This window comes from Desulfatitalea alkaliphila (assembly GCF_022968795.1).
Lineage (GTDB): Bacteria > Desulfobacterota > Desulfobacteria > Desulfobacterales > Desulfosarcinaceae > Desulfatitalea > Desulfatitalea alkaliphila.
Window position 1 is genome coordinate 1 of the sequence record NZ_JALJRB010000023.1, and the last position, 57,491, is coordinate 57,491.

Annotated in this window: 50 protein-coding genes and 1 tRNA gene (1 of these 51 running past the window's edge); 29 read left to right on the plus strand and 22 right to left on the minus strand. The window is 62.5% G+C overall.

The genetic code is table 11. The features are described 5' to 3' along the window. Positions 1-172 precede the first annotated feature (172 nt). Positions 173-883 carry a phospholipase C/P1 nuclease family protein gene (locus MRX98_RS16790; protein WP_246912740.1) on the minus strand — a complete coding sequence of 237 codons (711 nt, stop codon included), beginning with the start codon at positions 881-883 and terminating at the stop codon, positions 173-175. Positions 884-1,403: 520 nt separating this feature from the next. Between MRX98_RS16790 and MRX98_RS16795 the strand changes: the two genes are divergently transcribed. Together MRX98_RS16795 and MRX98_RS16800 are read left to right on the plus strand one after the other, a co-directional pair. Beyond that, positions 1,404-2,711 carry a sulfite exporter TauE/SafE family protein gene (locus tag MRX98_RS16795; RefSeq protein WP_246912744.1) on the plus strand — a complete coding sequence of 436 codons (1,308 nt, stop codon included), beginning with the start codon at positions 1,404-1,406 and terminating at the stop codon, positions 2,709-2,711. Between the two features lie 124 nt (positions 2,712-2,835). Continuing rightward, positions 2,836-3,357, plus strand: a complete 522-nt coding sequence (locus tag MRX98_RS16800) for a hypothetical protein (protein ID WP_246912749.1) — start codon at positions 2,836-2,838, stop codon at positions 3,355-3,357. 560 nt (positions 3,358-3,917) lie between these two features. Here MRX98_RS16800 and MRX98_RS16805 read toward each other — a convergent pair. The 3 genes from MRX98_RS16805 to MRX98_RS16815 form a co-directional block, all read right to left on the minus strand. Further along, a tRNA-Ala gene (locus MRX98_RS16805) sits at positions 3,918-3,993 on the minus strand. A gap of 160 nt (positions 3,994-4,153) precedes the next feature. Next, positions 4,154-6,997, minus strand: coding sequence for an FAD-binding and (Fe-S)-binding domain-containing protein (locus tag MRX98_RS16810; RefSeq protein WP_246912751.1), 2,844 nt, complete (start codon positions 6,995-6,997; stop codon positions 4,154-4,156). After that, positions 6,994-8,247, minus strand: a complete 1,254-nt coding sequence (locus tag MRX98_RS16815) for a lactate racemase domain-containing protein (RefSeq protein ID WP_246912754.1) — start codon at positions 8,245-8,247, stop codon at positions 6,994-6,996. Before MRX98_RS16815 ends, MRX98_RS16810 begins: the two co-directional genes overlap by 4 nt. 234 nt (positions 8,248-8,481) lie before the next feature. Between MRX98_RS16815 and MRX98_RS16820 the strand changes: the two genes are divergently transcribed. Continuing rightward, entirely contained in the window at positions 8,482-8,682 is a 201-nt protein-coding gene (locus MRX98_RS16820; protein ID WP_246912755.1) for a hypothetical protein, read from the plus strand. Here MRX98_RS16820 and lexA read toward each other — a convergent pair. Beyond that, positions 8,679-9,320 carry a transcriptional repressor LexA gene (gene lexA / locus MRX98_RS16825; RefSeq protein ID WP_246912757.1) on the minus strand — a complete coding sequence of 214 codons (642 nt, stop codon included), beginning with the start codon at positions 9,318-9,320 and terminating at the stop codon, positions 8,679-8,681. The two genes, MRX98_RS16820 and lexA, sit on opposite strands and share 4 nt — an antisense overlap. Positions 9,321-9,454: 134 nt before the next feature. On the opposite strand from lexA, the gene MRX98_RS16830 reads away from it, so the two are divergent. Continuing rightward, on the plus strand, positions 9,455-10,468 hold the full coding sequence (locus tag MRX98_RS16830; protein WP_246912759.1) for a transposase: 1,014 nt from the start codon (positions 9,455-9,457) through the stop codon (positions 10,466-10,468). 106 nt (positions 10,469-10,574) lie between these two features. On the opposite strand, the gene MRX98_RS16835 is transcribed toward MRX98_RS16830, so the two are convergent. From MRX98_RS16835 to MRX98_RS16845, 3 genes are read right to left on the minus strand one after another with little or no spacing between them, the layout of a single operon-like run. Further along, positions 10,575-11,966: a sigma-54-dependent transcriptional regulator gene (locus tag MRX98_RS16835; protein ID WP_246912760.1), complete on the minus strand. Its 1,392-nt coding sequence runs from the start codon at positions 11,964-11,966 to the stop codon at positions 10,575-10,577. Next, positions 11,938-13,485, minus strand: a complete 1,548-nt coding sequence (locus MRX98_RS16840) for a two-component system sensor histidine kinase NtrB (RefSeq protein ID WP_246912763.1) — start codon at positions 13,483-13,485, stop codon at positions 11,938-11,940. Before MRX98_RS16840 ends, MRX98_RS16835 begins: the two co-directional genes overlap by 29 nt. Continuing rightward, positions 13,482-14,006: a hypothetical protein gene (locus MRX98_RS16845; protein ID WP_246912764.1), complete on the minus strand. Its 525-nt coding sequence runs from the start codon at positions 14,004-14,006 to the stop codon at positions 13,482-13,484. The genes MRX98_RS16840 and MRX98_RS16845 overlap by 4 nt, the downstream gene beginning before the upstream one ends. 732 nt (positions 14,007-14,738) lie before the next feature. On the opposite strand from MRX98_RS16845, the gene MRX98_RS22205 reads away from it, so the two are divergent. The 11 genes from MRX98_RS22205 (at position 14,739) to MRX98_RS16900 (ending at position 28,079) form a co-directional block, all read left to right on the plus strand. Next, complete coding sequence (locus MRX98_RS22205; protein ID WP_246912766.1) at positions 14,739-16,844, plus strand: molybdopterin-dependent oxidoreductase; 2,106 nt, start codon at positions 14,739-14,741, stop codon at positions 16,842-16,844. Positions 16,845-16,916: 72 nt separating this feature from the next. After that, positions 16,917-17,432, plus strand: coding sequence for a 4Fe-4S dicluster domain-containing protein (locus tag MRX98_RS16855; RefSeq protein WP_246912768.1), 516 nt, complete (start codon positions 16,917-16,919; stop codon positions 17,430-17,432). A 9-nt stretch (positions 17,433-17,441) separates the two neighbouring features. Beyond that, positions 17,442-19,598, plus strand: a complete 2,157-nt coding sequence (locus MRX98_RS16860) for an FAD-dependent oxidoreductase (protein WP_246912771.1) — start codon at positions 17,442-17,444, stop codon at positions 19,596-19,598. 14 nt (positions 19,599-19,612) lie between these two features. Further along, positions 19,613-19,822 (plus strand): hypothetical protein, encoded by a 210-nt coding sequence (locus MRX98_RS16865; RefSeq protein ID WP_246912776.1) that lies wholly within the window; start codon positions 19,613-19,615, stop codon positions 19,820-19,822. 309 nt (positions 19,823-20,131) lie between these two features. Next, complete coding sequence (locus MRX98_RS16870) at positions 20,132-22,084, plus strand: thiamine pyrophosphate-dependent enzyme (RefSeq protein WP_246912778.1); 1,953 nt, start codon at positions 20,132-20,134, stop codon at positions 22,082-22,084. Next, on the plus strand, positions 22,071-22,682 hold the full coding sequence (locus tag MRX98_RS16875) for an indolepyruvate oxidoreductase subunit beta (protein ID WP_246912780.1): 612 nt from the start codon (positions 22,071-22,073) through the stop codon (positions 22,680-22,682). Before MRX98_RS16870 ends, MRX98_RS16875 begins: the two co-directional genes overlap by 14 nt. A 63-nt stretch (positions 22,683-22,745) precedes the next feature. Further along, positions 22,746-24,080 (plus strand): MFS transporter, encoded by a 1,335-nt coding sequence (locus MRX98_RS16880; RefSeq protein WP_246912781.1) that lies wholly within the window; start codon positions 22,746-22,748, stop codon positions 24,078-24,080. Then, positions 24,077-24,787 (plus strand): DUF1847 domain-containing protein, encoded by a 711-nt coding sequence (locus MRX98_RS16885; RefSeq protein WP_246912782.1) that lies wholly within the window; start codon positions 24,077-24,079, stop codon positions 24,785-24,787. Before MRX98_RS16880 ends, MRX98_RS16885 begins: the two co-directional genes overlap by 4 nt. 127 nt (positions 24,788-24,914) lie before the next feature. Further along, entirely contained in the window at positions 24,915-26,636 is a 1,722-nt protein-coding gene (locus MRX98_RS16890; RefSeq protein WP_246912784.1) for an aldehyde ferredoxin oxidoreductase family protein, read from the plus strand. After that, on the plus strand, positions 26,633-26,875 hold the full coding sequence (locus MRX98_RS16895) for a MoaD/ThiS family protein (RefSeq protein ID WP_246912785.1): 243 nt from the start codon (positions 26,633-26,635) through the stop codon (positions 26,873-26,875). The genes MRX98_RS16890 and MRX98_RS16895 overlap by 4 nt, the downstream gene beginning before the upstream one ends. 46 nt (positions 26,876-26,921) lie before the next feature. Continuing rightward, positions 26,922-28,079: an acyl-CoA dehydrogenase family protein gene (locus MRX98_RS16900; protein WP_246912786.1), complete on the plus strand. Its 1,158-nt coding sequence runs from the start codon at positions 26,922-26,924 to the stop codon at positions 28,077-28,079. Positions 28,080-28,085: 6 nt separating this feature from the next. Here the strand turns inward: MRX98_RS16900 and MRX98_RS16905 are convergent, their stop codons facing one another. The 3 genes from MRX98_RS16905 to MRX98_RS16915 all read right to left on the minus strand — a co-directional run bounded on the left by MRX98_RS16905 (position 28,086) and on the right by MRX98_RS16915 (position 31,407). Further along, entirely contained in the window at positions 28,086-29,273 is a 1,188-nt protein-coding gene (locus MRX98_RS16905; protein WP_246912787.1) for a vWA domain-containing protein, read from the minus strand. Positions 29,274-29,416: 143 nt separating this feature from the next. Next, positions 29,417-30,259 (minus strand): AAA family ATPase, encoded by an 843-nt coding sequence (locus tag MRX98_RS16910; RefSeq protein ID WP_246912788.1) that lies wholly within the window; start codon positions 30,257-30,259, stop codon positions 29,417-29,419. Positions 30,260-30,336: 77 nt separating this feature from the next. Beyond that, positions 30,337-31,407 (minus strand): uroporphyrinogen decarboxylase/cobalamine-independent methonine synthase family protein, encoded by a 1,071-nt coding sequence (locus tag MRX98_RS16915; RefSeq protein WP_246912789.1) that lies wholly within the window; start codon positions 31,405-31,407, stop codon positions 30,337-30,339. Between the two features lie 233 nt (positions 31,408-31,640). On the opposite strand from MRX98_RS16915, the gene MRX98_RS16920 reads away from it, so the two are divergent. From MRX98_RS16920 to yedF, 4 genes are all read left to right on the plus strand, one after another. Beyond that, positions 31,641-32,051, plus strand: a complete 411-nt coding sequence (locus MRX98_RS16920) for a hypothetical protein (RefSeq protein WP_246912790.1) — start codon at positions 31,641-31,643, stop codon at positions 32,049-32,051. Positions 32,052-32,119: 68 nt separating this feature from the next. Continuing rightward, positions 32,120-32,296, plus strand: a complete 177-nt coding sequence (gene tatA, locus MRX98_RS16925) for a twin-arginine translocase TatA/TatE family subunit (protein ID WP_246912791.1) — start codon at positions 32,120-32,122, stop codon at positions 32,294-32,296. Between the two features lie 258 nt (positions 32,297-32,554). Beyond that, positions 32,555-33,604: a selenide, water dikinase SelD gene (gene selD, locus MRX98_RS16930; protein ID WP_246912793.1), complete on the plus strand. Its 1,050-nt coding sequence runs from the start codon at positions 32,555-32,557 to the stop codon at positions 33,602-33,604. Between the two features lie 149 nt (positions 33,605-33,753). Further along, complete coding sequence (yedF, locus tag MRX98_RS16935) at positions 33,754-34,365, plus strand: sulfurtransferase-like selenium metabolism protein YedF (protein WP_246912795.1); 612 nt, start codon at positions 33,754-33,756, stop codon at positions 34,363-34,365. A gap of 64 nt (positions 34,366-34,429) precedes the next feature. Here the strand turns inward: yedF and MRX98_RS16940 are convergent, their stop codons facing one another. The 4 genes from MRX98_RS16940 to MRX98_RS16955 form a co-directional block, all read right to left on the minus strand. Then, positions 34,430-35,422 (minus strand): Gfo/Idh/MocA family oxidoreductase, encoded by a 993-nt coding sequence (locus tag MRX98_RS16940; RefSeq protein WP_246912797.1) that lies wholly within the window; start codon positions 35,420-35,422, stop codon positions 34,430-34,432. Between the two features lie 27 nt (positions 35,423-35,449). Next, a complete protein-coding gene (locus MRX98_RS16945; protein ID WP_246912802.1) occupies positions 35,450-36,583 on the minus strand; it encodes a cysteine desulfurase family protein in 1,134 nt (377 codons plus the stop codon). 107 nt (positions 36,584-36,690) lie between these two features. After that, on the minus strand, positions 36,691-37,653 hold the full coding sequence (locus MRX98_RS16950; protein ID WP_246912804.1) for a sulfite exporter TauE/SafE family protein: 963 nt from the start codon (positions 37,651-37,653) through the stop codon (positions 36,691-36,693). A 760-nt stretch (positions 37,654-38,413) separates the two neighbouring features. Continuing rightward, positions 38,414-39,592 (minus strand): iron-containing alcohol dehydrogenase, encoded by a 1,179-nt coding sequence (locus MRX98_RS16955; protein ID WP_246912805.1) that lies wholly within the window; start codon positions 39,590-39,592, stop codon positions 38,414-38,416. A gap of 143 nt (positions 39,593-39,735) precedes the next feature. Here MRX98_RS16955 and MRX98_RS16960 point away from each other — a divergent pair, with 143 nt between their 5' ends. Further along, positions 39,736-40,005, plus strand: a complete 270-nt coding sequence (locus MRX98_RS16960; RefSeq protein ID WP_246912807.1) for a hypothetical protein — start codon at positions 39,736-39,738, stop codon at positions 40,003-40,005. 9 nt (positions 40,006-40,014) lie between these two features. On the opposite strand, the gene MRX98_RS16965 is transcribed toward MRX98_RS16960, so the two are convergent. After that, positions 40,015-40,251: a hypothetical protein gene (locus MRX98_RS16965; protein WP_246912809.1), complete on the minus strand. Its 237-nt coding sequence runs from the start codon at positions 40,249-40,251 to the stop codon at positions 40,015-40,017. A gap of 482 nt (positions 40,252-40,733) precedes the next feature. Between MRX98_RS16965 and MRX98_RS16970 the strand changes: the two genes are divergently transcribed. Further along, complete coding sequence (locus MRX98_RS16970) at positions 40,734-42,725, plus strand: ATP-binding protein (protein ID WP_246912810.1); 1,992 nt, start codon at positions 40,734-40,736, stop codon at positions 42,723-42,725. Here MRX98_RS16970 and MRX98_RS16975 read toward each other — a convergent pair. Further along, entirely contained in the window at positions 42,688-44,205 is a 1,518-nt protein-coding gene (locus MRX98_RS16975; RefSeq protein WP_246912812.1) for a cyclic nucleotide-binding domain-containing protein, read from the minus strand. The genes MRX98_RS16970 and MRX98_RS16975 overlap by 38 nt on opposite strands. Before the next feature lie 295 nt (positions 44,206-44,500). Between MRX98_RS16975 and MRX98_RS16980 the strand changes: the two genes are divergently transcribed. After that, positions 44,501-44,902: a hypothetical protein gene (locus MRX98_RS16980; RefSeq protein WP_246912814.1), complete on the plus strand. Its 402-nt coding sequence runs from the start codon at positions 44,501-44,503 to the stop codon at positions 44,900-44,902. Positions 44,903-45,292: 390 nt separating this feature from the next. Next, positions 45,293-48,034 carry a pyruvate, phosphate dikinase gene (gene ppdK / locus MRX98_RS16985; protein ID WP_246912815.1) on the plus strand — a complete coding sequence of 914 codons (2,742 nt, stop codon included), beginning with the start codon at positions 45,293-45,295 and terminating at the stop codon, positions 48,032-48,034. A 365-nt stretch (positions 48,035-48,399) separates the two neighbouring features. Here the strand turns inward: ppdK and MRX98_RS16990 are convergent, their stop codons facing one another. Further along, positions 48,400-48,558, minus strand: coding sequence for a hypothetical protein (locus tag MRX98_RS16990; RefSeq protein WP_246912816.1), 159 nt, complete (start codon positions 48,556-48,558; stop codon positions 48,400-48,402). Positions 48,559-48,812: 254 nt separating this feature from the next. Then, on the minus strand, positions 48,813-49,877 hold the full coding sequence (gene pheA, locus MRX98_RS16995; RefSeq protein WP_246912817.1) for a prephenate dehydratase: 1,065 nt from the start codon (positions 49,875-49,877) through the stop codon (positions 48,813-48,815). Between the two features lie 287 nt (positions 49,878-50,164). On the opposite strand from pheA, the gene MRX98_RS17000 reads away from it, so the two are divergent. Genes MRX98_RS17000 through MRX98_RS17015 form a run of 4 tightly spaced genes read left to right on the plus strand, consistent with a single transcriptional unit; the run spans position 50,165 to position 53,795 of the window. Further along, complete coding sequence (locus tag MRX98_RS17000) at positions 50,165-52,918, plus strand: intermembrane phospholipid transport protein YdbH family protein (RefSeq protein WP_246912818.1); 2,754 nt, start codon at positions 50,165-50,167, stop codon at positions 52,916-52,918. A gap of 31 nt (positions 52,919-52,949) precedes the next feature. Next, a complete protein-coding gene (locus MRX98_RS17005; protein ID WP_246912819.1) occupies positions 52,950-53,156 on the plus strand; it encodes a hypothetical protein in 207 nt (68 codons plus the stop codon). Positions 53,157-53,195: 39 nt separating this feature from the next. Then, positions 53,196-53,570 carry a YdbL family probable chaperone protein gene (locus MRX98_RS17010; protein ID WP_246912820.1) on the plus strand — a complete coding sequence of 125 codons (375 nt, stop codon included), beginning with the start codon at positions 53,196-53,198 and terminating at the stop codon, positions 53,568-53,570. Positions 53,571-53,588: 18 nt separating this feature from the next. Further along, on the plus strand, positions 53,589-53,795 hold the full coding sequence (locus tag MRX98_RS17015; protein ID WP_246912821.1) for a tautomerase family protein: 207 nt from the start codon (positions 53,589-53,591) through the stop codon (positions 53,793-53,795). Between the two features lie 192 nt (positions 53,796-53,987). Here MRX98_RS17015 and MRX98_RS17020 read toward each other — a convergent pair whose 3' ends face one another. Further along, the gene (locus MRX98_RS17020) at positions 53,988-54,257 is read right to left on the minus strand and encodes an HU family DNA-binding protein (protein WP_246912822.1); all 270 of its coding nucleotides are present in this window, start codon (positions 54,255-54,257) and stop codon (positions 53,988-53,990) included. Between the two features lie 99 nt (positions 54,258-54,356). After that, on the minus strand, positions 54,357-55,124 hold the full coding sequence (locus tag MRX98_RS17025) for an enoyl-CoA hydratase/isomerase family protein (RefSeq protein WP_246912823.1): 768 nt from the start codon (positions 55,122-55,124) through the stop codon (positions 54,357-54,359). Positions 55,125-55,411: 287 nt separating this feature from the next. Between MRX98_RS17025 and MRX98_RS17030 the strand changes: the two genes are divergently transcribed. Next, a complete protein-coding gene (locus MRX98_RS17030; protein ID WP_246912824.1) occupies positions 55,412-55,612 on the plus strand; it encodes a hypothetical protein in 201 nt (66 codons plus the stop codon). On the opposite strand, the gene MRX98_RS17035 is transcribed toward MRX98_RS17030, so the two are convergent. Beyond that, positions 55,609-55,821, minus strand: coding sequence for a dodecin family protein (locus tag MRX98_RS17035; RefSeq protein ID WP_246912825.1), 213 nt, complete (start codon positions 55,819-55,821; stop codon positions 55,609-55,611). The two genes, MRX98_RS17030 and MRX98_RS17035, sit on opposite strands and share 4 nt — an antisense overlap. Positions 55,822-56,338: 517 nt before the next feature. Between MRX98_RS17035 and murJ the strand changes: the two genes are divergently transcribed. Next, positions 56,339-57,491, plus strand: the 5' portion of a protein-coding gene (murJ, locus tag MRX98_RS17040; RefSeq protein ID WP_246912826.1) for a murein biosynthesis integral membrane protein MurJ. 524 nt of this gene lie beyond the right edge of the window; the window shows 1,153 of its 1,677 coding nt (coding positions 1-1,153); the start codon lies at positions 56,339-56,341; the stop codon falls past the right edge of the window.

The window sequence follows — 57,491 nt, forward strand, 5'->3', positions numbered from 1 at the left end:
ACACACATCTAACCGACAGAATTCATTAACTTAAAACTTAACACTTAAAACTTAAAACTGCCCGTAAGGGCCCCAACTTAAAACTGCCCGAAAGTGCAAAAATAAGATTGCACCCCACATCAGGTAGGTCCATCGGCGGCTTTTCACCGCATGCAACGGCACACCGCCACTGTCACCCGCCGTGGTCGTCCGGGGCGGTCGCGGTCAGAATGTAGCGCCATATCGCTTTGAGCAACGAGGCGCTGTGGCTCAACTGTTGGTAGGTCTCCCGGCGGGTCGGCAACCGCGACTCATCTTCGAGCAGGTACCCCAGGCGCAGCGAAATATTGGCGATGCGGGCCACCTCCCGTGCCAGATCCTGCTCCGAGGCGATGGCGATGGGATGGATCTGGATCGCGTCAACCTGATCTAAAACTTCGTCATTGACGATGCCGTCCATGGCGGCATGGTGTTCTCGGTTGAAGGCATTGTAGACCGTGTTGTGCAGCGGCATGGAGAGATCCCCGACATAATGCATCAGGTAGGCCAGGGGAATGCCGGCATAGCGCCCGGCGGCGCGGGCGGCCTTGACCTGGCGCACCGTAGTGACGATGGCGCCGTACAAATGGCCAGCCGGATGGTAGGTGTCGTAACGCTCGGCCTGGGCCAGTACCATGGCCGGCGTGACCACGGTGCCCCGCGGGTTATTGACGAAATGGTTGTATTTTTCCATGCGCCCGATCTTGCCGCCCGCGATATCGGCGGCGGCAGCGTTGAACCACTTGGGCACGCCGGCCGCCTTGGCAATGGCCACGTGGGTTTCATCGTACCACCCCGGTGCCTGCGGCACAGCCCCCAGCAGGCCCGCAAAAACCAGTGCTATGGCCACCAAACAGCGCCCCATAAATCCTCCCCTTTTTCGTGGAAGCGCCATTATGACAGCGCAACCCAAGTGGGTCAAGGAAAGGGCCATGCGGGAATGGCGACCCATGGGAGATCGACATTTGCAAGGATGTGCAAAGTTTTTGTTGCAACGCATCTTTTTTATTTCGTACGAAAGGCTCCCCTTCATTCCCAATGAATATCACAAATCAAGGCATAGCATATATTATTTCAATTTATTTCAATTTGTTAAACATTGTACTGGTCGACATGCCGAATGGCATCCATTTTGCGTAAGAACAAGCAACCTGCGCGGTCCCGGATCGCTCCGCCTTGTGCCGACCAACACCCCATGGATCATTCCGGACCCGTTTGGTGCACAAGGTAAAGCGCTGCCGCCGGACAACCGGAGCGCAACAAGACGGCACGTTGTGTAGATGCCACCTCAGGACGATGCAATGCGGATGTAGCGACGACGCTGCATCGATTGCATCGCCCGGGGCCCCAATAACAAAATATTTTGGAAAAGGAGGGAAACAATAGTGAACCGAACCAAGATTTACGTTGTAACCGCCCTGCTGCTGCTTTTATCATTTGCGGCGCTGGCAATGGCACAGTCCGAACCGTCTTTGACCACGCCCGGCATGCCGGACAAAATGAAAACGGCCATCCAGGCAAGCCTCGAAAACCCGGAGACGGCCGCCCAAACCCGGGCGGTGATCAAACCCGATGAAGCACCCGGCTTCCTGGGCATCCCCGGCGCCCCGGACCCCAACCTGGTGCTGGGCTTTCTGTGGGCCGTGTGGGTCGGCTGGATCTTTTCCACCGTGGGCGCCTTCGGCGGCATCATGGCCGGCGTGGGCCACATCACCATCTTCGGCCTTGCCGACTATGCCAAAGCCTTCGGCCGCGGCAACCCGGTGAACAATCTGATCACCGACTCCATCCGCGTCTCCAACCAGTGGCTGGTGGGCCTCAGCGGCATGATCTCCTCGTTCAACTATTACCGCATGGGACGCCTGGTGGCCCCCCTGGGCATCTGCCTGGCCATCGGCGGCGTCGGCGGCTCCTGGCTGGTTCCCGAGTTGACCGCCGGCAAGATCTCCTTGCGCGACTACCTGGGATTCTTCGGCCTGATCGTTTTCGTGCTGGGCGGTTTTCTGATTTATGAAATGACCCCCAGGGGCTCGGCCGGCAAAAAAGAAGCCAAGGCGGCCGCCCAGGCCTTCGAAAAAGCGGCTCGTGAAAAGGCAGACACCAAGGACCAGGGCGTGAAAATCATCGAAGGATCCTGGACCTTCATGTGGGTCGCCGTGGCCCTGGTGGTAATATCCGCGCTGTGGATCAACCTTGTCCAAGGTCTGAGGTTCGTTCCCTACATCCTGGTCCTCGTGGGTTGGGCGATGACCTTCATGATCGGCAAAATCCGCTTCACCTTCTACGGCCAGGAGTTCAGCTTCAAAGCCTACGTACCCATGATTGGCGGCATCGTCATCGCGGCCCTGGCCTCTTTCTTGGGCGTGGGGGGCGGTTTTCTCTACGTGCCCTTCCTTACCTCCGTCGCGGGCCTGCCCATGTTCCTGGTGGCCGGCACATCGGCCCTATGTGTGCTGGTGGGCATGATCGTCTCGATTTTCTCCTATATGGTGGGCAAGGGCGTGGTCATTGCTTGGGGATTCATAGGCGTGGAATTGATCGGCATTTTCGTGGGCTCGATGATCGGCCCCCGCACCTCTAAATACATTCCGGAAAAGGTGCTGAAGATCATCTTCATCGTGCTCGCCTTCTACGTCGGCATCCGGTACACCACCAAGGGGTTTCTGGGCTTCAGCATCGTACCCCCGTTCTAGGCTCTCCTTGAGACCCGCCCGTGGGCGTGTTAACGTACAGGGCATCAGCGTCCGAACCGAAAGGTTCGGACGCTGATGCCCATTGTTTCTTTAAGGCACGCCGACGAAAAGGCACGTGGACACCATGCAAACCTTTTTCAACCTCATCGACCCGGTACTGATCCTTCCCTTTCGGCTCTTCGACAATCCCATGACCGGATGGTGGGTGGGCAACTTCTGTCTTGCCTTGTGGTGCATCGTGATCGGCGAACTCACCATGGCCGTGGCCCATCGCGTCAATCGCAAAGCGATCGCCACCAACCTGGAAGAGACCGAGTACTACCATGAACAATCCATGAAGGCCAAAGCGGCCGGTGACGAGCAGGCCTACACCGGAATCAACAAACTGGCCAACCAGGCCTACGGCAAATCCTTCTTCCTGCTCATGGCCATGGGCATGGCCGCCTTGTGGCCGGCCTTCATCGCGGCCGGCTGGCTGGACAAACGATTCGGCAATCTCCAATTCAACCTCCCCGCCTGGGCCGGCGGCTTCGAAATCAGCTTCCTGGCCCCGTTCATCTGCATTTACATCCTCCAACGCATCGCCTGGTCCCGCATCAAAAAAAGGATCATGAACCGCAGGCAACCCCCACTGGCGGACCGTTGAAGAGCCGCTTCCCCGATCCGATCCAGCAGGCACCCGATTGATTATATGTGTCGAGCCTTATTTCGCTACACGGCTGGATACCCTCACCGTAGGGGCACGGCATGCCGTGCCCTCGCGGGCTGATCAGGCTCACCCGGGCACGGAATGCCGTGCCCCTACGGTGGATGCAAGGCGCGATACGTGGAAGGATCTACCGGCTCGACCGCCCCAACTCTCTATAATTGATAGCACTCCTTTTAACGGCCCATTTAACGGCCCATGGGCGAACCACAACGGGAACCATATAACGGCGCCTCCTGGCTGCACGCATGGTGCATATTCACCGAGGAAAGGCGCATGCCTGAATGAGGACGCACCTGGGAGATGTCGGGATATTGGGTAGACGACTAAAGGACTATTGCATTACCGGAAAATGGAAAGGGCTTCCCATTGCTCTGTGTTCGGGGAAGTGTGGCCGGCGTGCCGAGCCGTAGCTTGCCGCCCTTTATATGAGCTTGTCGTGGGAGCCCGACTTCGCCTTACGGCTACGTCGCGGCAGCCTTCGCTTTGCAAGCGAAGGCTGGTGGAGATGAGGGGGATCGAACCCCTGACCTCAGCGTTGCGAACGCTGCGCTCTCCCAACTGAGCTACATCCCCGTTTCGGTTGCCGCAATTCGGCGCTTTACATAGCAAAAGACGGCCGGCGAAACAACACCTATTTCCAACATAGCCGGCGCATCCCGTTTCAGACCGGCCGGAGCTTCATGTTCAGCGTCCCCTTTTCCTCAGCGGCGCTTGTTACCGCAACGCAACTTCATCACGCGACACTGTTCCGAATCGCCTGCCACACCACCTCCACCGGGTGCAGCACGGGCAGGTTGCCCAAGTGTTCCATCTGCATTTGGCAGGTGGGGCAGTCGGTGACGCCCGCGGCGGCGCCGGAGTGGTTCAGGCGCTGGATCATGGGGGCGCCGATGGTGCGGCTGAGGGTATCGTTGGCGGCGAGCATGCCCCAACTGCCGGCGATGCCGCAGCAGTGGCTGCGCAGGTCATCGAAGCGTAGGGCCTCGATGGCCGACAGGAGGCGAATGGTGCTGTCGGCGGCCGGTTGGATGCGCAGGTGGCAGGGGTGGTGGTAGGCCACATGCAGGGGCAGGCGCGCCGGCGGCAGGCGGTCTTGGTGGTTGCGGAGCAGGTGGGTGATGTGGATGGTCTTGGCGCTGATGCCCGCGGCGGCTTCCTCGCCGATCAGGTGGGCCCAGTCGTGCATCAGGGCGTAGCCGCAGGAGGAGCAGGTGACGGCGATGTGATCGGCCCGGGCGGCCAAATCGGCCCAGGCGCGGCGATTGTTCTCGACAGCCCGGCGGGCGGCGCCGGCCAGCCCTTTGGAAATCTGCGGCAGGCCGCAGCAGTATTGGCGCGGCAGATCGACGGCGCACCCCATGGCCTGAAGCACCCGCACGGCGGTTTCGCCCAGTTCGGGCCGGATGTACCCGGCATAGCAGCCGGCATAATAGAGCACCCGCGGCCCGTCGCCCGCCATGCGGCGCGGCAGCCGCTGGTAGAGGGAGCGGCGGTCGAACAGCACGGGGGGGCGTTGGGGTGCCAACCCGGCCAGCCGGGCGGCCCAGCGCGCCACAGCAGGGCGCCGCGCCAGGGGGGCGATCACGGGGGTGAAGCGGTGGGTCAGTTTGGCCGCCAGTTCCACGTGGGCCGTCAGCCGTTGGGGCAACGGCACACCGTAGCGGCGGGCGTACTGGGCCTTGGCTTCCATGGCCATTTTGGGGATGTGGACGTGGGAAGGGCACTCCAGGAAGCAACTGCCGCAATTGACGCACTGGGCCATCACGTGTTGCAACCCTTGCTGAAACAGGGTTTGCTCGGGCACCGCGCCGCTGATCAGGGCCCGCAGCACGTTGGCCTTGGCCTTGGGCGCGGCGGCTTCGTCGCGGGTGAATTTGTAGACCGGGCACATGCGGGTGGCGGTGGTCAGGGTGGTGCACTTGGTGCAGCCGTGGCACTTTTCCACCTCCTCGGCGAACCGGCCGCCCCAGTCCAGCCGCAGCGCGGCCGGCGGACGGGCCTGGTAGGCCGCGCCGTAACGCAGGTGTTTGGTCATCTGGTCGGGATCGTCGTACACCTTGATCTCCGGGTTGAGCATGGCGCCGGGATCGAGCAGTTGCTTGGTTTGCACGAACAGGTCGTAGATGGCGGAATACTTGCGCCGCACGTAGGCGGTGCGCAGCCGGCCGTCGCCGTGCTCGCCCGAGACGGTGCCGCCCAGGACGTCCACCAGGGTGTACACATCATCGGCGATGGGCCGCAGCAGGGCCACGTCGGCCGGGTCCTTCAGATCGAGCAGCGGCCGGGTGTGCATCAGGCCCTTGGCGATGTGGCCGTAAAGCACGAAGGGCACGCGGCGGCGGCGGAAAAGGTCGTAAACCCCTTCAAAATAAGGCACCAGGCGATCCACGGGTACGGCGGCATCCTCCACCAGGGCCAGTACCTTGCGTCGCCCTTTGAGGGTGTAGAGGGTGGGCACGGCCGCCTTGCGCAGGGCCCAGAATTTCTCCTTTTCGGTGGCCGAAACCGCCAGGTGGGCCTTTTGGGTGAGCCCCGCGGCGGCCAGTTGGCGCTGCAACTGCTCGGCCGGGCGGGCGCAGGCTTCGGCCGATGGGCCGTCGAATTCCATCAGCAGTACGTTGTCGATGTCGGCCGGGATCGCCTCTTTTAAGGCGGGATCGCTGTCACGGGCCAGTTGCAGCAGGGACTTGTCCATGATTTCGATGCCCGACGGCCCCAGGGGCATGGCCTGCTGCACGGCCCGGGCCGCGCTGACGATGTCGTCGAAATAAGCCACCAGGAGGGCATCGGCGGCGGGTCGGTCGCGCAGGGCGAAGTGCAGTTCGGTGACGATGCCCAGGGTGCCTTCGGCGCCGCACAACAGCCGGTGCAAAAAGAGCCGGTCGTCTTGCACCAGGCCGCGCAGGTTGTAGCCCGCCACGTTGCAGCGAATGTCGGGGTAGGCGCTTTCGATGGTAGCGGCGTGTTGCTGGTAAAGGCGGGCCAGGCGGGCCATGGCGCCCGGCAGTTGGTCGATGGGGGTCTGCGCCAGGACGGACAACTGCGCGGCAGTGCCGTCGGCGAACACCACCCGGGCATCCAGCAGATAATCGGCCACATTGCCGTATTTCACCGAGTGGGCGCCGCTGGCGTTGGTGGCGCTCATGCCGCCGAAGGTGGCGTATTCGCCGCTGGATGGATCGGGCGGGAAGAAGCGACCGCTGCCTTTGAGGGCCACCTCCAGCTCCCCCAGACGATAGCCCGGTTCGCACACGAAGATCCCTGCTTGCAGGTCCAGGCGACGCAGGCGGTGCATGAACTTGGAAAAGTCCACCACGATGCCGTCGCCCAGGGAGGCGCCGCAAAGCCCGCTACCGGCGCCCCGGGCATGAACGCTGAAGCCCCGGCGCGCGGCAAAGCGCACCACGGCTTGGACATCCGCCTCGCTGAGGGGATAGACCACGGCGGCGGGCATTTTCTGGAAAATGCTGCCGTCGGTGGCCAGCAGGCTGCGCCGCACGGGGTCGGTGTGGACCTCGCCCGCGATGGCGGCGGCCAATTCTCCGAAGGGGGCCTGGAGGGTGCCGCTCGGGCTCATGGGGTACCCCCTTGGGCCCGGATCACCACGCCGGCATTGGGCATGACCGCCATGCTGCCCCGGTGGGCCAGGATTTCGCGGTGGGCCTGCTCCGGGGAGAGCAGGTCGCACTCGATGGCGGCGATCACCCGCGGGTCGAGGTCGGTCACCAGGCCGATGCGAATGCGGGCGGTTTTGGCCATCATGGCCAGGGCCGTGCCGCCGTTGCCCGCATAGTGGGCCGCCAATCGATCGAAGGCCGCATCCCGGCTGCCCAGGTCGAACCAGGGCAAAAAGGTGTCGGAACCGACACCGCCGTCGCAGCGGGCCAGCACGATCAGGCGACCGCCGTCGCGCACGAAGGCGGCGGCGTTGTGAATGGCCTTGTGGCTCTGAATCAGGTTGATGTCCTTGGGAAACCCGCCACAGGCCGCCAGCACCAGGTCGAAGGGGCCGCCCGCGATGGTGCAGCCGTCGGCGTGCCGGCGGCAGGCTTCCTGAAAATGGGCCTCGCCGCTGCCCACCAGCAGGTCGCACACCTGGCCGTGACTGTCCAGGATGCCGTGGACGGCCAGATCGGCGGGGCGAAAGGCTTCGATCTCGGCCAGGTCCTCGGCCAGGGAATTGCCCGCCAAGCGGCCCGCTTGGCATCCGGGGGCCAGCCGGCGGCCCGCGCGGTCCAAAAAGAGGCCGTGGTTGGCGTGAATGGCGGCGCGTTCGCCCAGACCGGGAAAGATCAGCTTGCGTCCTCCGCCGAAGCCGGCGAAATAGTGATGGGCGATGGCGCCGAAGGTGATGACGCAGCTTGCATCGACGATGTCCCGCCGCAGCCGCACCGGTGTGCCCCGCCCGGTGGTGCCCAGGGTCACAAAGGCATCCTGGTCGTTGCTGTCGTGGTGCACCCATGTCGGCGGCCCCGTGTAGGCGGTACCGTAGGCTTGCCGGCAACGCCCCGCGTCCTGGGGGCCGTGGGTACCGTAGGCGATGTGGATGCGCAAGCGGTGCATGTCGGCGCCCGCCGCCGCCAGGGCCTCCAGCAGCACGGGCAAATATTGGGGATAGCCGCAGAGGCGCGTCTGATCGGCCACCACCACGGCCACTCGCGACAGATCCAGGCCGGCGTCCGCCAAATAACGGTCCAAACGCCGGCGAAACCGCGGCGGATCGATGGTCACCGCCGGATCGCGCACCGTGAGCGATTCGGGTCGAAAACCGCAGTGAAATTCCAGGGCGGTTGTCCCGTAAGGCAGTGAGAAGGCGTTGGCGGTCACCGGAGGATCTCCTTTACCGAAAAATGGATGACGTGTCCGCAGTTATTGAAATCGGTTGAACCGACCAGCGGGACCCCATGAAGGCATCCATAATCCCGATCCCCGCAAACATCAAGCCATGGGATCGTTTGCTTGTGGCATAAAGAGGCATTATGATGCGGGCATGGTCGGATGAAAGTGGCGGCCGTACCTCGGCGGCCCAAATTGCAGGCAACCCGGAAAAGGAGCAGACAAATGAGCGAAAAAAGCCATTTCAAGTGCGCCCACTGCGAAGGCAACGCAACAGTGGAAAAAGGCAGCGCGGCCCCCGAATGTTGTGGCGAACCCATGCTCACCGCCGAGCCCTTGGACCAGTGCACCCTTTCCAGCACGGCGGAGCACAGCCGCATGGACGACATCCAGGAGCCTTGTGACGACGGTCGGGCCGGTTCTTAGGGCCCAAACCCTTCCGGGCCGCGGTAAAGGCCGACCACCTTGCCTTGGATCAGCACGTCGCTCAGATCGAACAGCATGGGCGCCATGGCATCGTTGGCCGGTCGCAGCTCGATGCGCTCGCCCTTGAGGAAGAACCGCTTGACCGTGGCCTCTTCGCCCCCGATCAGGGCCACCACGATTTCGCCATTGGTCGCGAACTGCCGCGGTTCGCAAATCACCAGGTCACCGTCGAGAATACCGTCCCGGATCATGGAGTCCCCGCGCACCCGCAGCGCAAACAGGCCGTGCGCGGTGTACCGCTTGCCATCCACCACGATCCGCCCATCCCACTCCTGCTGGGCGTAGAGGGGCAGACCGGCGGCGATCTTGCCCACGACGGGCACCACCCGCGCCCGTTCGGCCGCCCCTTGTCCCGCCGCCAAGGCCTCATCCATGAGATGGAGCGTGCGACCGTAGCGCCGATCCCGCTTGATCACCCCTTTGGCCTCCAACGCCTGCACCTGCTGGGACACCGCCATGTGGCTGACCCCCAAATCCCTGGCCGCCTCCCGCAGGCTCGGCGTACGGCCGTCGCGGGCCATGGCATCGCGCAGATAGGTCAGAAATTCCTGCTGGCGCGCCGTTAAAGCGTTCATCATGGTCCTTTCCCTGCTTGAACACATGCCATAGGACCTGACTGTACATCACCTTTACATTGAACGCAACGGCTACCATCGCAAATGTACCCTCTTTTGTATTGCTTTCCAGACGGTTATGGGCTATCTGCAGGCGCATGCCACGCAAAGCCCGCATCGATGCGCCCGGTGCGTTGCATCATGTCATCGTCCGAGGCCTCAACCGCCAAACCATCTTTGCCGACCCCAGCGACCATCGCTTCTTTCTGGAGCGCTTGGCGCAGTTATTGGATGAATCGGGTACCCGCTGTTTCGCCTGGGCCCTGCTGCCCAACCATTTCCACCTGCTGCTGCAAACCGGCCACCATCCCCTCACCTTCCTCATGCAAAAGCTGTTGACCGCCCATGCCGTGCGCTTCAATCGCCGCCACGAACGGGTGGGGCATCTGTTCCAGAACCGCTACCGCTCCATTCTGTGTCAGGAAGAGCCCTATTTGCTGGAGTTGGTGCGCTACATTCATCTCAATCCCTTGCGGGCCGGCCTGGTGGCGGATTTGCGGGCACTCCGGACCTATGCCTATTGCGGCCACGGTGTGCTCCTGGGCCGCTTGCAACACCCCTGGCAGGATCGCCACACCATCCTGGCCCGTTTCGGCGTCACCGAAAACGCCGCCAGGCGCCGCTACGATCAGTTTGTCGCCAAGGGCGTCGCAATGGGACGGCGCAGCGATCTGGCCGGTGGCGGCCTGCTGCGCAGTCAGGGCGGATGGGCGGCCATCAAGGCCAACCGCCGGGTCGGCGACTATCAAAAAGGGGATGAGCGCATTCTGGGTGACGGCCGGTTTGTCGACCGCGCCCTGGAAAGGGCCGAAGAACGGCTGCAAAACCGCTTTCGCCTGCAGCAAGCGGGCTACGATTTGGACAAGCTCATCGCCATGGTGGCCGACTGCTTGCAAATCACGCCTGCCATGGTGCTGGATCGCCAACGGGACCGGCGCCGCACCACGGCCAGGGACCTGCTCTGCTTCCTGGCGACGGACCGCCTCGGCGTCACCCAGGCGACCTTGGCGCAGCGGCTGCATCGTTCCCAGTCGGCCATCAGCCACGCCGCCGCGCGCGGGCGGGCGCTCATGGCCAGGGACGCCTATCCGGTGCTCAACCGACTGTTTTAAGCTGCTTACAATCTAAATAAAAGCCACTGCTGTTTTGACAGCGAAAACCGCCGCCCCCCGTCAGATGGGTATCCGTACGCTATTTTCATATTTTCATGAACGTCCCTTATATTCGGTATTTGTCGGCGAGGATGCCGTAGCGGCGCATGATTTGTTGCAGGGCCTGGCGTTCGAGGCCGCACATGCGGGCCGCCTGGGAGACGTTGCCTTGGCATTCGGTGAGCAGGTGACCGATGTAGGCGTGGTTGAAGTGGCGCAGGTTGCGCTCCTTGGCGCTTTTGTAGGGCAGGTTCTTCAGGCCGTCGTCCAGGGCGGCGGCCGGGGCTGAATCCTCTTGCAGGTTCACATCGGCGGGGCGGATGACATTGTCGCTGGAAAAGAGAATCCCTTGCAGAATGATGTTCTCCAGTTCCCGGATGTTGCCTTCCCAATAGCGCCTCTGGAAGGCGACCATCAGCTCGGGCGAGATGGATTTGCGCGGTTTGTCCAACTCCCGGCAGTGCTTTTCCAGGAGGTGGTTGGCCAGCAGCGGGATGTCTTCGACCCGCTCGCGCAGCGACGGCAGGTGGATGGGCAGCACGTTGAGGCGATAGAAGAAGTCTTCGCGAAACTCCTGCCGGCGGATCTTGGCCTTCAGGTCCTGGTTGGTGGAGGCCACGATGCGCACGTCCACCTGCACCGAATGGACATCCCCAAGAGGTTTGATCTCTTTTTCCTGAAGTACCCGCAGCAGTTTGGTCTGGATGGCGGGGCTGATGTCGCCGATCTCGTCGAGGAAGATGGTGCCGCCATGGGCCTCCTGGAACAGACCGATGCGGTTCTGGGTGGCGTGGGTGAAGGCCCCTTTTTTGTAGCCGAACAGCTCGCTCTCCAGGATGTTCTCCGGCACGGTGGGGCAGTTGACCGCCACGAAGGGGCCCTTGCGGCGCAAACTCAGGGCATGCACCGCGCGGGCGGTCAGATCCTTGCCCGTGCCCGATTCGCCGGTAATCAAAACGGTCAGGTCGTTCTTGGCCACCATCTGGATGGTCTCGATCACCCGGCGCATGGCCGGACTCTGGCCGACCATGTCTTGAAAACCGCCATCTTCGCGGCAGTGCTGTTGCAGCCGCTGGTTCTCGCGAATCAGGCGGTTGCGCTCCAGGGCCTTCTCCAGGCGCAACACCAGGGTATCGTGCTCGAAGGGCTTGGTGATGAAGTCGTAGGCGCCGGCCCGCAGCGCCGCGACGGCCATATCGATGTGGCCGTAGGCGGTCATCATCACCACCGTCAATCCCGGATGGCGGCTGCGAATCGCCTGCAGCAAGGCCATGCCGTCCATGCCCGGCATTTTGATGTCGGCCAGCACCAGATCGAAGGCCTCCCGGCCCAACAGGTGCAGGGCCGACTCCCCGGTGGCGGCGGTCCAGACCCGGCACTGCAGGTCGGGCTCGAGACTGCGTTTGAGCAGTTGCAACATATCCGGTTCGTCATCGACGATCAGAAGGTTCGCGGTCACGATGTTCCCTTTCATTGAGGCCATTGGCAGCCACCGGCAGGACGATGGTGAAGACGGCCCCCCGGCCGGGGGCACTCTCCACCCGGATATCGCCGCCGTGGTTCTTGATGATGCCGTAGCTGACCGAAAGTCCCAGGCCGGTGCCCTCACCGGTGGGCTTGGTGGTGAAGAAGGGATCGAAGATGCGGTTGAGCAGATCGGCCGCGATGCCCGGCCCGGTGTCCCGGACCCGGATGCACACCTTGCGTCCGCCGTCCGCCTGCTCGGTCTCGATAGTGATCTCCCCTTCCTTGCCCACGGCGTGCCGGGCGTTCATCAGCAAATTGATGAACACCTGCCGGATTTTCTTTTCATCCAGCCGCAGCGGCCCCACCTCGCGCTCATAAACGGTGCGCAAACGGATGCCGTCCATGCGTGCGTGCTGCTGCATGAAGTGTAGCACATCATCGATCAAGTCGTGAATATCGCACAGCTCTCGCTTGGGGGCCGACGTGCGGGCAAAATTGAGCAAGTCTTCCACGATGGATTTGCAGTGGCGCACTTGCTTTTCGATGGTTTTTAAATCGGCGGCGCGATCCGAGTCGCCGGGTTCGTTGCGCAGCATCAATTGCGTGTAACCCAGGATGATGCCCAGGGGGTTGTTGATCTCGTGGGCGATGCCGGAGGACAGTTCGCCGATGGAGGCCAGCTTGTCGGCCTGGGCCATCTGCTCGCGCACCATGTACTGCTGTTCGATGTCCTTGACCAGAAAATGGAGGGTTTCCTCCCCCTCCGCTACTTCCCGGACCGCCCCGCCGCTGAGCAGCGCCCGCCGCACCGGCCCGCCGCCGGCATGCAACCCCACCTCGATGCTGGAGACAAAACCCTTCACATCGATGCTGTCGGCGATTTGCCGCCATTCGGCCGCATCGGCAATATAATCTTGCAGCGAACGACCCTCGATGCCCGTGGCAGACGGTGCCAGGCCGAGCATTTGATAGCCGGCCGGGTTGAGATCCAACAAGCGGCCCTGCCTGTCGGTGACGGCGATCATATCCTTGCTGGCTTCGAAGATGCGTCGATATTTGTGTTCGGACAAGTCCAGGGCCCGCGTTCGCTCCCCTACCCGCCGTTCCAGCTCCTGGTTCAGGCGCAGCATCTCCTGGTGCGCGGTCGCCAGGGCCTGGCGATCCCGGATGATGTCCTGGTAAATGGTCCAGGTCCGTTCGAAAAAGAGGGTGGCCGCACCCACCATCATGAAGGTCAGGGTGTTGATGGCGCCGCTGAAGGGGCGGATGGGCGACCACCATTGCGCATGGCCGCTGATGATGAGCAACTGTTTGACGATGTGCCCCAGGGAGCGGGATACGGCGAACAGGGCCAGGGTGACGCTGACCCACATCATGAAGGCCCAAACAATGTTCTGTGGATCCCGCCGCCGCAACCGAAGGGCGATATGCACGCAGAGAAAGGAGAAGACGATCATCAACAGCGCCCCTCCCACATCCACGATCCAAATGGGCAGAAAGGTGACCGTCATGCCCCCGTCTCCGCTTGCCGCCTCTGATCGGCGTCCCGCAGCAGGCGGCGCAGGCCGAGGTAAAGGCAGACCAGGGCCGGCACGCATAGCAGGTGGTCCAGTTTGACCAGGTAAAAGACCACACCCAGCCAACCGTAGCCCTCGCTGGTGGTGATCCGGATGTGCATGGGGCCGACCCGTTCGGTCACCAGCAGACCCGAGGCCTCTTCCAGCCAGTGGCCGAAGAAGGCATTCAGATTCCAGGCGATGAAAAAGAGCGCGCCGTACTGTATGAAGCGCCAGCCCTGTTCGGTAACCAGTCGCCGCTTGCGCAGCCAGTAGATCAACAGACCCATGGAAAAGCCGAAGAACAGGTGGGCCATCTGGTGGGCATGCAGCCCCTCGGGGCCGCCATGGGATTGAATGGCCCACGCCGGTGCGGGCCAACCCCACAGCAGGCCCCACAGCAGAACCGCTGCCGGGATAGCGAGGTGCCGGCCCACGACGGTGCGCCGTCTCGTTTGAACGGGATCGGCATACATGGCGGTCCTCCTGTGAAATGGAAATCGATAAGGCCGCCGCACCCGGCGCGACCCGAACCCTTTGCCCTGCGTTTTCGTGGCTGTACGCTGCCGGCAGGCAGCTGCTACCGAGCGTAGGAAAAAACCGGAAGTGAAACGCATGCTTCAATAAGCAAGCCATATGCCACCGTGCCGGGCCATCGGGCGGCGATTCCCTTCAAAAACCGCCCCAGCCTGAAATCCATTCGATAACAGAAAGTTAAAAATGTGTCGGGCCATTGCCGGCCGTTAACTCCATACAGCCACAAGCGTCTGCGCGCCAAAAGGTGCATATAAAATTTTGCACCCATTTGCAATATCTGAAATTTTATATTAATAAAGATAGTTATCTGTACAAGCAATAATTTTATGGCACGCACCATAAGTTTGGCATTCCAATACGGTGGCAACGCCTTGGCCTTCTTGTGGCCCTCATCTCCGCAAAAAGATAACATACCGGATATAAGGCGAATCAAACCGATCCACCGGCCTTGCCGAAACCCGGGCGGGGGCCTCTTTCGCCCCCACGACACACTGAAGGGTGGTATGGAAATTGCTAAAATACATCCCCGGCCCGCCGCCCGCCCGGTCCATCCGGGCTTGGCAGGGCGGGCGGATTGCGACAACGATTCGGGAAGCCACGCAACTTCCCCATCCGATAAAACGCACCCTGACAGGAACAACCTTTCAAGGTGACACGCACGGAGGAGGACTGTGAGCCAAACTTACTATTCCTTATGTTTCATGTGTTCCGTACGCTGCCCCATCCAGGTGGAAGTGGCCAATGGCCGCGTGCAGTGGGTCCAGGGCAATCCCCACGTGGCCGGCATCGAAGGCAGCCTCTGCCCCAAGGGCGCGGCGGGCACCGCCTTACTCTATGATCACCAACGACTGCACACCCCCTTGATTCGCGATGGCGAAAGGGGTTCCGGGCAGTGGCGCCAAGCTTCGTGGGAAGAGGCGCTGGACTATGTGGCCGACAAACTCAAGAAGGTGATCGACACCCACGGCGGCCGCAGCGTGGCCCTCATCGAGCGCACGAACCTTTCCACTCATGTGAGCAAGACTTTCCTCAAAGCCATCGGCTCACCCAACCACCACACCCATGACGCGCTGTGCAAAGGATCGGTCAATACCGCCTGCCGCAGCCTCTTCGGCTACACCGACGCTCAGATGGGCATGCAGTACGACAAGGCCAAACACGTCGTGCTCTACGGCCGCAATATGTTCGAGGCGGTGGCGGTCAAGGAGGTCAGAAACTTGATGACCGCCCTGTCCAACGGGGCCCAGTTGACCTACATCGACCCACGGGTCACGATCACCGCCACCAAGGCGACCCGGCACTGGATGATCCGGCCGGGGACCGATCTGGCCCTCAACTACGCCCTGATGCATGTGATCCTCAATGAACGGCTCTACGACGAAGCTTTCGTGGATCGCTGGGTCAGCGGGTTGTCCCATCTCAAGGAGTTCGTCCGGCCCTATACGCCGGAGTGGGCCGAAGGGGAAACCGGCATCGCCGCAGAGCGGATCGTCAAACTGGCGCGGCAAATCAGCCGGGACAAGCCGTCGGTCATATTTCATTTCGGCTACCGCGGCGCCCATCATGCCAATGAAACCTATCTGCGCCGGTCCATTCTGATCCTCAATGTGCTGATGGGAGCGATCGAGGCGCCCGGCGGCCTCTTTTTCAAAAAGGGCCCCGGCGAAACGGGCGGCAAAGCGGCACGCAAGCTGACGGAGCAGGAGCTGCCCAAGGTCGATGCGCCCAGGGCGGACGGCGTGGGCGGCAAGCAACTGCCGCTGCCCGATGCCGCCCACGGTGTTCCCCAGACGTTGATCGACGCCATCCAGACCGGTGAACCCTATCCGATCAAGGCGCTGATCATCAATCGCTTCGACGCGCTCAAATCGATTCCCGACACCAACAAGACCAAAAAGGCCTTCGAGAATTTGGATCTGTTGGTGGCCATCGATGTCAATTTCAGCGACACCGCCTGGTACGCCGACGTGGTGCTGCCGGAGTCCACCTATTTCGAACGCACCGACTGCATCCAGCAGGCCAACGGGCTCAAGCCCCAGATGTTCCTGCGTCGCCAGGTCATCCCGCCCCTGCACGAAACCCGCGAAAGCGCCATGATGCTCAAACAATTGGCCGAGCGCCTGGGGATTGAAAAGTACTTTCCCTACAACACCATGGAGGAGCTGGTGGCCTGGCAACTGGAAGGCACCGGATTCACCATGGCCGACTTCGAGGCCAAGGGGTTCGTGGCCTACGCCAAGGACGCCATCTTCTGGGACCGCAAGGATGGCATCAAGTTCAAGACCCCCTCGGGCAAGATCGAGCTGCGCTCCGCATTGCTGGAGGATGCCGGCTTCCCCTCTTTTCCGCCCTACGTGCCGGTGCCGAAAGCAGAGCAGGATCGCTTCCGACTGGTAGTGGGCCGGGTGGCCTTTCACACCCACATCTCCACCCAGAACAACCCCTACTTGAACGAGCTATACCCCGAAAACAACTTGTGGATCCACTCTTCCCGCGCCAAAGCCCTGGGCATCGCCGACGGTCAGATGGTGGAGGTGACCAGCAGTCGCGGCAGCGGCACGCTCAAGGCCTATGTCAGCGACATGATTCACCCGGAAGCGGTCTTCATGGTGCACGGTTTCGGCCATGAAGCCCGGGAGGCCCAACGCTGTTATGCCAAAGGGGTTTCCGACAGCGTTCTGCAAGAGAGCATCACCGACATGGTGGGCGGCAGCCCTGCACTGCACGACACCTTTGTGACCGTCAAGGCCGCTGAAACGGAACCGGCCGCCGCCTGACCCGATATCACCGGTCGGTGAATCCATTTTCGGCAGACGCGGCTTGCCGCGTGTTATGAGAAGGAGAACCACATGAGTGATTTTTATCTGTTTCAAGATACCCGCAAGTGCATTGGCTGTCATGCCTGCGAAGTCCAGTGCAAAGCCAACAAGGGATTGCCGCCGGGTCCCAAGCCGAGCCAGATCGTGCCCGTGGGGCCCAAAATGGTGGGGGAACACCCTCGGGCCTCTTTCGTGTTCATGCACTGCTTTCACTGTGAAAAACCGTGGTGCGTGGATGCCTGCCCCACCGGCGCCATGCAAAAGCGGGAAAAGGACGGCATCGTATTCGTGGAGGCCGACCTGTGTGTCGGCTGCAAGGCATGCATCTCCGCCTGCCCCTGGGGCGCGCCCCAATGGCATCGCGAATCGCGCAAGGTGGTCAAGTGCGATTTCTGCATGGACCGTGTCGATCAGGGTTTGCAGCCCGCATGTGTCACCGTCTGCATCACCCACTGCCTGAGCTTCGGCGAAAGCAACGCGATGACCCAAGTGCGTCGCCAACGCCATGCCCGGTCGGTGGCCGCCTTGGACGACAATGCCTTTTAGGATCCGAGAATGAAAAAAACGCCCCCTCCCCATTGTCCCGTCGACGATGCCCTCTCGCGGCTGCAATCAGCCGCCGAGGGCAACGCGCTGCAGCATCCCCGCAGCCGACGGCTTGTGGGACAACTGGCGACCCTGGTGCGCGATGTGGCCTGGGGCCGCGCGGAAATGGATCACCTGTCGGCCCTGGACCGTCTGGCCGCGGAACTGGCCGGCTTCAATGCCGACCCTCACGGGGCCGAATTGGGTGCCGCACTGCAGGCAGCCCTGGACCAACACCGGGAAGTTTTCGAAAGTCATGTGCAGACGGAAAACTGCGCCGCCGAAGTGTGCGACCGCCTGGCCCCGGCCCCTTGCCAGATGGCTTGCCCGGCCGGTATCGACGTGCCCACCTATGTGGCGCTGATCGGCGAGGGACGGGACGCCGAGGCCATCGAAGTGATCCGGCGCGACAACCCCTTCCCCTGGGTATGCGGCCTGGTCTGCACCCGGCCTTGTGAATTCATGTGCGTGCGCGGCCGCATCGACACCCCGGTGAGCATCAAGTTTCTCAAGGCCTTCGCCGCGGAGCGCGCCTTGTCCAAGGGGGAGTATGTCAACCCCCCCGCCGCCGCGTCCAAGAACCGCAAGGTGTGCGTGGTGGGCGCCGGGCCGGGCGGCATGACCGCCGCCTACTATCTGGCCCTCAAGGGCTACACGGTGCGGGTCTTGGAAGCTTTGCCCATGGCCGGCGGCATGATGATGGTGGGCATTCCCCGTTACCGCCTGCCGCGGGAGGTGATCGACCGCGAAGTGGCGATGATCGAAGATCTGGGCGTGACCTTTCACTTCAACACCCGCTTCGGCCGGGACGTCACCCTGGCGCAACTCCAGGCCGAGGGCTTCGAAGCCTTTTTCCTGGCCATCGGGGCCCATGACTCCTTCCGCCTGGGCATCGAGGGTGAAGGCGACTACCCCCAGGTGCTGCAATCCATCGAATTTCTCAAGCGGGTGGCCCTGGGCGACCGACATATGCCCGGCAAACGCGTGGTGGTGATCGGCGGCGGCAACGTGGCCATCGATGCCGCCCGCACCTGCCTGCGCCTGGGATGCAGCGACGTCACCCTGGCCTACCGGCGCACCCGGGACGAAATGCCGGCCGATATCGAGGAGATCGAACAGGCGGAAGAAGAGGATGTGCGCTTCAACTTCCTGACCGTGCCGGTGGCCGTCGAAGGCCATGACGGCCGGGTCACCGGTTTGCGCTGTCTGCAGGCCGAACTGGTGTCCAAGCCGGGTTCCGACCGCATGTTCCCGGTACCCATCGACGGCAGTGAATTCGTCATACCGGCCGATGCGATCATCAGTGCCATCGGCCAGCGGGTGGCGCAGGGGAGCCTGACTGAAATCAAGTCCCTGGGATGGACCCGCCGCGACACCATCCATGTGAACACCGCCACCATGGCCACCGACGTGCCCGGCATCTTCGCTGCCGGCGACGCCGTCACCGGACCCGCCACGGTGGTGGAGGCCATCGGCGGCGGCAAACGGGCGGCCCAGGCCATCGATCGCTTTCTCAACGACATCCCCCAACCCAACATGCCGCCGGTGCCCGTGCGACGGCAGCGGGTGGCCTGGACCGAAGTGCCCGCCGCCACCAAGATGGCCCTCAAGCGGCCCCACATGCCGCTGCTCAACATGGACCGGCGCCGCACCACCTTCCAGCAGGTGGAGTTGGGCTACACCGAGAACATGGTGCGCGAGGAGGCCCGCCGCTGCCTGCGCTGCGACATCTGCCGCCGCTGCGGGCGTTGCGTGCAGGTGTGCCGCGACAAGATGGGGGTGGATGCCCTTCAGTTGGGCTACCTGGACTTCGATCACCCCGGCCCCACCGACTTCCGCCTCACCCAGGAGCGTTGCATCGCCTGCGGCGCCTGCGCCGAAAACTGTCCCAACGACGCCATGCTGATCGAAGAGCGCAAGGGCGAACGGGTGCTGCACCTGTGCGGCACCATCCTCAGTCGGCAACCCTTGCTCTTCTGCGACGGTTGCGGCGCCTCCATGGGCACGGCCCGCTATCGCGACTACATCCGCAGCCGCACCAAAGCCGTGGCGCCGACCATCGGCCGGCGCATGCTGTGCGATGCATGCGCCCGCAAACAGTCCTCCATGGACCGTAATATAGAATAAGGGGGAGGGTTCCCATGGTTTTCCGCAGAGGTCAGAAAATCGAAGTGTTCCAGCGCAGCAGCGACGACATGTGGGAAGATTACATGGACCGCTTCATCGGACGGCACGGCATCATCACCGATCCGGACACCTCCATCAACGATCCGGACGCCCTGGTGGAGGTGAGCCTGGAAGGCATGGGCACCCACCGCCTGCCCCAGGATTGCCTGCGCCTGCTCGATTGACGCTGCACGCTCCGGCGCATCGCTGAAACCGCCACATCCTACGCCAACCCACTGCCGGCCCTCGCCGACGGCCGTCCGCCATACGCCGGCGGTCGGTTGACCGCCGGCGCATAGCGGGCGATGCCGCGCCGTCTCCTCTCTTCGTCCCCATCCCGCTTCCGCCGGACCCGTCGCTTACATCCAAAGTGTACCTCGATATCTTTTGAACACCATTCTTTAGTTCGTCTATTCCGAACACTATTTCGTATAATGGAAACTTAAGCCGCTTTTCTGTTGTCAGCGAACGGCCTTCGTGCTAGAAATATGCTTATGACGACAACATCCCAAGCATGGCATCTGGATGCGCCCGGCCGTCGCTGCATGATGTCGGGCAACGAAGCGGCCGCCCGCGGCGCCGTCGAGGCGGGGGTACAGGTGGTGGCCTCCTATCCCGGCTCACCTTCGGTGCAGGTGCTGGAGTGCCTGGCGGCCGTGGCCCGCGAACGGGAGATCTACGCCGAGTGGTCCATCAATGAAAAGGTGGCCCTGGAGGTGGCGGCGGCCGGATCCCTGGCAGGGTTGCGCGCCCTTGCGGTGATGAAGGCCGACGGCCTGAACGTGGCGCTGGACTTTCTCACCACCTTGCCCCTTTCCGGCATCCGCGGCGGACTGGTGTTGATCGTTTCGGACGACCCCGGGGCCCACTCCAGCGTCAAGGAGGAGGACACCCGCTACCTGGCGGTGCCGGCCCACATACCGCTGTTGGAACCGACCACTCCGGCGGATACGCGGGACATGATCGCGTGGGCCTTCGAACTGTCGGAAAAGTGCGCCCTGCCGGTGATGGTGCGGCTGGTGACCCGCATCTGTCACGCCCGCGGCAATGTGACCCTGCAACCGATCCACGCGGGCAGTCAAACGCCCCGCTTCGATCCCGATCCGGGCTACATCACCGCCGCCCGCTTCCACGGCCGGGCCCACGAACGACTTGACAACCTGCTGCCGTTATATGCCGCCGCCCCCTTCAACCCCTACACCGGCCCGGCCGATCCCGAACTGACCATCGTGGCCGGCGGCGTCAGCCACTGTTACGCCTTGGAAGCGGTGGAGCGCCTGGCCGCCGGCGACCGCGTGGGCATCTTGCGGGTGGGCACCCTTTGGCCCTTTCCCGAGGCGCCGGTGCTGGCGGTGTTGCGCCGTTCCCGGCGGGTGCTGTTTCTGGAAGAGATCGAACCGTTCATCGAAGAGCAGACCAAGCTAGTGGCCGCCGAACACGCCGCCGAGCTGGGTCCCCTTGAATTTCTGGGCCGCCGCACCGGCCAGGTGCCTTGGGTGCAGAAGGCCCGGGGCATGGGGGAGATGGATCCCGACATCGCCACCCGGGCGTTGGCCGCGGCCCTGGACATCCCCTTCGAACAAGGGGCCACGCGATCGGCCGAAGCGCAGGCCGCTCTGGACGATCTGCCCATGCCGCTGCGCCAGCCCAGTTTCTGCGCCGGATGTCCCCACCGGGCGGCCTATTGGGCCATCAAGAGCGCCCTGGCCATGGACGGCCGCCAGGGATTCGCCCTGGGCGACATCGGCTGCTACGCTTTGGGCGTGATGCCCACCGGCTACCAGGCCATCCGCACCGTGCACAGCATGGGATCGGGGGTCGGCTTGGCCGCCGGGTTCGGCAAGCTGCGCGCCATGGGCCTCGATCAACCGGTGGTGGCGGTGATCGGCGACTCCACCTTCTATCATAGCGGCATCCCGCCGCTGCTCAACGCCAAAACCACCGGCGCCGACTACCTGTGCATCGTGCTGGACAACGGCACCACGGCCATGACCGGCCATCAGCCCCATCCGGGATGCGGCGTGGATGCCCTGGGCGACCCCACCAGCGCCATGCCCATTGCCGACCTGGTGCGCAAACTGGAGATCCCCCTGACCGTGGGCGATCCCTACGACGTGCACGGCACGGTGGCCGCCATTCTGGAACTGCTGCAACGCGGCGGGCTGCAGGTGCTCCTGCTGCAGCAGCCCTGCGCCTTGCAAGCGCTCAAGGGAGACAAACGCCGAAAGGTGACCGTCGATCCCGAACGCTGCCGGGGCGACGCCTGCGGCTGCGGGCGGTTGTGCAGCCGGGTCTTCGCCTGTCCGGCCAACACCTGGGACTCCGCCGCCGGACGTGCCGTCATCGACGAGGTGGTGTGCGCCGGCTGCGGTGTCTGCGCCGCGCTCTGCCCCGAGGGCGCCATCCTGGTCGAACCCCCGCAAGGAGACGCCCATGCTGCCCCATGATCCCCTCAACATCATCATCTCGGGCGTGGGCGGGCAGGGCAACATCCTGGCCTCGGACCTGCTCTCGCGCACCTTCTGCGAACAGGGATGGCACATCAGCGTGGGCGAGACCTACGGCGCCACCCAGCGGGGCGGATCGGTGGTCAGCCACCTGCGGCTTTCCCGCCGACACGCCTACGGTCCGTTGATTCCTTTGGGCGAAGCCCACATCCTCATCGGCTTCGAACCGCTGGAGGTGTTGCGCATCCTGCGCGAGTACGGCCATGCCGATGTGCGGGTGGTGATGAACGATCGCCCCCTGCCCCCCCTGGAGGCGCTGCAGGGACAAAGCGCCTATCCTTCCCTGGACGCGCTAAAGGCGGCCATCGGCGGTATGAGCCGACAATTGGTGGTGGTGCCCGGCACCCGATTGGCCCAGGAGGCCGGCAATGCCCAGGCCCAAAACGTGGTGATGGTGGGCGCCTTTGCCGGCTTGGGGTGGATTCCGCTGGAAAAAGGCGCCTACCTGCAGCCCATCGAAGGCCTGTTCAGCGGCACCAAGCTGGCCGTCAACCGAAAAGCCTTCGAGCTGGGATATCAAGCCGGTCAGAGGCAATAAAGGCGGCCGCCATGGCGGCGGTCCGTCTCTCTTGAACGGCCGACATCCCTGAGGAGTTGCGGCATGGCCGAAATCACAGCGGCGGCACGCAAGCCGCTTTTCTACTACGGGTGGGTCATCGTGGCCCTGGGATTCGTCACCCTGGGCACCGCTTTCGGGGTGTGGTACTCTTTCTCGGTCTTCATCCTGGCCATCATCAATGAATTCCAGTGGAGCCGGGCGGCCGCATCGAGCATCTTCTCCACCTTCATCTTCGCCCAGGCGCTGATGAATCCCGTCACCGGATACCTGCAAGACCGTTTTGGACCCCGGGTGATCATCCCGGTGGGTACATTGGTGGTGGCCCTGGCCCTGTTCCTGACCAGCCACGCCCAGAGCCTGTGGCATTTCAACCTGGCCTACGGGGTGTTGGCGGGCGCCGGTATCAGCCTGATGGGCTTCGCCTCCCACGCAGCCTTCATCCCCAAGTGGTTCGAACGCAAACGGGGTCTGGCCCTGGGCATCACCATGGCCGGCATCGGTTTCGGTATGCTTTTCCTGATTCCGCTGGTGGAGCGCTGGATCAGCAGCTTCGGCTGGCGCACCACCTACCTCTACCTGGCCCTGATGGTCCTGGTGGCCCTGGGGCCCCTCAACCTGCTGCTCTCCCGCCGCAGCCCCCAGGATCTCAACCTGCTGCCCGACGGCGACAGCGATCCGGACGCCCCGGACAACGGTCGCCCCGCCCCCACCATGCGCCTGACCGTGGTGGACCCCCAATGGGCCGCCCGCTCCTGGACCCTGGGCGCCGCCCTGGGCACCCAGCGCTTCTGGTTGCTGTTCCTGGCCTTCTTCTGCATGGCTTTCTCCTACCAGGGCATCTTGTTGCATGCCGTGTCGGCTATGGTGGACCAAGGGCTGACCCGTGAAACCGCCGCCTACTTCTTCGGCATCCTGGGCATCGCCGGATCGGGCGGCAAGATTCTGTTCGGCTACCTGTCCGACCTGTTCGGCCGGGAACGGACCGTCACCCTGGCCGGCGGCATCGCCTGCATCGGCATCCTCTGTTTGATGTTCGCCGGCAATGCCCCCAGCCTGCTGCCGCTGCTGTTCGCCCTGCTCTTCGGCCTGGGCTATGGCGCCGCCGCCCCCTTGCTGCCGTCCATGTGCGCCGACATTTTCCTGAGCAAAGCTTTCGGCCTGATCTTCGCCACCATCGCCATCGGCGGCGGCATGGGCGGGGCGACGGGCGCCTACATGGCGGGATTGCTGCGCGACGTGAGCAACACCTACACCACCCCCATGGTGGTCTTCATCGCCCTGCTGCTGCTCTCCTGCGTCCTGATCCGGCTGGCGGCGCCCGGCCAGGTGCGGCGCATGGTGCGCCTGAAACCGCAACACGAGAAGGAAGCCCCATGAACGACAACGCCACCAACCCAATTGCTCCCGAAGATGCACTCGCGGCCTGTGCGGCCTGCAAGCTGCCCATCGCCAAACGCATCTGCTTCAACCCGCGGGGCACCGGTCCCAAGGGATGTCCCACCATCAACGCGGCGGCCGTGCTGGCGCAAGCCAATCAACACTACCGCGACCCGGCGGTCGGGGAGTTCGCCCGCCAGGCGTCGCGGCAGGAGGCCGAAGGGTATGCCAACCGCCACGAGCGGCCCTACATCATGCAGCCGGCCAAAACCCGCATCGTCGAGATTTGTGAATTCGCCCGCAAAATGGATTATCAACGCCTGGGTCTGGCTTTCTGTATGGGCCTGATGCGGGAGGCGGCAATGGTGGGCGACATCCTGACGGCCCAGGGCTTTGAAGTGGTTTCGGTGGGTTGCAAGGCCGGCCGCACGCCCAAAGAGACCATCGGTATCACCGACGACGAAAAGGTGTTCCAGGACAAACCCGAAGCCATGTGCAACCCCATTTTCCAGGCCCGCCTGCTCAACGACCAGGCAAGCCACTTCAACATCCTGCTGGGCCTGTGCGTGGGTCACGACGCCCTCTTCTTCCAGTACGCCACCGCCCCCACCACCGTCCTGGCCGTCAAGGACCGGGTCACCGGCCACAATCCGCTGGCGGCGGTCTACTGCTCGAACTCTTATTACCGGCGGCTGAAGCAACCCTGATCAGGAAGCATTGGTTGGAAGCAGGATCTATGTTATGAATTGAATACGGTTTCTGAACCGTCGTACCGGCAATCGCCGAAAAGGTTCGAATCCTTTCCCCAATAAAACCAAACCGCAAGGAGGCCGTATGCAATTGATCCGCGTCAATATGACGGACCAATCCATTCACGTCGAAGATATGCCATCCGCCTACGAAGGCCTGGGCGGCCGGGGACTCACCTCGGTGATGATCGACGCCGAGGTGCCGCCCCGATGCGATCCCCTGGGGCCGGAAAACAAACTGATCCTGGCGCCGGGGCTGCTCAGCGGCACGCCGCTGGTCAACACCGGACGCATCTCCATCGGCGCCAAGAGCCCTTTGACCGGCGGCATCAAGGAGAGCAATTCGGGGGGCAAAATCGCCACCAGCCTGGCCAAACTGGGCATCGCCGCCGTGGTGGTGGAGGGGCAGGCACCGGCCGGCGCCTTGTGGCGGCTGGTGATCGACGACCAGGGCAAAGCCGCCTTGCAGCAAGCGTCGGATGACAAGGGAGCGCGCACCTATGCTTTGTGCGCGAAACTGCTCGAGCAATTCGGCCCCAAATACACCATCGCCTGCATCGGACCGGCGGGCGAGCTGCAATTGGGATCGGCCTCCATCCAAACCACCGATGTGGACGACCGCCCCTGCCGGGCGGCCGCACGGGGCGGCCTGGGGGCCGTGATGGGCGCCAAGGGGCTCAAGGCGGTGGTGGTTGCCACCCAGGGCAAGGCGTCGGACACCATCGCCGACCCGGAGGGCTTCAAGGAGGCGGCCAAGGCCATTGCCCAGGGTTTGCAGAAGAACCCCTTCACCGGGCAGGTGCTGCCCAACCTGGGCACCGCCGGCATCCTGGGCGGGGTCAACGCCATGGGGGCTTTTCCCAGCTACAACGCCACCAAGGGGGTGTTCGACGGCTGGGAGAAGATCAGCGGTGAAGCCCTGGCCGAGCGGCTGCAGCAGCGGGGCGGCAAGACCAAGCACATGGGCTGTTCCCAGTGCATCATCCACTGCTCCAACGAATACGTGGACGACAAGGGCAAATATGTGACCTCGTCCCTGGAGTACGAGACCCTCTGGTCCATGGGCGGCATGATCGGCGTCGACGATCTGGACGCCATCGCGCGCCTCGATTTTTTGTGCGACGACATCGGGCTGGACACCATGAACACCGGCGTGGCCCTGGCCGTGGCCATGGATGCGGGCCACAAACCCTTCGGCGACGGCGCCGCCGCCATCGCCATGGTCGAAGAGGTGGCCCGGGGCACCGACTTCGGCAGGATCCTGGGCAGCGGCCCCGTGGCCGTGGGCAAGCACTTCAACCACCACCGGGTGCCGGCGGTCAAGGGCCAGGGCATCGCCGCCTACGATCCACGGGCCATGCAGGGGCTGGGGGTCACCTACGCCACCTCCACCATGGGGGCCGACCACACGGCGGGCAACCTGCTGGGCCTTTACATGGCCGGAGCCCTCGATCCCCTGGCAGCCGAAGGACAGGCCGACGCCTCGCGGGGGGCCCAGGTCACCATGGCGGCCCTGGACTGCATCGGCCTGTGCATCTTGGCCGGCGGCGCGGTGGCCTCGTCCAAGGGACGGGAGGCCATGCTGCGCCTGCTGGGCGCCAAATTCGGCCGGGAGATGGCCCCCGACGCCCTCACCGAGATGGGCGTGCGCATCCTGAAGGCCGAGAAGAATTTCAACACCCGGGCCGGGCTCAGCGCCACGGACGACCGGCTGCCGCGGTTTTTCCACGAAGAGCCGCTGCCGCCGCACAACAAGACCTTTCTGGTGAGCGACGACGACCTGGACAAGGTGTACAATTTCCAATGATCCGCGTGACGGTTCAACTCCACGGCACCCTGCCCCGGCGGGTGCCGGCTTACGACCCCGAACGGGGCCTGACGATCTCCCTGGCGCCGGGGGCCACCGTTGCCGACCTGCTGGACGCCCTGGGTCTCACGGCCGAGGATACCGGCGTGGTGGCCCTGGACGGCCGTGTGGCCCAACCCGCGGATGCCCTGTCCGACGGCGCCCGGGTGCGCATTTTTCAGGTGGCCCACGGCGGCTGAGCAGACGTGCGCCGGGGCCGAACCCTCAAAACAAAGGTGCTTTGCCATGATCGATTTTTCTCTGACCGCCGAACAGCAACGCTATGTGGATCTGGCACGGGAATTTTCCACCAAGGAGATCGCCCCGGTGGCCCTGGCCTATGACGCCGCGCCGGTCTATCCGGAAGCGATCCTCAAAAAGGCCCGCGAACTGGGCCTGCTGTACACCAACATCCCCGAGGCCTACGGGGGATCGGGGATGGATTTCGTCACCCACTACCTGGTCACCGAGGCACTCAACTACGACTGCTGCGCCATCGGCCAGATGATCGGCATCGCTCACCTGGCCACCGGCCCGGTTCTCATCGGCGGCAGCGAAGCGCAGAAACAGCGCTTCCTGCAGCCCATGACCGCCGGCCACCGCAGTGCCTGCTTCTGTCTGACCGAACCGGGGGCCGGCTCGGACGCCGCCGCCATGCAGACCCGCATCGAGAAACGGGGCGACAAATACCTGCTCAACGGCGCCAAGTGCTACATCACCAACGGCCGCGACGCCGACCTGCTGGTGGTGTTCGCCACCATCGATCCATCCAAAGGCACCAAGGGCATCTGCTGCCTGGCCGTGCCGCGCACCACCCCCGGCATCCGGGTGGGGCGGGTGGAGGACAAGATGGGCCACCGGGCGCTGGTGGTCAGCGAGCTGTTCTTCGACGACGTGGAGCTGACCCGCGACCATCTCATCGGCGCCGAAGGACAGGGGTTCAAGCTGGCCATGATGGCCCTGGACCGCGGCCGGGCCAACATCGCCGCCGTCTGTACCGCCATCGCCCAACGGGCCCTGGACGAAGCCAAACGGTGGGCCAACGAGCGGGTGCAGTTCGGCCAACCCGTGGGCCAGTTCCAGGGGGTGCATTTTCTGCTGGCCGATATGTACCAGGCGGTGATGGCCGCCCGCGCCCTCTACCTGCAGGTGGGCTGGATGCTGGACCAGGGCCGCCCCTGCATCACCGAAGCCGCGGCGGCCAAGTGTTTCGCCTCGGACGCCGCCATGCGGGTGACCACCGATGCGGTGCAGATCCTGGGCGGCTCCGGCTACATGAAGGGCGCGGTGGTGGAAAAACTGATGCGCGACGCCAAGCTGACCCAGATCTTCGAAGGAACCAACCAGATCAACCGCATCGTCTGCGGCCGCGGGGTGCTAACGGGCAAAAACCGGCTTTTCTGATACGGATCAGGACTGCAGGTGGGCGATGGCCTTCTCCAGGCCGTCGATGCTCAACTCGAACATGGGAAAGATCTGGCTGATGATCTGGATGGTGCGGGTGTAGCGCCACTGGCGGCTGTCCACCGGGTTGAGCCAGACCGAATGGGGAAAGGTTTTGGCCAGGAACTGGAGACAGGCGACGCTGGGCCGGCCGCTGCGCTCGGTGATGTAGATGGAGCCGTCCTGGGCCATCAGCTCGTAAGGCGCCATGCTGGCGTCGCCCACCAGGATCAGCCGGGTTTCGGGGTCGCGGCGCACCAGGTCGTTGATGGGCACCGGCTTCTTGTAGCGCGAAGCGTCTTCCCAGAGGGTCTCGTAGATGGTGTTGTGGAAGAAGTAGGTCTTGATCTCCTTGAACTGGGCCCGGGCATAGTCGAACAGGGTCTGGACCACGGGGATGTAGGGATCCATGGACCAGCCGCCGTTGTCGATGGCCAGCATCACCTTGAGGCGGTCCTTGAGGCTGCGGTCGAAGACGATCTCGATCTCCCCGGCATTCTTCATGGTCTGGTAGATGGTCTTGTCCACGTTGACCTGGTCCTTGGGACCGGAAGGCCGCAGGTGGCGCAGCCGCTTGAGGGCCTCGCCCATCATGGCGGCGGTCAGCGGCCCCTGCAACGAGTAGTCCTTGTAGCGCCGTTCCATGGCCACCTTGACCGCCGACTTGTTGCGTGATTCACCGCCCACCCGCATGCCGCCGGGATGATAGCCGGAGTGGCCCACCGGTGAAGTGCCGCCGGTGCCGATCCAGCGGTTGCCGCCGTCGTGCCGCTCGGTCTGCTCCTTGAGCCGCTCCTTGAAGTATTCGATCAACTCCTCCGGGGTCAGCCGCTGCAGTTCCGCTTCGTCCATGCCCAGGGCGTCGGCGATCTCCTTGGGATGCTGCAACCACTGCTCCAGCAGGGCGCGGGCCATCTCGTCCAGGGCCAACCCCTCGGTGTCGGGCAGTTCGCTGCCTTTGAAGTGATGGGCGAACACCTGGTCGTACAGATCGAAGTAGCGCTCGCTTTTGACCAGCACAGCCCGCGAGACGGTGTAGAAGTCATCCAGACTGGTGACCATGCCTTGGGACAGCGCCTTGTGCAGCGTCAGAAAGGCGGTGGGCGATACCGGCACGCCGTGGTCTTTGAGTTTGTAGAAGAAATCGATGAACATGGTGCTTCCGATCTGTCGGATCTTTCGGCGAATCTTTCGGCGGATCTTTCGGCGGATCTGTCGGGCGGCTCCATCGGGTCGATGCAATTTCCCGAGCCTTCCCGCGGCGGTTGTCAGTACCTTGCGAAACCGTCACCGAACGCTCAATAGCGTGCCCGCCGTTGCACCTGCCGGTTGGCCTGCTCGAAGTCCTGGCTTTTCTTGAAGAGCACCCCCAGAAAGGGCAGATCCCCTTTGGGCAGCCGCTTGGGGTTGAAGTCCGGGTCGCTTTGCAGCGCTCGGATCCAGTTGATCAGCTCGCGGGTGGCCGGCCGCTTTTCGACCCCTTCGATCTGGCGCAGGCCGTAGAAGGCGTCGATGGCCGCCTCGACCAGGGCGGTGCTGGTGCCGGGAAAGTGGACATCGATGATCTTGCGCATCATCTTGGGATCGGGAAAGGCGATGTGGTGGAAATTGCAGCGCCCCAGGAAGGGGTCGGACAGGTCCTTCTTGGCGTTGGAGGTGATGATGATCACCGGGCGATGCTTGGCGCGGATGGTTTTGTCGATCTCGATGATGTCGAACTCCATCTGGTCCAGAACGTCGAGCATGTCGTCCTGGAAATCGGTGTCCGCCTTGTCGATTTCATCGATCAGCAGCACGGTGCGCCGATCCGCCGCAAAAGACTGGCCGATCTTGCCCATCTTGATGTAGGCCTCGATGTCGCTCACGTCGCGGCTGGAGTCGCCGAAGCGGCTGTCGTTGAGCCGGGTGAGGGTATCGTATTGATACAGGGCCTCCACCAGCTTCATGCTCGATTTCACGTTGAGCACCAGCAGCGGCATGCCCAGGCTCTCGGCGATGGCGTGGGCCAGCATGGTTTTGCCGGTGCCCGGCTCGCCCTTGAGCAGCAGGGGCATCTCCAGGGCCATGGAGACATTGACGATCTGCGCCAGTTCCGCATCCAGCACATAGCGTGAAGCGCCGGTGAAAGTGGATTCGCTCATGGTGATTGTCCTCTGTTGGGTCTTGTTGCCTCGTTGATTGAAAAACCAGGGCATGACGGTTGCTATCGCCTGAGGGTTCAGTCGGCCCGCACGCGGCGCGCTAGGTCCCGGGTCAAGGCCAGCACCTTGGCGCCGGCGTCGGGCGGCAACGAACCGGTGCCGCAGCTGGGCGTGATAAAGGCCTGGCGCCGAATGGTCCGCGGATCGAGACCAATGGCGGCCAGCTGGGCCACCTTGGCCTGCCAATCGGCCCATAAACCGTCCAGGGTGGCCTCGGCCACCTGATCGGCATCCCCGGTGGGCACCATGCCCCAGGCCAAACAGCCGCCGCCGCCGATGAATTCGGCCAGTTGCTTGCCGTAGAGCATTACCTTGTCAAAGTAGCCGCAGGCATCGAAATTGACGATATCCGCCCCGGCCTCCAGCAGCAGCGACCAATCGGTGTTGGCGCACACGTGCACGCCGGCCATCCCGCCCTGGTCGTGCACCGCCTGGATCACTTCGCTCAGGCACTGGACAATATCCTGCCGGGAAATGCTGATGAACTCCGAGGAACCATAACCGGCCAGGGCCGGTTCGTCGATGAACAGGATCACGGGCACTTGGAAGCGCGCCAGTTGCCGTACCTGCCAGGCCGCCTTGACGGCCATCATCTTGACAGCCGCGTCACGCAGGGCGTCGTCGTAAAAGATAGCCCGGCGATCCTGGTCGGTCAGGCCGGTGCAGAAGGTAAAGGGCCCGGTGATCTGTCCTTTGACAGCGAACAGCTCGGCGGGACGGCGGTCCGCCAGTGCCGCCAGCAGGCTGAAAAAGCCTTTGGCCAAAGCCGGGTCGAGGGCGAAGGGGCTCTCGTCCAGTTGCTCGGGCTGCTCCATGACACCCAGGTAGGCCTCGAAAAAAGCGACCATCCGGGCATCGAAATCGTCCCGGGAGGTGTCCACGTAAATACGGTCGTCGGCGCTAACCAAGCCGGGCATGCCCGGCGCGAATTGGGCCACCATGCCTTCTTGCGGATAAACGGGCAGTTGGACCCAATTGGGGATTTCGGGCACGTGGCGCAGTACCAGTTGGGTGGCCTGTTCATGATCTTGCAACGGCTGGCTGCCGATCAACATGGGCCGGCCGTCGGGATGCAATGCAGGGGGCATGAAAAATATCCTTGGCGTTTCGAAGGTTACGTTGACGATCGTGAAAAAACAACCGCTGACGGATGGAACATACCGTCAAGATGAAAGAATCATGTGTACCATAACCTACAAGGCTGCACAAGACGACCACCAAACGCCCATCGATCAACGATCCTCTTTGACACCCCTGCGGGGCGGTGTTATATTCCGGGTCTTGTGTTAAGATAAATGAAATGGGGTTGTGGGTATCGCTGATGAGCAAGATCATCCCTCTGGACGACAGACTCAAACTGACCGCTGAAAAAAAGGCGGCCGTGCTGCGCAAGCAAAAGATCATGGCCGTGCGCAAGCTGTTTCAGTGCACCCACTGCGCGGCCAAATGCGAGCGCTGCGGCATATCCCTGAATGCCGATCCGTCCAGCGGGGAAAACCCGCATCCCAGAACGCCCTACCACTTCTGCAACAGCTGCGCCGATGAGTATATCGACTACATCAATCGACTGCAGGGCAAGGGCAATCCCGAAGCTTACTGGCACAACGATCATTGGATGAAAGTGTGGCAAGCCTGGATCGAGTACCAGGGCGCCACCGATCAATATCTGCGATCCAAGGAGTTCCGCCGCCTGCTCGACGAGCTGGGCCCCGGGGATCTGCAATGTGATTAGCCACGGCCCCGTCGGTCCCTGCCGGCGCCGCCGATCCGTTCAAAGCAGGCCATGCGTAGGAGGCAAAGATGTTTGGTATCGGCATTCCCGAGCTGATCATTATTCTGGTCATCATTCTCATTATCTTCGGTGCCGGTAAACTGCCCGAAATCGGCGGGGGACTGGGCAAAGCCATTCGTAATTTTCGCGACGCCAACAAAGAAGAAACCAAGGGGCCGGACAAAATCGAAGAAGATAAAAAGTAGCTTCCCCTCTCCCGATCCGCAAACCGCTACGCTCCCACTGTGCTGCCATGGGCGCCGGCGCGAACGTCGGAACCTTTACGGCGGCAGATCTGTTCCATTGGTATTATTTGGTAACAGATAGGCGGCGTAAATAACACCCATCCTTTTCCATAGATATTCTCTATTTGATCTATTGGCGGGTTGTTAATATGTTCACTCTCGGACATATCGGGCCTACAGCGCCGGTCCGTCTTCAACCCGAAACCCTGGTGCATTGACATGAACGATTTGCAGAAAATCCGCCTGACCCAAACCGTCGCCGGTTCCGGTTGAGCCTCCAAACTGGCTCCGGGGGACCTGGAGCGGGCATTGTGCGGCATGGTCTTTCCCACCGACGACAACGTGCTGGTCGGCTTGAACCGGGCCGACGATGCCGGGGTGTATCGTGTGTCCGATGCCCTGGCCCTGATTCAAACGGTGGACTTTTTCACCCCGGTGGTGGACGACCCCTATTGGTTCGGGCAAATCGCCGCCGCCAACGCCCTCAGTGACGTGTACGCCATGGGCGGCGTACCGAAAACCGCCTTGAATCTGGTTGCGTTTCCAGGGCAATCCATGGACCTGGCGGTGTTGCGGGCCATCATCCAGGGCGGTATCGACAAGCTCAAAGAAGCCGATACGGTGTTGATCGGCGGCCACAGCGTGGAGGACCAGGAGATCAAGTACGGTCTGTCGGTCACCGGTTTCGTTCATCCCGCCCGAATTCGGACAAAGGGCGGATTGCGGCCCGGTGACTGCCTGGTGCTGACCAAACCCCTGGGCACGGGCATCATCAACACCGCCATCAAGGCGGGCCTGGCCGAAGACCGCACCATCGAGCGGGTCACCCGCCTGATGGCCGCCTTGAACCGCACCGCCGCGGAAACCATGGCCGGCTTCAGGGTCCACGCCTGTACCGACATCACCGGCTTCGGTTTGGTCGGCCATCTGGCGGAAATGGTGGCCGGCACCGACATCGGCGTGCGTCTCCATGCCACGGCGATTCCCCTGTTGGAGGAGGCCAAGACATTCGCCGCCATGGGATTGATCCCCGCCGGCGCCTATAAAAACCGAACCCACCGGCAGGAAATGGTCCGCATCGGCGATCGGGTGGAGCGGGCCGTGGCCGATGTGGTCCACGACCCCCAAACCTCGGGAGGCCTGCTCATCGGCGTCCACCCGGCGGACGCCGACGCCCTGGTCAAGGCCCTGCAAGACAACGGCACCGATGCCGCCGCCGTCATCGGCGAGGCACAAGAACAACCCAAAGGATGGATTGAACTGGAATAATTGGGGAAGGGGACGGCAGATAGGGGACGAGATAGGGGACGTACATGAATATATGAATTTTTTTTGGGGTTCAAAAAATTCATATATTCATGTACGTCCCCGGTTATATATGTACGTCCCCGGTTATACGTCCCCGGATAAGGATGCTTATGAAAGAGATCGATGCCCGCGGGCTGGCCTGCCCGGCCCCGGTACTGCAAACCAAGGCCGCCATTGAACTGGAGGGCGCCGTTGATATTCAGGTGACGGTGGACAACCCCGCCGCCCAGCAAAACGTGCAACGGTTCATGGAGTCCAAAGGGTTCTCGACCCGGCTGGACAGCGAAGGAGGCGATTACCACATCACGGGCCACGCTGCTGAAGGCGCCGCCGGAGCGCCAACATCCGCTGCCGCTCCGGCCAAACGCACACCGCAAGACGAACATCAGCGCATCGTCGTCCTGTGTGCCACCGACCGGCTCGGTTCCGGTGATGACGTCCTGGGCCGAAAATTGATGATCAATTTCATCAAGACCCTCAAGGAAATGGGGCCCGATCTGTGGCAGCTCATTTTCGTCAACAACGGCGTCAAGCTGGCCATCGACGATTCACCGGTACTCGATGAACTCAAGGCCTATGAAGCCGACGGCTTGACCATTCTGGTCTGCGGCACCTGCCTGGACCACTTCAATCTGCTGGAACGCAAAAAGGTGGGCACCACCACCAACATGCTGGACATCGTCACCGCCATGCAACTGGCGGACAAGACCATCTCGCTGTAAAACCCGGAGGGGACGCCCTTAACTTTTTAACTTACTGCCTGAAGTTCGGCAGTAAGTTAAAAAGTTAAGGGCGTCCCCTCACTGCTTCGAGGAACTGTTGGGAGCGGTAGGTTTGGTGGGTGTCCACCAGGGGGTGGTGATTCAGGACGGCTTGGATGTGTTGGGCCAGGGGGTTGGCCACGGCCAGTTGGCATTGGTAGGGGGGATCGGGGATCTCGCCGCCGATCAGGGCCGACCAGGGTGCATCATAGGCCCTGAGTTGCAGCCGGCCTTCTGCGAATACGAATCCAAAGGGTTGATTGTCGATGCGCATGCCGCGAAAGGTGCCGCCCGCGGACAGTCGGATGGTGGCCGGAATGACACGGCGATCGGGTCCGTCGGTTTGCAGACGCAGCCCGATCTCAAGGCCTCCGGGAATGGGCGTCACCTGCTCCACGTTCGTCTGCCAGGTGTTGGGAATCAAGGACCAGGGGTGCAGCGCCAGATCGTCCAACAGGTCGTTCTCGTCGGTCGGCTTTTGCCAGACGTAGTCAATGCGCTTTGCCTGCCGCAGCATGGACTCCAGTCGGGGATCTTCGAACATGGCCCGGGCCATGACGAACATGGGCAATTCCAAACCGAAACGGTCGGCCCGGGGATGGTCCAACAGCGCCCGGGCTTGGGCCAAACCGGCGCCTTCACCACCGGCGCGGCAAAACGGTTTCTCGCACAACACCGCCCCCACATCCAGGGCCGGCAGGGCGTAGGCGGCGTGGATGTCATCTCCCCGCACCCGGTCCCGGGCGACGATGCAGGTCAGATCAGGCTGGTGGTGATCCAGTGCCGTTCGCAGCTGTGCCTCGTCGGCCACCGCCACGCCGATCACCTGCTTGAAAGGGCAGGTCGGTTGGGCGGCGATCTCGGCGGCCATGGCTTGGGCTGTGGTCGCTTGGGTACGACTGACAATCAAAATGTCCACCGTCGGCCATTGTCCGGGCTCGGCGGCCTTCCATCCTGACAGCACCTTGATGTAGTTGCGGCCGAATCGCCCGGCCCCCACCACAAACACGGTCGTCATTCACCCCCCCCCTATGCGCGTCCGGTATCATTGCGCTGCGGCGGCGGCCACCACCGCCACCGCCCGATCGATCTCTTCGATGGTGGTCCGGCGGCCGACGGAAAACCGCAGGGTGCCCTTGGCCCATTCCAGCGGCACTTGCATCGCTTCCAGCACATGGGAGAGGGAGACGCTGTCGGCATGGCAGGCCGCCCCGGCGGAGGCGGCCACCGCCAGCCCGATCTCCTCGAGCAGCCGATTGGCCTCCTTGTTGTGAAAGGCCAAACTGACCGTGTTGGGCAGGCGATGCTCCGGGTGGCCGTTGAGCCGCATGGCGGCGACCTGTTCGGCCAGCCCTTGATGGAGGCGATCACGCATTGCTTGCATTTGGGCCATGTTGGCGGTCAGGTCCCGCGCCGCCACTTCGCAGGCCTTTCCCAAACCGACAATTTCGAGCACGTTTTCGGTGCCGGCGCGCCAGCCCCTTTCCTGGCCGGCGCCATGGCAATAGACTTGGGGCAGCAGGCCCGTGCGAATGAACAGGGCCCCCACCCCCTTGGGCGCATAGAGCTTGTGTCCGGCCAGGGAGAGCAGGTCCACTCCCAAGGCATGAACATCCACCGCAATCTTGCCGGCCGACTGGGCGGCGTCGGTGTGCATCACAACGCCGTGTCGCCGGGCGATGGTGGCGATTTCGGCGATGGGCTGCACCGTGCCGACCTCGTTGTTGGCGTGCATCACACTGATCAAAATGGTATCGGTCCGGATCGCCCGCGCCACGGCATCCGGGTCCACCATCCCCAGGCCGTCCACGGCCACCACGGTGGCTTCAAACCCTTCATGGTCCACCAGGTGGCGGCACACTTCCAGCACCGCGGGATGTTCGAAGGCGGTGGTGATGATGTGGCGCCCCTTGGCCTTGAGGGTGCGGGCCATGCCCTTGAGAGCGTGGTTGTTGGACTCAGTGCCGCCGGAGGTGAACACGATCTCCTCGGGGCGGCAGTTGAGCAGAGCGGCCGTCTGCCGTCGGGCCGCCTCCACCGCCTGTTTGGGGCGGATGCCGTACCAGTGGGAACTGGAAGGATTGCCGAACTCGGTTTCCAGAAAAGGGCGCATGGCGGCCGCCACTTCAGGATCGTGGGGAGTGGTGCCGTTGTAGTCGAGGTAAATGGGTTGGACCATGGGACCTCCTGTGCAAGACGGTCGGCCGACCATGCAGGATCAAACCCACTGGGTCGACCGGCGCCCGACGGTTGTCATTGCGCGGCAACGCCCATGGAAAGACCGGTTCACCAGCCGAGAAATGCCGCCCCATATTTCAATGCGGTGGCGATGATGACGGCGGCCAGCATCCATTTGATCGCCGCGGCGGGTATGAATTTCTGGCACCGGGCACCCAGGTACATTCCGGCCATGCCGCCCAGGCCGAACAGCACGCCCAGCAGCCAGTCCGGCGCCACGGACATCTCCGGATAGAAGGGCGCCAGAAACTGGTAGAAGAGCACGCCGGCCACCGAGGTGACGAAAGTGCCCATCAGGGCCGCTCCGGCCACGGTGTAAACCGGCAGGCCGAAGAAGGTGACGAAGAAGGGCGCGATGATCGCCCCGCCGCCGATGCCGTATATACCACCTACTATACCCACAATCCAACTGAGGGTAAAGATGCCCCAAAAGGAAACATCGAAGGACTCGCCATAGAAGGTGTACCCCAACCGGCGCAAATTGAAGTGGGTCACCTGCACACCCGGTAGAACCGCGTGGTTGGCGCCGCAGCGGCTGCGCGGATCGGCCCGATGCGTGCGCACCAGTTCCTGAAAACGCCGCTCGCAGCCCGCCTTATCACCTCCGCCGCTATTTTTACCCACCAGATCCCGCACCATTCGGACCCCGATGTAGAGCAGTACGAAGGCGGCGAAGATTTTGAAATGGCGCGGATCGGGCAGATAGGCCACCCGCACGAAGGCGCCGATGAAAACGCCCGGCAGGGTGCCGGCCACCACGACCCAGGCCAGGGGCCAAACCATGCGCCCCTCCTTGTAGTAGCGATAGACACCGCTGGGAATGGCGACAATATTGAAAAGCTGATTGGTGGCGCTGACGGAAGGGTGTGTGTAGCCCAAAATGGAAACCTGAAACGGCAGCAGTAAAAAGGCGCCCGACACACCGGCCATGGAGGTGAAAAAGGAGATGCCGAATGCCACCAGGGGAGGCACCCAGACAGCGACTTCGATACCGGCGGCGGGAAAATACATGGTGGACCCCCTTTGCGACGAATGACGGTATCACGTTGTTTATAGAATTCGTGCCTGTAATAACCTTACTGCGCCTCTCATGGCATGTCAATGCGGAAAACCGATCGAAACCGGGTTTCATTCATGGCCTTGAAATTTCGGTCAAATCCATCCGGGAGGCAGTGCACCGCAGAAACTGCAATCTTTGATTACCAGAGGGATGGATTGTCGCAGGAGTATGATTTCAACGGCTCTGACAAGGTTCGAATGGTGGGAAGACGCGAATGGTCCGACAGGTTCGATGATGCGGATGTTGTTCTGGCGATTTGAGCGACCGCCGGCGGGTGGGAATTCTGCTCATTCGAAATCGGGATCGTGATCGGAGTCGGGGTTGCACAGACCGCCACCACCCAACCTATACCCCCAACCCTATCCAATCGAAATGCACGGATCCGATGGCAAACAACGTACTTCCTGTGAGGCACGGCATGCCGTGCCCCTACGGGGTGGGAGGAACCGTACGGGTGGGTGGGGCTCCCCGGGCACGGCATGCCGTACCCCTACGGGTGGATGGACCCGTACGGGTGGGTGGGGCATGCCCGGGCACGGCGTGCCGTGCCCCTACGATGAGTGGAAGGCCCCATCAGCCCGACCACCCTCAAGACCATAAAATCAATAGAATTCATTAACTTAAAACTTAACACTTAAAACTTAAAACTATAAAATCAACTTGCAGACACAGGCCATCCGGCGCGCTGGGGCCCCGACGATTTCGAACAACTCACATCATCTGCTCCAACACCCCGAGGGCCTCTTCGGCGGTGAACTTCTTGCGGTTGTAGTAGGCCGTGCCGTCCTTGACAGCAAGCGCGGCGATGGCCGGCAGCTGATCCGCCTGGACACCGGCCGCCGACAGGGTGATGGGCAGCCCACAGAGACGGTTCAAAGCTTGGAGCAAATCCCGCACCATGCCGACGAACCGTTGCCCGCGCTGCTCCGGCGGCGTCCGGGCGTAAACCGCCGCGCCCGCCATGGGCAGCAGCAGCTCGCCGATCTCCGTTCCCACGGTGTCCAGGTTGAATTCCAGGGCGCCGGGCAAGCAGATGGCCATGGCATCACCGTGGGGTACATGGCTGACCGCCCCCACGGAATGGCCCAGGGCATGCACCATGGTCACCATGGAGTTGGAAAAAGCGATGCCGGCCATGGTGGCGGCGTTGGCCATGGCCATGCGGGCCTCGAGGTTGTGCCCGTTTTGCACGGCTTCCACCAGATTGCCGGCAATCAGACCGATGGCCGCCGTGGCCATGGCATCGCTGACGGGATTTTTCTGAATGCCGATGCAGGACTCGATGGCGTGGGTCAACGCATCCAGACCGGTGGAGGCGGTCAATCGCGGCGGCAGGGTGGCGGTCATGCGCGGATCGATCACCGCCGTGCTGGGCGGCATGGCGGGCGAAATCAATGAGAGTTTGATGCCCTTGTCGGGATCGGCGATCACGGCCGCCGAGGTCACTTCGGAACCGGTCCCCGCGGTGGTGGGCACCACGATGAGGGGGCAGGTGGGCTTGACCATGCGCAACACCGCCTTGAAATTCATCAGATCAACGGTTTCGTCGGCCAGCTTGATCTTAACGCCCTTGGCGGTGTCGATGGCCGAGCCGCCACCGACGGCCAACAATGCATCGCACTGGTTCTGCTTGTATAATGCCACGATCTCGTGCACGGTACCCACCGGCGAATCGGGCGGCACCTGGTCGTAAACGGCGCCGATGGTCGCATCGGCATCGGCAAAGGCGGCCTTGACCAGATCGAGCAAACCGGCGCCGGCCACACCCGGATCGGTCACCAGTAAGGGCCGTTTGGCGCCCAGTTGCTTGAATTCGCCGGCCAGCTTGTCCAAGGCCTTTGCGCCGGCCACAACTTTAACGGGACAGTGAAATCGGTACGTGTTTGACATTCAATTTTCTCCCTCTGGTTTGGCAATGGGTTCGCAATGGATCGTCAGAATGATTAGTGTGGGATTCATGGGCATCGCCCCCGAAGCGCTCTTTCATAACCCAAGGGGGGGGTGTTTTTCAATAAAGTTCAAAGGAGTCGCCGATGGAATTCATCATGGTATTGCTTGTGGCGTGTGTCGTTTTCGCTTTCTGTTTTGCGGTCTTTTTGCTCAAGGGGCGTAAAGACGGTGCGGAACCGCGCCTGCACGGCTGCGGGCACACAGACGACGGGTGCCATTGCCGCAAGTCTTCCTCGCCGCCCGCCGCCGGCGGTCAGCCGACCGAGGGCTGTTGCGATGGCGCCGCCCATGGGTCCCAAAGCCGGTTCGACCTGCTGGAGGTGCTGGAAAAGGCGAAACGACAGGATTCCTAGCTGACAGCATCAAACGTAAAGATCGATCCAGCGGCCGATGGCGGTCGGCACGGCGGTTCGGGCGTCCGGCCCGTAGGTGAACCCCTCGCCGCGGCCGCGGGGCGGCAGCCGATAGACCCGTTGACGCCAGGGCCGTTCCGGCATTTCTTGCCGTGCCCGAGGGCGCCGGCCCATGTCCTGCTCCCGCATCGGCCAACGCACGGGAAGCAAGGCGGGCAGATGGAGCGTATCCGCATGGATGCCCATGTCTCACACGATCTTCCTTTAAGCCGGTTCAACGCACGACGGTCCCGTACCGTCGGGTGGGATTGCGCAATGCCCTGAAAAATTCGGATGGGCGGTTGACGACACTCCAAAACGGCGCGGCAATATGCCAGAATGCAAAGAGAGCTGCGGGGGAGCCTCCATGCGGCCATCTTGAAAACATCGCTCCGGGTCCCGGCGGGGGTTGGCAACGGAACCCTGCGCATCACCACCTTGTTCACATCCATCCGAGATACACGTCGGCAAACGGTCTGTTTGCGGCGGCTCTTCCGCTGGCACGCGCCTTTCGCATTAGAAGCCGGCGATTGCGCACCGCCGGCAACCGAGGCAAACCACCTTGCGCCGTTGCCGGATGGATATGTAAGAAAACACTAACACCTCCTTTGCGGTTTGTCGAATGTCTGCAACGGTGTTATGTTGAAAAAGCGGACGGCGGCGGTGTCATTGACCCAGGAGCTTTTTCCATGTCAACGCGCCAGGACTCCACAACAGCGGCACCCCTCGGCAAGACGGCCCCGGCCATGGTGCTTCATCCGGTCACCCTGCGCTTTGCGGGCAACCAACGCTCCCTGGAACCACCTTTCCTCACTGAATATGCCCGTCGCGCCCGCCCCCAGGTACGCCTGGCGGCGCTTCTGGCGACCCTGTTTTACGGCTTGTTCGCCGTGCTGGACGCCATCGTGGCACCGGATGCGGCCCATCGCCTGTGGTTCGTAAGGTTCGCCGTGGTTTGCCCCATATTCCTGCTCGTGTGGCTGTTCACCTACTCCCGGCACTTTTTGCACTACATGCAGGCCGGCCTCGCGGTGGGCGTGCTATCGGGCGGTGGCGGTATCATCTACATGACCGCAACGGGCAACAGCTTGATGGCCGGCACCTATTATGCGGGCCTGATGCTGGTGCTGATGATGGCCTACGGTTTCATCTGGGCGCGCTTCATCTGGGCAACGGTCTGCGGCTGGCTGCTGTTGCTCACCTATGGCGGGGCGGCGGCCTGGAGCAACGCACTACCCACGAGCATCCTGGCCGGCAACCTCTTTTTCTGCACGAGCGCCAACCTCATCGGCATGGTGGTCTGCTATGCTTTCGAATTCTACACCCGGCGGGACTATTACATGCGCCATCTGCTGGACATCCAGCATCGCGAGGTGACCGCCGCCAAATCCGAATTGGAGCAGCGGGTGGCGGAACGCACCCGTCTTTTGGCCCTCGCCAACGAGGATCTGCGTCGGGAGATCCAGGTACAGCAACGGCTCGCCTGGGAAAAGCAGGTGCTGGAAGGGCAGTTGCGCCAAGCCCAGAAAATGGAGGCCATCGGCACCCTGGCCGGCGGCATCGCCCACGATTTCAACAACATGCTGGCCGCCATCATGGGCCACACCGAGTTGGCCCTGATGGCGCCGGACAACCCGCGCGAAGTGTCCTTCAGCATGGAGCAGGTGCTCAAGGCCAGCGAGCGGGCCAGGGAACTGGTGGGACAAATACTTTCCTTCAGCCGCCAAAGCGAAGGCCAACACCGGCCCCTGCATATCGGTCCGGTGGTCAAGGAGGCACTGCGCCTGCTGCGGGCCACCCTGCCTGCGTCCATCGCCCTGGAAAAGGACATTGCCGCCAGGGAGAGCATGGTGGTGGCCGATGCCACCCAAATGCACCAAATCGTCATCAACCTGTGCACCAACGCGGCCCATGCGATGGCATCCGGCGGTGGCCGCTTGCAAGTCACCTTGTCGGATGTGGAAATCGGGCCGCATCTACTGACCGCCAAACCCGAGCCGTCATCACTGCCGCCCGGCAAGTATGTGTGCCTGCAGGTCACCGACACCGGCCAAGGCATCGAAGAACACCTGATGGAACGCATCTTCGATCCCTATTTCACCACCAAGGAAAAAGGGGTCGGCACCGGCTTGGGCCTGGCCGTGGTGCGGGGCATCGTGGAACACCATGGCGGTGTCATCGATGTGCAGAGCCATGTAGGCCGGGGCACCACCGTGCGCGTGTTCCTGCAACGCATCGAGGGCGCTGACGCCGGCGCCCCCGGCCCCGTGGCACCCTTGAACCACGGGCACGAAACCATTTTGCTGGTGGACGACGAAGAGGGGCTGGCGGCTTTGGGGGCCAAACTGTTGACCGCCTTGGGTTACCGCGTCGCCGCCTTCACCTCGCCGGAAACGGCGTTGACCGCTTTCAAGGCGGATCCGGACCGCTTCGATCTGGTGATCACCGACATGATCATGCCCGGCATCGATGGCGAAGCGCTGGCCCGGCAGATCCTCGCCTTGCGGCCGGGAACCCCCGTGATCCTCTACTCCGGCTACACGGACATGGTCTCCACCGCGCGCCTCGAAGCCCTGGGCATCCGGGCCGTGCTGCGCAAGCCGATCACCATCCACGCCCTTTCCCGGGCCGTGCGCCAGGTGCTCAGCGCGGCTCCCGCCGCGCCAGGGCGAACAGATTGACCCCCTGCTCCTCGGCCTCGATGGTCACCCGGCCGCCGAAGGGGGTGTCGGCGAACAGCTGCCCCAGCTCGGCCCGATCACGATAGATCAAACGCCAATACATGAGGTGGTCCATGAGGGCGCGATCCGGATTGGCCGGCGCAAAATTGCCGATGATCAGCACCCCGCCCGGTTTGAGACAGCTGTGGCACTGCTCGATCAAGGCCTTGACCAGACGCCGGTCAAGGTAGTCGCACAATCCGGAGGTGTAGATAAGGTCCTGGGCATCGAACTGCTGGCGGGAGCGTCCCAATGCCCAGCGGATCACATTCTCGTGCATGAACCGCACACGGGCCCCATGATTGCGCGGATCGACCTGCGTGTGGGCGAATTGCAGCGCCTCGGCGTCGATATCGACACACAGCGCGTCGATCCGATCACTGTAATCTGCGCCGCCGACCAGATCGAACAGCTCCCGGCAAGGACCACAAGCCAGGTTCATGATGCGGATCGGCCCTGGCCCATGCAGCCGTTCACGACAAAGGCGATCGAGGATCCGGTGCAACAACCGGCGCCGGTTGCGCACCGCCCGGGCCGGCACCCGCTTGAGCAGCCAACCATCGATGAGCCGCCCGAACTTGCCGTCGCCGTCGGGCTGGTTGCGATAGATCCGTTCGATCATGAAAAAGTCGCCGGCATACCCCTTGGGCTTATAGTAGGCCCGTTCATAGAAGCGGCTGCGCGCCAGGTAGGGAAACAGCTCCTTGAACATATAGCCCCACATCAACTCGGCATGGCCGCGGGTGTCGGCCAGGGCGGCCGCGTGACGCACTTTTTCGAAAAACCGGTCCAGCACCGCCTCTGCCTCCGCTTGTTGATGGGGCGCGATCTCCGTATCCTGCGCTTCCTGCAGGCGGTAGGCCACATCGAACATGCGGGCCTTGAACTGCTCCAGCTCCTGATTGAGCTGTTGCCAGCCGGCCGAACCCAGCAAGTCCGCCGGCAACTGGCGCATGCCCTTGAAATGCTCCCGACCGGTACTCAGGGCGGCGGCGTAGGCCGTCAAGGGCCCCCGGTCGGATAAAATACGGCGGAAGCGGCGACACACCGCGCGCAGCACCGTCTCCAGGAAACGGGCCGCCAGGCCGGGATCGTCGGCGGTAATGCGATCCAGAATGGTCCGATCGAAAACCCGCAACTGTCCCCCGGACAATGCCTTGATGGTGCGGGTACGCGCAAGGCCATCGAAAAACCCGATCTCGCCGCAAAAGGCCCCCGGTCCGATCAGGGCCACCACGATGGCCGTTCCCTCGGCCGTGTAGGAGACCTCCAGGGTGCCGGTTTCCACATAGTAGAAACACTGCGCGGCGGCGGCGGTTTCCAACAACGTTTCGCCGGGTTCATAGCTGCGTCGAGCGGCAAAGGGCAGCACCGCGGCGATGGTTTCCCGTTCCGGGGCGCCGCCTGTTTCATCCGTGGGCAAATGGGCATTCATCATCATCGGTCCTTCCTGTAAAAAAATGGGAGAGCGGATTTTTTCAACCGGGATGCCCGTATGACAATGAAGGGGCGGGAAGAGCGGTCGGGACCGTTGCGGCATCCTGCATCGCCGGCGGCGATATCGAATAAAGTGAAATTATTATAACGGCGTGCGGTCCTTTTGGGCAAGGGCCAAAATAAGCTTGCGTCAACCCGGCGATCCATGATGGCGCCGCAGCCCCCAGTCGGCGTTTGTCAACAAAAGGGTCCGAAGGCGCGTCATAGGGTTCCAAAACGGCAAAGAAAGGAGATCCAACATGAAATCCAAAGCCATAGCAATCATCCTGTTCGCAACCTTGTGCGCCACCCTGCTGTTCACCCCCCAAACCAGTTGGGCCGGTTCGCCCCAGAGCCATCGCTGGGAAGGAGTGGCCATCGGCATCGGCGCCGCCATCATCGGCAGCGCGATTCTCAAGGCACACCAACAGCCACCGGTGGTGGTCGCCCCGTACCGGCCGGCGGCCGTTTACGCGCCCGGTCCGCCGCCGCGCAGCAGAGGGCACTGGGAAGTGCGCAAAGAGTGGGTGCCGGCGCAGGTCGAAAAGGTTTGGAACCCGGGCCACTATGATCGCAAAGGCCGATGGGTGGCCGGCCACTGGATTCACCGGGAGGTTCAGCCCGGCTACTGGACCCAAACCCGGGTGTGGGTCTCCCGCTGAAGCCTCCCGCAGCGGACGGAAGTGATCAGCACAAGGGGGATAGCCCCGCACCATCAGGGGCGGGTGAGAATCGAATAAATGCATCGATCAGGGAGGACCCGTGTGTCCGCCCTGATCATTTATTTTCGGAGCTTTTAGTCCGCCCGGGTATGACCGAGACGGTACACTGCGACTTTCCTTTTAGATCCACTTAGGCTATATTTCTACTCCTCAGCGCGCAAAACAGCCGATGCGGACGGCCCTGCGCGCATTTGAAAACCCGTACCACCCATCAGCAACCATTGCCAAGGCAACATGCCGACCGCTCCGCGTATCATCCCCATCGGATCGCGTTGGTCGTCATGCACAATCTTTTTGACAACAAAAAAACCTCTGTTGCGGGAGATGCGAATGAAAAACAAAAAGTGGGTGTATCTGTTCAGCGAGTTGGATCAGGCCATGGCCTATGTCAATGACGATTGGAGCGCCCTGCGCGGGCTGTTCGGGGGAAAGGGGGCCAACCTGGCGGACATGCATCGCATCGGCGTGCCGGTACCCCCGGGTTTCACCGTCACCACGGAAGCGTGCAACGCCTATCTGGCCGGCGGCGGGGTGTTTCCCGACGACATGTGGGACCAGGAGCTGCACGCCCTGATGGCCATCGAAGAGATGACCGGCAAAACTTTCGGCGACGGGGACAACCCCTTGCTGGTCTCCTGCCGCTCGGGCGCCAAATTCTCAATGCCGGGCATGATGGACACCGTCTTGAACATCGGCCTCAACGACGAGACGGCCAAGGGGTTGATCGCCCACACCCAGGATCCCCGGTTCGTCTATGATGCCTACCGCCGGTTGATCCAGATGTTCGGCGCCGTGGTCATGGGCATTCCCGACGAAGCCTTCGAAACGGCCATCGAACAGGCCAAACGGAAGGCCGGTGTGGCGACCGATGCCGAATTGAACGCCCAGGACTGGGAAGCGCTCACCCAACAGTTCAAAACCATTTTCCGCAGCCGCACCCAGGTGGATTTTCCCCAGGATCCGGTGGAGCAGCTCAAAATGGCCACCGAGGCGGTGTTCAAAAGCTGGAACGGCAAGCGGGCCGTGGATTACCGCAATGCCGCCGGCATCGCCCACGATCTGGGCACGGCAGTGAACATCGTGACCATGGTGTTCGGCAACATGGGCGACGACAGCGCCACCGGCGTGGCCATGACCCGCAACGGGGCCACCGGGGAACCCAAGATCGAAGGGGACTACCTGATCAACGCCCAGGGCGAGGATGTGGTGGCGGGCATTCGCATGACCAAGGACATCGACGCCTTGGCCACCGACATGCCCGCGGCGTATCAGGAGCTGCAAACCATCGCCACCAAGCTGGAGCAGCACTACCGCGACATGCAGGACATCGAGTTCACCATTGAAAAGGGTAAACTCTGGATGCTGCAAACCCGCGACGGCAAGCGCACCGCCCATGCCGCCGTTCGCATCGCCGTGGACATGGAGGAGGAGGGGCTGATCACCAAGGCAGAGGCCGTGGCCCGCGTGGCGCCCGATCAGATCGACTTCTTCCTGCACCACCAGTTCGACACCAAGGCCATCGCGGAGGCGCATAACGCCGGTCAATTGCTGGCGCGCGGCCTGAACGTCTCCCCCGGCGCGGCCTTCGGCGTGGTGGCCTTCGACGCCGACCTGGCCGAAAGCTGGGCCAAGGAGCAAGGCAAACCGGTCATCATGGTGCGGCCGGAAACCAAGCCGGACGATGTCCACGGCATGCTGGCGGCCAAGGGCATCCTCACCAGCCGCGGCGGCCGCACCAGCCATGCCGCCCTGGTGGCCCGCCAATTCGGCAAACCGGCCGTGGTGGGGGTTTCGGCCCTGACCATCGATTTGAACAAACGGCGCATGAGCGTGGGGGACCGCGTTGTCCTGGAAGGGGATTGGCTCTCCCTGGACGGCAACACCGGCGAGGTGTTCACCGGGCAGCTCAAAACCATGGTGCCCGACATTCGGGATCCCTGGCTGATCAAACTGCTGGGCTGGGCCGACGAAATCCGCACCCTGGGGGTCTGGGCCAATGCCGACTACCCGGCCGACGCCCAACGCGCCCGGGAATACGGCGCCCAGGGCATCGGGCTATGCCGCTCGGAGCACATGTTCTTCGAAAGCGAACGGCTTCCCTTCATTCAACAGATGATCATGGCCACCCTGCCCATCGAGCGACGCGAAGCGCTCAAGGCCCTGCTGCCGTTTCAAAGGGAGGACTTCGCCGGTCTTTTCCGGGAGATGGACGGCTTGCCGGTGATCATCCGGCTGATCGACCCGCCGCTACACGAATTCTTGCCCGATCTGGTGGAATTGATCAACGAACTGGCCGATTTGAAAATGCGCGTGCAGCACGCCGGCAACCTGGCGGAGGTGGACCATCTGCTGCAGCAAATCCGCACCAAGGAGCGCATCCGCGCCCAGGCCGAACGGCTGCGCGAACAGAACCCCATGTTGGGCCTGCGGGGGGTGCGCCTGGGCATCCAGATTCCCGAGTTGACCATCATGCAGGTGCGCGCCATTTTCGAGGCGGCCTGCGAAGTGACCCGCGAAGAGATCACGGTGCTGCCCAAGGTGATGATTCCCCTGACCAGCCATGCCAACGAATTGAAGGTGCAGCGCGCCGTGCTGGAGGCCGAGGCCAAGAAGGTGATGGCCGAACAGGGCATCACCATCGACTACAAGTTCGGCACCATGATCGAGTTGCCGCGGGCCGCCTTGACCGCCGACCGAATCGCCGAATATGCCCAGTTCTTCTCCTTCGGCACCAACGACCTGACCCAGACCACCTTCGGCATCTCCCGCGACGACGCCGAGTCCGGCTTCCTGATGGGCTACATCAACCACGACATACTGCCGGACAACCCCTTCGCCACCCTGGATCGGGACGGCGTCGGCGAACTGATGCGCATTGCCGTGGCCAAAGGGCGCCGCACCCGCGCGGACCTGGAGTGCGGCATCTGCGGCGAACACGGCGGCGATCCCGCTTCCATCGCCCTATGTCATGAGCTGGGGCTCGATTATGTCTCGTGCTCGCCGTTCCGGGTCCCCATCGCCCGCCTGGCGGCCGCCCACGCGGCCTTGAAGGCCGGCGCCAAGGGAAAATAGAAATCCGACGGCGGTATCCACGAGGCCGTGGGCCGCCGTCTAAGACAAGCAATCAATCAGTAGTCGGACAGTAGTCGGAACCCACTGTTCATCATTTGAGGAATATCAGGCGTTGAAGCTGGAACGGCTGCGTCGAGAGATCAAAATCGGCGTTGACTAGATCGAGAGGGGTGAAGTCAGTGACGGTGAAACATTTTTCGATGAACTCGGAAAAGAAGTGGATGGTTGATGGCGCCCCGATCAGCAAATGGCGCCCGCGGTCCCTGCGTGAGTGGACCACGGACACCGCTGATACAGGCCGGCGGCAGTCTGAACGGAAGGAATGAGAAACGCGACGATTGTTCGATATTCGGCCATCGGCTGGGTCAGCCTTTGTCGTGGGTCTGATCGACGGCCCGGGTGGCCCGCAACTCTTCATGATTGACCATTTTCATGAAACGGCGCTCTTCGCGCACCGTCTGACAATAATTACAGATTTTCACATGACGGGTCGGGGTGCCACAAATTCTGCAACGACCTTCCATACAGCGTCCTCCTTAAGATAAAATTTGGTTTGTAAAGGGAATCGGGCTTGCGCGACCGAACTGCAAACCTTCAGCACACAGCGCTTTCTCTATGGTTGCCGACATTAATGCATGCCGGCGGCGATGTCAAGATTTGATTTGAGCGCAAATACCTGGCAACCGGCGTTTTGCCCGAAACACCGGCTATAAACACATATCAAAAATGATTTTACCAAGATAGCGTACCGTAAAAACCCAATAGACGGCGATTCCCGTCACTGGCCGTTGGGATCGGCCGGATAACTTCCCAGGCACTTGACGACAATGCCCATCCCGGCCAACTGCTCAAAGACACGGGCCACATGGGCATCGTGCATCCCGCCCTCGAAGTCGAGAAAAAAGCTGTAGTTGCCGGGATCGGACCGCAACGGCATGGAGGCGATGCGGGTCAGGTTGATCTGCGCCTCGGCGAACAGGCGCAACACGTTGAACAACCGTCCGGCTTCGTGGGCGGTGGCGAAGATGATGGAGGTCTTATTGCCCTGTCCCTGGAATGGGGCCCGGTCCAGCAGCAGGAAACGGGTGGAATTGGTGGCGCCGTCGGCGATGCCGCGGGCCACGACATGCAAATCGTAGAGTTCGGCGCACAGTTCGCTGGCGATGGCCGCCGCGGCCCGGGGGTTTTCGCGGGCCAGCATCTTGGCCGCGCCGGCCGTATCGTAATAGGGGCGCGCCTCCATGCGATGCTGCAACAAAAACCGCTGGCATTGGGCCAACGCCTGGGGGTGGGAATAGACCACCCGGATATCCTCTGCGTCCAGCGGTTCGGCGGCCAGCAGGCAATGATTGACGGCCACCCGCGCCTCCCCGATGACGTGCAGGTCGGTGGTGGTCAGCAGATCGTTGACCTGGGTGACGGCCCCTTCCAATGAATTTTCCACCGGCACCACGCCCAGATCCAGATGGCCTTGGCGCACCCCCTCGAACACGTCCACGAACTCCATGCAGGGGATGAAAGCGCCACCGGGCACCAGGCGGCGGCAAGCCACCTCGCCGTAGGCCCCGGACTCGCCCTGGAAGGCGACCAGGGGGCGGTCCTCCTGCTGCAGCCGCCGGCTCTCCTCGATGATGGTCCGCAGCACCTGCCGGGCGAAGGAGCCTTGCACCAAGTCCAGATGCATCCTTTCGGCCCGCGCCAGCACCGTCTCTTCACGTTGGGTGTCGACCACCGCGCGCTTGAACTTCTTGGCACGAATGGCCAAGCCCATGCGTTCCTGCAACAGGACCAACAATTCCCGATCAACCTTGTCGATACGTCGCCGGATCTCTGCCAAATTCATCTTTTCACCCTCCTTCTCTTAGCCCATGCGAACCGCATGGGCTAAGCACATACCACGCGGACCGAGGCAAAACAACCAGGTGGTCCGCCCTGCAAAACATCGAAATCGAAATCGAAGTCAATCAAACAAAGTCCCGAACAGAACGATGCCCTGGAAACCCATTGCCTGCGCCGACGGTCCGCAAGGCGGTTTTGAATTGACTTTGGCCGGGGGTTATCGGTATCGATGGCAGAAAACGACTTCCTATGCGGCAGTGGCCTGAAAGGCCCGAAATCGGTGGTATCGCCATGCATCGTCCCACCCGAAAAACGTGGCTGTTGATCGCAGCCGGTCTGCTGCTGGTGCCGATCCTCCTGCTGACGGTGCTGCATCTCTTTTTGCCCCCCTATTTGGCCTCACGGGTGGTGCCCCGCCTGGCTGCCCAGGCCGGTATTCAGGTCCATCGGTTGGACATCCGGCACATCGGCTGGCGGAGCGCCGATCTGGGCCCGCTGCACCTGTCAATGGCACCGCAATGGCAAGTAACGGTGGCGGCTGTGCAGTTGAATTACGCGCCCGCCGATCTGCTGCGCCGCAAATTGGCCGCCATCGTGATCAGCGCACCGCGCATCCAGCTGCGCTGGCCCACCACCGCCGACGCCCCCCGCCCGGAACAACACATCGCTGATCGGCCGGTGGCCATCATCGGGCAACTGAGCGCTTGGCTGCAGCAAGCCGACCTCCCTGTAAGCGTCGACCGCCTGATGGTCGAGAACGGTCTCCTTGCCATTGATCGAAATGGACAGCTCAGCGACATGCCCTTCGATCTCGAAATGCGGGCCAGCGAAATGGCCGCGGGTCTGATCGAAGGCCGTGCACGGTTGGGAGGCCATGGCACCGCGGCACACCTTTCCGCCGCGCTGGCCATTGCAGACGGTCAATCGGTCCTCTCTCTTTCCGGCGAAGGGTTGGCCCTTGCGGTCCTCGCACCCTTTTTGCCTGCTGAACCCGCCATGACCGCAGCGGGTCGGATGGACTTCACCGCCCGTGTGCAGGGATCCAGCGACCCGCCGTCCCTGGGCCACATCGATCTGCAGGCGCGCTTGGAAGCAACGCGAGTTGCCATGCCGGAACTGGGTTTGGGCCATCTGCGGGACGCCGAGGGCGCCCCGTTGCCCATCGAAGCCCGGCTGACGACCACAGCCCAAGGCGATTGGCAATGGCGCCTCGGCCCTTTGCGGCTCGACGGTCCGATGCGCCTGGATGTCGTTGATCTGGCGGGGACCCTTGCCTACGAAAATGGGAAGTGGCATGCCACGGCAGGATGGACCACCCTCCTGCCCGCCCAGCCCATCACCTTGGACGACCCCATGGGAGGGCACCTGGCCGCTCCTATCTCCCTGGCCTGGGAGGCCACGGCCCACCCCGACGAAGACGGCATCCGATTCGCGGTCCACGGTGCCACCCCGGCCGCGGCGGCTTATGCCGATCTCCGACTGGACCGACCGACGGAGGCCCGCCTCAACGCCAAGGCACTCCGCTTCAATATTGCCGGCTTTTATGCCGCGGGCGCTTTGACGACCCACGCGGCAGCGATTTTAACCAACCTGCGCATCCGCCGGGAGGAAATGGAGGGCCGCTGTCCCGAAGTGACGATCACGGGCGATTTGGACACCCGTCAGGGGCCGCGGATCAACGGCAAGGCCATTTTCGACGGACTGACTGTACAACGCGGTTCCTTGGGCGTCGAACTGCCGGCCAACCAGGCGACCTTTCGCTTGCAACAGGCCGGCGACAACGGCGCCCAAGACCGCTGGCAGATCGAGGGGGAGCTTCGGATGGACAAGGGGCGCCTCAACGAGACCGCCCACGAACTGGGGATGCAGGATCTGTCCGTCCGCCTTCCCTTTCAGTGGCCACCGACCACCGCCCTTTCGGCCGGCACCCTGAAAAGCGGTGCCATCTCCTGGCGCAAGGCGGTGCTGGGCCACCTGGAGGGGCGCCTGGGCCAACTGCCGGACGGTGGTTGGGTGGAGCTGACCCACCAGAGTAAACTTTTTCCGGGGCTGAACGTCTTGATCGATAGTCGCTTGAACGGCCCGGATCTAAAAATGACGCTGACGGTGCCTTCATACCGCCCCGCACAAGATCTGGATTTGGGGCGCTTGATACCCGAAGCCGCCGGTTTTCGGATTAACGGCCGGGTGAGCGCATCGGCCGAAGGGGGGTTCGAAAGCGGCGCACTGCGATCCAGCGGACGGATTCAAGTGGAAGCGGGCCGCGTACACCACCCGCAAAGCGGTTTGCGCCTCGACGGCATCGTAACCGAGGTCGGATTCACCGACCTGCAGACCTTGCGCACGGCGCCGGCGCAGCAGTTGCGAGTGGCGCGGATGCGCTTGGGACAAGTGGCGGCCGACGATCTGCGGATGGCGTTCCAGCTGGAACCGGCGGGCACCTTGTTCATTGAAAACCTGACGTTGGAGTGGGCCCGGGGGCGGATGCAAACCCAGGCGTTTCGCCTGAACCCCCAACGCATGACGCTGGCAACCACGATACACGGCGACCGCCTCGACCTGGCCATGGTCCTGAATCAGTTGGGAATCGCCGACGGCAGCGGCGAAGGCACGGTCAACGGGAGCATCCCGGTCAGTTGGCAGGAGGGGCGTCTGCGCTTCGACGACGGCTTTCTCTATTCCACCCCCGGCCAGGGCGGCACCATTCAATTGCGGGGCCTCGAATTGCCCCTGGACGGTTTGCCGCCGGGAGCGCCCCAGCGGACCCAATTGGATATTGCCACCGAAGCGCTGCGCGACTATAGCTACAATTGGGCCAAGCTTTATTTGGCGAGCAGCAACGGTGAGTTGTTGGTTCGTCTGCAGCTGGACGGTAAACCCAACCGGCTGCTGCCTTTTGCCTACGACCCGCAAACCGGCGGATTTCAAAGGTATGCCGGTGAAGGACAAGCCGATTTCCAGGGGATCGGCATCGACATCAACTTCCGGACCCCCCTGGACCGGATCATGGATTATAAAACGCTTTGGACCCCCGGCGGCGCATGAGGGGTCCTATCCATCAACCAAGGAGTCACTGATGAAACGAGCGATGACGCTATTGGCGGCCGTGGCGCTGCTTACAATGGGGCTCCAGGCTTGCGCGACCCAACACAAGGTGGAAACGGTGCATCGCGTCGAAGTGGCGCCCATGCACATCACCATCGATGTCAATGTCAAGGTGGATCGCGCCCTGGACGACTTTTTCTCCGATCTGGACAGTGCCGAGGAACAACTGCAACCCTGAACGCAACGGCGACCGATGGGTCGCAAGGAGTGCATCCCTATGAAACCCATTAATAAAAGCCTTATCCTGGCCGCCATCGCCATGGCGCTGGTGATCTTTTCCAGCGGCTTGCTCCAGGCCGATGATCTTAAAACACGGATGCTCGAACGGTTGCCCGCCATCACCGACCTCAAGGCGCGCAACATCGTCGGCGAGAACAACCAAGGCTATCTCGAAATCCTGCCGGGGCAGTCCGAAGGCCGGGATCTGGTCGCGGCGGAAAACAAGGACCGGCAGCGGGTCTACGAGCAGATCGCCGCCAGGACCGGCACCACCGTTGAGGTGGTGGGCCAGCGGCGTGCCTTGCAGATCGCGGAGAAGGCCGCCCCGGGGGAATGGCTCCAGGATCGCAGCGGCCGATGGTATCAAAACTAACAATGGAAGGAGAGCGCCATGCCCATGGTCAACATTAAAATCACCCCCGATGGGGCCACCCCGGCCAAAAAGGCGGCTCTGATCAAAGGCGTGACCGATCTTTTGGCCGATCTTTTGGGAAAGAACCCGCAAACCACGGTGGTGATCATCGAGGAGGTGCCAACGGACAACTGGGGGATCGGCGGGGAAACGGTCACCGAAAGACGCCGGCAAGCATCCCAATAGATCCACAATCGGAGGGAAACGGTTATTCAAGGAGCCGACCGAGGGGGCGATTTGCCGATTCGCCGCCATGGCGCCATCGGAAACCGCCCCCGCAACCGTTGCCCGATCCCACTGCCGCCCGGCAGGACGTGGCCCGCCACGGCCCGGCCTGCTGAAAACGGCGCGGGGTCGGCCTGTGCAGCGCCGCTGCGCTTATTGCACGGCGTCCTTGAGCGCCTTGCCCGGAACGAACTTGGGCACCTTGCGGGCCGCGATCTGGATCGTGGCGCCACTCTGGGGGTTGCGCCCCGTGCGGGCCTGGCGTTCGCTCACCTTGAAACTGCCGAAACCGGCGATTTGTACCGCATCGTCTTTGGCCAGCGCTTCGGTGATGGTGTCCAGCACGCAGTCCACGGCCTCTTTGGCCAATTTTTGAGTTCCGACAACGGCGGCGACTTTCGCGACTAATTCTGTTTTGTTCATCTGTTCTCCTCCTTGTTAAGCAGCACGATGGATGCAGTGAGCCTCCACATACCCGGCCCGCTGCAATTATACAAGCCCCAATCCTTTCGCGGCGGGCACTTATTCACCTTTGAACACCGGTTCCCGCTTTTCCATGAAGGCGGTCATGCCTTCGACGGCATCCTTGCTTTGGCCAAGCTTGCGGGACCACTCACGATCCACGCGCAACCCTTCCTGCAAGCCCTTTTCCATGCCCACATGCATGCCTTCCAAAACCGCCTGAACGGCCAATGGAGGACGTTTGCTCAGGGTGGTCGCCAAGGCCATGGCCTCTTTCATCAAGTCGGCCGAAGGCACCACGCGATCCACCAATCCGGCGGCCAAGGCATCCTGGGGTGAGAGCCGCTTGCTGAACAGAATCATCTCCAATGCCTTTGATTTACCTACAATTCTTGGCAAACGCTGAATCCCGCCCCAACCGGGGGTGATCCCCAGGTTCACTTCAGGCAACCCGACGATGGTCCTGGCGCTGTCACCGATCAACCGAAAATGGCACACCATGGCCAGCTCGCACCCCCCGCCCAGCGCATAACCGTTGATGGCGGCGATCACCGGCTTGTTGAGGGCTTCGATGCGGTTGAAAATATCGTTGCCATTGGGGCCTTTGGCGATATTGGCGATGTCGGAAACATCCATGCCGGCGCAGAAGCCCTTTTCACCGGCACCGGTGATGATGACCGCCCTTGTTTCCCGGCTGGTTTCCAGCACCCCGACGACGTGGTCCAACTCCTCCCGGATGCCTAAATTGATGGAGTTGGCGGGCGGACGGTTGAGGGTGATGGTGGTGACAAAATCCTGGGTCGTAACAATGATGTTGCTGTACTCCATGCCGATCCTCCTGTGAATTTTGTTCCGGGATGACGGAATAAGGTTGTGGTGAGCGCCTGGGGCACTTTCTATTTGGGTGTGATCAACAGCCGAACTATTTCATGGCCGCCCGGTCCGTGTCAAGAATGCATCCCAAACGGCCAGGGCAATCGCGTGTAGAAATCAGGTGGAAAGGACGTGGAAAGGACTTTGATCCAGTAGCCAGTGCATTGGCCCGCGGCGTCGGCCCTGGGGGTAGTTTTAAGTTTTAAGTGTTAAGTTTTAAGTTAATGAATTCTGTCGTTTAGATGAGTGTAGAGAGAGAGGTGGCACCGGCAACCGTTGCCGGTGCCACCCGCGTGCACATGGCTCAGCCCCTGCGGGCTGTGGTGCTGTGGCGTATTGTTGGATGCGAGGGTCTGAGACAGGGCAGGGACGATGCGGCCATCGTCCCTGCCGGTGCGGATACTTCGGGCCGCTCCGCTGTCGCAACCGCCAAGCTGATTTAGTCGTTGGTGTACTTGAAAGAGAGCAGGACCCTGGCACGGAAGGCGGTCACCTTGCCGTTCTCCAGCTTCATGTCCAATTTGCTCACTTCCGCGATACGCAAATCCCGCAACGTCTTGCTTGCGGTGTCGACAGCATTGCGCGCCGCATCCTCCCAGGAATTGGGGCTTGTCCCGATCAGTTCGATCACTTTGTAGACACTTTCCGACATGGTCGCCTCCTTCGTTTTGGGGTGAATGATAAAGCATCCGATTATGGACGGCACGCCGGTATAAAAGGCCGTCAATAAACGCTGCGTCCGCACGGCACGTCGCCGGCGATGAATCAAGGTTGGATCAACGATGGAACGCCGAAATTACCGTCTGTTCGATTGCAACCATCACAGGAGCACGAAAGTAGGAACACAAAACGTGGCGGTCACGGTGTGTTTGTGCAGGGCACGGCATGCCGTACCCCTACATATTTATAAAATAGTCCATCCACTCCAACGATGTCAATCAGCAACAAAGAATGCGTCGGCTTGAACGGCACAACCATCGTAGGGGCATGGCATGCCGTGCCCTGTGCGAACCACGGATTGGACCGTTGAGGCCACGGCATGACGTGAGCCCCTGCCGCAACATGCCGTACCCCGACATTGATCTTTAAAATTGGGTCCGGGTAAGGTACGATTTCAGGCTGTGATGCGATTGTGCAGCGTTCCCAAAGGGATTGCCCGAAGGAGTGTGATGACCGGCGGCGTTTATCGTAAAATGGGGTTGGCGACCCTGATCATGACGGTTTCGGTCTTTCTGAGCCGCGCCCTGGGGGTGTTGCGCGAATCGACCATCGCCGCCCTGGGCGGGGCCGGCGTCGCCGTGGACGCCTACAAGGCGGCCTTCATCCTGCCGGAAATCCTCAACCACCTGCTGGCCAGCGGCTTTCTCTCCATCACTTTCATTCCCATCGTTGCCCGCTACCTGGCCCAAGACGACGCGGCCGGCGCCTGGCGCATCGCGTCCACCATTATCACCCTGCTCGGCGGTTTGCTGGCACTGCTGACCCTGGCGGCCATGGTGCTGACGCCCCAGCTCATCGCCATCGTGGTACCCGGCCGGGACGACCCCCAATTCCAGGCCATGGCCATCCGCATGACCCGCATCCTGCTGCCGGCCCAACTGTTTTTCTTCGCCGGCGGTATTTTCATGGCGGTGCAGTTCGTCAAGGAGCGCTTCCTGGTGCCGGCACTGGCGCCGCTGATCTACAACCTGGGCATCATTTTGGGCGGCCTGCTGCTCACGCCCCGCATGGGGGTGGAAGGCTTCGCCTGGGGCGCTTTGGCCGGCGCCCTGATCGGCAATTGCCTGCTGCAGTGGATCGGCGCCCGCCGCGCCGGTCTGCGGCTCTTCTTCTCGCCGGCCTGGCGGCACCCCGATCTGTCCGCCTACATCCGCCTGACCCTGCCCTTGATGGTGGGATTGACCATGACCTTTTCCACCGAAATCTTCTCCAAATTTTTCGGCAGCTATCTGCCGGCGGGGGCCATCGCCCACATCGATTATGCCTGGCGGATCATGCTGGTGCTTGTGGCCTTCTTCGGCCAGGCCGTGGGGGTGGCCGCCTATCCCTTCATGGCCCGCCTGGCGGCCCAGAATCAATTGGCCGAAATGAACCGCCTGCTCAACAACACCCTGCGCTACCTGGCGCTGGTGATACCAATGGCCGGCCTGCTGTTGGTCGTGCGCCACGAAGTGGTGCGGATACTGTTCGAACGCCGCGCCTTTCTGCCCGCCGATACCCAGGCCACGGCCCTGGCCCTGGCCGGCATGCTGCTGGGCGCCGCCGCCTTCGCCGCCCAGACCGTTGTCAATCGCGGCTTCTACGCCACGCGCAACACGCTGC

What these genes read in the sequence shown, in the direction of transcription:
- MRX98_RS16840 (WP_246912763.1), bottom strand. Translation starts at nt 13,485, where the DNA reads ATGACGGTCACCTTTCTGCCCATTTGGATCGTGGATGTGGGAGGGGCG.
- pheA (WP_246912817.1), bottom strand. Translation starts at nt 49,877, where the DNA reads ATGAATTTGGCAGAGATCCGGCGACGTATCGACAAGGTTGATCGGGAA.
- MRX98_RS16865 (WP_246912776.1), top strand. Translation starts at nt 19,613, where the DNA reads ATGGTTTTCCGCAGAGGTCAGAAAATCGAAGTGTTCCAGCGCAGCAGC.
- MRX98_RS16945 (WP_246912802.1), bottom strand. Translation starts at nt 36,583, where the DNA reads ATGGTCCAACCCATTTACCTCGACTACAACGGCACCACTCCCCACGAT.
- MRX98_RS16810 (WP_246912751.1), bottom strand. Translation starts at nt 6,997, where the DNA reads ATGAGCCCGAGCGGCACCCTCCAGGCCCCCTTCGGAGAATTGGCCGCC.
- ppdK (WP_246912815.1), top strand. Translation starts at nt 45,293, where the DNA reads ATGAAAAACAAAAAGTGGGTGTATCTGTTCAGCGAGTTGGATCAGGCC.
- MRX98_RS16920 (WP_246912790.1), top strand. Translation starts at nt 31,641, where the DNA reads ATGAGCAAGATCATCCCTCTGGACGACAGACTCAAACTGACCGCTGAA.
- MRX98_RS16910 (WP_246912788.1), bottom strand. Translation starts at nt 30,259, where the DNA reads ATGAGCGAATCCACTTTCACCGGCGCTTCACGCTATGTGCTGGATGCG.
- MRX98_RS16875 (WP_246912780.1), top strand. Translation starts at nt 22,071, where the DNA reads ATGCTGCCCCATGATCCCCTCAACATCATCATCTCGGGCGTGGGCGGG.
- yedF (WP_246912795.1), top strand. Translation starts at nt 33,754, where the DNA reads ATGAAAGAGATCGATGCCCGCGGGCTGGCCTGCCCGGCCCCGGTACTG.
- MRX98_RS17020 (WP_246912822.1), bottom strand. Translation starts at nt 54,257, where the DNA reads ATGAACAAAACAGAATTAGTCGCGAAAGTCGCCGCCGTTGTCGGAACT.
- MRX98_RS16790 (WP_246912740.1), bottom strand. Translation starts at nt 883, where the DNA reads ATGGGGCGCTGTTTGGTGGCCATAGCACTGGTTTTTGCGGGCCTGCTG.
- MRX98_RS16965 (WP_246912809.1), bottom strand. Translation starts at nt 40,251, where the DNA reads ATGGGCATCCATGCGGATACGCTCCATCTGCCCGCCTTGCTTCCCGTG.
- MRX98_RS16860 (WP_246912771.1), top strand. Translation starts at nt 17,442, where the DNA reads ATGAAAAAAACGCCCCCTCCCCATTGTCCCGTCGACGATGCCCTCTCG.
- MRX98_RS16950 (WP_246912804.1), bottom strand. Translation starts at nt 37,653, where the DNA reads ATGTATTTTCCCGCCGCCGGTATCGAAGTCGCTGTCTGGGTGCCTCCC.
- MRX98_RS16975 (WP_246912812.1), bottom strand. Translation starts at nt 44,205, where the DNA reads ATGATGATGAATGCCCATTTGCCCACGGATGAAACAGGCGGCGCCCCG.
- MRX98_RS17025 (WP_246912823.1), bottom strand. Translation starts at nt 55,124, where the DNA reads ATGGAGTACAGCAACATCATTGTTACGACCCAGGATTTTGTCACCACC.
- MRX98_RS16885 (WP_246912782.1), top strand. Translation starts at nt 24,077, where the DNA reads ATGAACGACAACGCCACCAACCCAATTGCTCCCGAAGATGCACTCGCG.
- MRX98_RS16940 (WP_246912797.1), bottom strand. Translation starts at nt 35,422, where the DNA reads ATGACGACCGTGTTTGTGGTGGGGGCCGGGCGATTCGGCCGCAACTAC.
- MRX98_RS16990 (WP_246912816.1), bottom strand. Translation starts at nt 48,558, where the DNA reads ATGGAAGGTCGTTGCAGAATTTGTGGCACCCCGACCCGTCATGTGAAA.
- MRX98_RS16900 (WP_246912786.1), top strand. Translation starts at nt 26,922, where the DNA reads ATGATCGATTTTTCTCTGACCGCCGAACAGCAACGCTATGTGGATCTG.
- MRX98_RS16970 (WP_246912810.1), top strand. Translation starts at nt 40,734, where the DNA reads ATGTCAACGCGCCAGGACTCCACAACAGCGGCACCCCTCGGCAAGACG.
- MRX98_RS16880 (WP_246912781.1), top strand. Translation starts at nt 22,746, where the DNA reads ATGGCCGAAATCACAGCGGCGGCACGCAAGCCGCTTTTCTACTACGGG.
- MRX98_RS16890 (WP_246912784.1), top strand. Translation starts at nt 24,915, where the DNA reads ATGCAATTGATCCGCGTCAATATGACGGACCAATCCATTCACGTCGAA.
- tatA (WP_246912791.1), top strand. Translation starts at nt 32,120, where the DNA reads ATGTTTGGTATCGGCATTCCCGAGCTGATCATTATTCTGGTCATCATT.
- MRX98_RS16830 (WP_246912759.1), top strand. Translation starts at nt 9,455, where the DNA reads ATGCCACGCAAAGCCCGCATCGATGCGCCCGGTGCGTTGCATCATGTC.
- MRX98_RS16955 (WP_246912805.1), bottom strand. Translation starts at nt 39,592, where the DNA reads ATGTCAAACACGTACCGATTTCACTGTCCCGTTAAAGTTGTGGCCGGC.
- MRX98_RS16820 (WP_246912755.1), top strand. Translation starts at nt 8,482, where the DNA reads ATGAGCGAAAAAAGCCATTTCAAGTGCGCCCACTGCGAAGGCAACGCA.
- MRX98_RS16870 (WP_246912778.1), top strand. Translation starts at nt 20,132, where the DNA reads ATGACGACAACATCCCAAGCATGGCATCTGGATGCGCCCGGCCGTCGC.
- MRX98_RS17010 (WP_246912820.1), top strand. Translation starts at nt 53,196, where the DNA reads ATGAAACCCATTAATAAAAGCCTTATCCTGGCCGCCATCGCCATGGCG.
- MRX98_RS17005 (WP_246912819.1), top strand. Translation starts at nt 52,950, where the DNA reads ATGAAACGAGCGATGACGCTATTGGCGGCCGTGGCGCTGCTTACAATG.
- MRX98_RS17030 (WP_246912824.1), top strand. Translation starts at nt 55,412, where the DNA reads ATGAGTGTAGAGAGAGAGGTGGCACCGGCAACCGTTGCCGGTGCCACC.
- MRX98_RS16855 (WP_246912768.1), top strand. Translation starts at nt 16,917, where the DNA reads ATGAGTGATTTTTATCTGTTTCAAGATACCCGCAAGTGCATTGGCTGT.
- MRX98_RS16915 (WP_246912789.1), bottom strand. Translation starts at nt 31,407, where the DNA reads ATGCCCCCTGCATTGCATCCCGACGGCCGGCCCATGTTGATCGGCAGC.
- MRX98_RS16905 (WP_246912787.1), bottom strand. Translation starts at nt 29,273, where the DNA reads ATGTTCATCGATTTCTTCTACAAACTCAAAGACCACGGCGTGCCGGTA.
- MRX98_RS16800 (WP_246912749.1), top strand. Translation starts at nt 2,836, where the DNA reads ATGCAAACCTTTTTCAACCTCATCGACCCGGTACTGATCCTTCCCTTT.
- MRX98_RS16845 (WP_246912764.1), bottom strand. Translation starts at nt 14,006, where the DNA reads ATGTATGCCGATCCCGTTCAAACGAGACGGCGCACCGTCGTGGGCCGG.
- lexA (WP_246912757.1), bottom strand. Translation starts at nt 9,320, where the DNA reads ATGATGAACGCTTTAACGGCGCGCCAGCAGGAATTTCTGACCTATCTG.
- MRX98_RS16980 (WP_246912814.1), top strand. Translation starts at nt 44,501, where the DNA reads ATGAAATCCAAAGCCATAGCAATCATCCTGTTCGCAACCTTGTGCGCC.
- MRX98_RS17000 (WP_246912818.1), top strand. Translation starts at nt 50,165, where the DNA reads ATGCATCGTCCCACCCGAAAAACGTGGCTGTTGATCGCAGCCGGTCTG.
- MRX98_RS17015 (WP_246912821.1), top strand. Translation starts at nt 53,589, where the DNA reads ATGCCCATGGTCAACATTAAAATCACCCCCGATGGGGCCACCCCGGCC.
- MRX98_RS16895 (WP_246912785.1), top strand. Translation starts at nt 26,633, where the DNA reads ATGATCCGCGTGACGGTTCAACTCCACGGCACCCTGCCCCGGCGGGTG.
- MRX98_RS16960 (WP_246912807.1), top strand. Translation starts at nt 39,736, where the DNA reads ATGGAATTCATCATGGTATTGCTTGTGGCGTGTGTCGTTTTCGCTTTC.
- MRX98_RS17035 (WP_246912825.1), bottom strand. Translation starts at nt 55,821, where the DNA reads ATGTCGGAAAGTGTCTACAAAGTGATCGAACTGATCGGGACAAGCCCC.